The organism is Gemmobacter sp. LW-1 (genome assembly GCF_001303875.1).
In the GTDB taxonomy this organism is placed as follows: domain Bacteria; phylum Pseudomonadota; class Alphaproteobacteria; order Rhodobacterales; family Rhodobacteraceae; genus Gemmobacter; species Gemmobacter caeni.
This window is the reverse complement of record NZ_LJSC01000030.1, coordinates 1-53,905: the sequence shown is the minus strand read 5'-3', so window position 1 is coordinate 53,905 and position 53,905 is coordinate 1. Positions and strand designations below refer to the sequence as shown.

63 protein-coding genes and 2 tRNA genes are annotated in these 53,905 nt (G+C 65.0%); 38 read left to right on the top strand and 27 right to left on the bottom strand.

Annotated elements, in window-relative coordinates:
* The first annotated feature begins 1 nt into the window (after position 1).
* Together fabB and AO684_RS05550 are read left to right on the top strand one after the other, a co-directional pair.
* A complete protein-coding gene (gene fabB, locus AO684_RS05555; RefSeq protein WP_054301752.1) occupies positions 2–1,231 on the top strand; it encodes a beta-ketoacyl-ACP synthase I in 1,230 nt (409 codons plus the stop codon).
* Between the two features lie 26 nt (positions 1,232–1,257).
* Positions 1,258–2,046, top strand: a complete 789-nt coding sequence (locus tag AO684_RS05550) for an enoyl-ACP reductase (RefSeq protein WP_054301751.1) — start codon at positions 1,258–1,260, stop codon at positions 2,044–2,046.
* Positions 2,047–2,131: 85 nt separating this feature from the next.
* Here the strand turns inward: AO684_RS05550 and AO684_RS05545 are convergent.
* A tRNA-Gly gene (locus tag AO684_RS05545) sits at positions 2,132–2,205 on the bottom strand.
* A gap of 58 nt (positions 2,206–2,263) precedes the next feature.
* Positions 2,264–2,509: an accessory factor UbiK family protein gene (locus AO684_RS05540; protein ID WP_054301750.1), complete on the bottom strand. Its 246-nt coding sequence runs from the start codon at positions 2,507–2,509 to the stop codon at positions 2,264–2,266.
* A gap of 138 nt (positions 2,510–2,647) precedes the next feature.
* On the opposite strand from AO684_RS05540, the gene lgt reads away from it, so the two are divergent.
* The 4 genes from lgt to AO684_RS21770 all read left to right on the top strand — a co-directional run bounded on the left by lgt (position 2,648) and on the right by AO684_RS21770 (position 5,731).
* Positions 2,648–3,541, top strand: a complete 894-nt coding sequence (gene lgt / locus AO684_RS05535) for a prolipoprotein diacylglyceryl transferase (protein WP_054301749.1) — start codon at positions 2,648–2,650, stop codon at positions 3,539–3,541.
* Positions 3,528–4,607 (top strand): class I SAM-dependent methyltransferase, encoded by a 1,080-nt coding sequence (locus tag AO684_RS05530; RefSeq protein WP_054301748.1) that lies wholly within the window; start codon positions 3,528–3,530, stop codon positions 4,605–4,607. Before lgt ends, AO684_RS05530 begins: the two co-directional genes overlap by 14 nt.
* On the top strand, positions 4,604–5,359 hold the full coding sequence (gene pgeF / locus AO684_RS05525; RefSeq protein ID WP_054301747.1) for a peptidoglycan editing factor PgeF: 756 nt from the start codon (positions 4,604–4,606) through the stop codon (positions 5,357–5,359). Before AO684_RS05530 ends, pgeF begins: the two co-directional genes overlap by 4 nt.
* A gap of 225 nt (positions 5,360–5,584) precedes the next feature.
* Positions 5,585–5,731: a hypothetical protein gene (locus tag AO684_RS21770; protein ID WP_161805989.1), complete on the top strand. Its 147-nt coding sequence runs from the start codon at positions 5,585–5,587 to the stop codon at positions 5,729–5,731.
* A 483-nt stretch (positions 5,732–6,214) separates the two neighbouring features.
* Here AO684_RS21770 and AO684_RS05520 read toward each other — a convergent pair whose 3' ends face one another.
* Positions 6,215–6,715 (bottom strand): Lrp/AsnC family transcriptional regulator, encoded by a 501-nt coding sequence (locus AO684_RS05520; RefSeq protein WP_054301746.1) that lies wholly within the window; start codon positions 6,713–6,715, stop codon positions 6,215–6,217.
* A 193-nt stretch (positions 6,716–6,908) separates the two neighbouring features.
* Between AO684_RS05520 and trxB the strand changes: the two genes are divergently transcribed.
* The gene (gene trxB / locus AO684_RS05515; RefSeq protein ID WP_054301745.1) at positions 6,909–7,847 is read left to right on the top strand and encodes a thioredoxin-disulfide reductase; all 939 of its coding nucleotides are present in this window, start codon (positions 6,909–6,911) and stop codon (positions 7,845–7,847) included.
* Between the two features lie 110 nt (positions 7,848–7,957).
* Here the strand turns inward: trxB and AO684_RS05510 are convergent, their stop codons facing one another.
* A complete protein-coding gene (locus AO684_RS05510; protein ID WP_054301744.1) occupies positions 7,958–8,185 on the bottom strand; it encodes a DUF1150 family protein in 228 nt (75 codons plus the stop codon).
* Between the two features lie 12 nt (positions 8,186–8,197).
* Positions 8,198–8,653 (bottom strand): Hsp20 family protein, encoded by a 456-nt coding sequence (locus AO684_RS05505; protein WP_054301743.1) that lies wholly within the window; start codon positions 8,651–8,653, stop codon positions 8,198–8,200.
* Positions 8,654–8,857: 204 nt separating this feature from the next.
* On the opposite strand from AO684_RS05505, the gene AO684_RS05500 reads away from it, so the two are divergent.
* The 3 genes from AO684_RS05500 (at position 8,858) to AO684_RS05490 (ending at position 10,744) form a co-directional block, all read left to right on the top strand.
* Entirely contained in the window at positions 8,858–9,076 is a 219-nt protein-coding gene (locus tag AO684_RS05500; protein WP_054301742.1) for a YdcH family protein, read from the top strand.
* A gap of 68 nt (positions 9,077–9,144) precedes the next feature.
* Entirely contained in the window at positions 9,145–9,630 is a 486-nt protein-coding gene (gene purE, locus AO684_RS05495) for a 5-(carboxyamino)imidazole ribonucleotide mutase (RefSeq protein ID WP_054301741.1), read from the top strand.
* A gap of 46 nt (positions 9,631–9,676) precedes the next feature.
* On the top strand, positions 9,677–10,744 hold the full coding sequence (locus AO684_RS05490; protein ID WP_054301740.1) for a 5-(carboxyamino)imidazole ribonucleotide synthase: 1,068 nt from the start codon (positions 9,677–9,679) through the stop codon (positions 10,742–10,744).
* A 130-nt stretch (positions 10,745–10,874) separates the two neighbouring features.
* Here AO684_RS05490 and AO684_RS05485 read toward each other — a convergent pair whose 3' ends face one another.
* The 3 genes from AO684_RS05485 to AO684_RS05475 all read right to left on the bottom strand — a co-directional run bounded on the left by AO684_RS05485 (position 10,875) and on the right by AO684_RS05475 (position 13,869).
* A complete protein-coding gene (locus AO684_RS05485) occupies positions 10,875–11,699 on the bottom strand; it encodes a DMT family transporter (protein WP_054301739.1) in 825 nt (274 codons plus the stop codon).
* A gap of 172 nt (positions 11,700–11,871) precedes the next feature.
* Positions 11,872–13,509 carry a chaperonin GroEL gene (gene groL, locus AO684_RS05480; protein ID WP_054301738.1) on the bottom strand — a complete coding sequence of 546 codons (1,638 nt, stop codon included), beginning with the start codon at positions 13,507–13,509 and terminating at the stop codon, positions 11,872–11,874.
* 72 nt (positions 13,510–13,581) lie between these two features.
* Positions 13,582–13,869: a co-chaperone GroES gene (locus tag AO684_RS05475; protein WP_054301737.1), complete on the bottom strand. Its 288-nt coding sequence runs from the start codon at positions 13,867–13,869 to the stop codon at positions 13,582–13,584.
* Between the two features lie 181 nt (positions 13,870–14,050).
* On the opposite strand from AO684_RS05475, the gene AO684_RS05470 reads away from it, so the two are divergent.
* Complete coding sequence (locus AO684_RS05470; RefSeq protein ID WP_054301736.1) at positions 14,051–15,067, top strand: TraB/GumN family protein; 1,017 nt, start codon at positions 14,051–14,053, stop codon at positions 15,065–15,067.
* A 147-nt stretch (positions 15,068–15,214) separates the two neighbouring features.
* On the opposite strand, the gene AO684_RS21530 is transcribed toward AO684_RS05470, so the two are convergent.
* Entirely contained in the window at positions 15,215–15,757 is a 543-nt protein-coding gene (locus AO684_RS21530; protein ID WP_152968356.1) for a hypothetical protein, read from the bottom strand.
* A 146-nt stretch (positions 15,758–15,903) separates the two neighbouring features.
* Here AO684_RS21530 and AO684_RS05465 point away from each other — a divergent pair, with 146 nt between their 5' ends.
* From AO684_RS05465 to AO684_RS05435, 7 genes are all read left to right on the top strand, one after another.
* Positions 15,904–16,278, top strand: coding sequence for a GFA family protein (locus tag AO684_RS05465; RefSeq protein ID WP_054301735.1), 375 nt, complete (start codon positions 15,904–15,906; stop codon positions 16,276–16,278).
* Positions 16,279–16,380: 102 nt separating this feature from the next.
* On the top strand, positions 16,381–17,298 hold the full coding sequence (locus tag AO684_RS05460; protein WP_054301734.1) for a manganese-dependent inorganic pyrophosphatase: 918 nt from the start codon (positions 16,381–16,383) through the stop codon (positions 17,296–17,298).
* 125 nt (positions 17,299–17,423) lie between these two features.
* Entirely contained in the window at positions 17,424–18,305 is an 882-nt protein-coding gene (locus AO684_RS05455; RefSeq protein ID WP_054301733.1) for a TIGR01459 family HAD-type hydrolase, read from the top strand.
* Positions 18,306–18,421: 116 nt separating this feature from the next.
* Complete coding sequence (locus AO684_RS05450; protein WP_054301732.1) at positions 18,422–18,865, top strand: MaoC family dehydratase; 444 nt, start codon at positions 18,422–18,424, stop codon at positions 18,863–18,865.
* 29 nt (positions 18,866–18,894) lie between these two features.
* Positions 18,895–19,818, top strand: a complete 924-nt coding sequence (locus tag AO684_RS05445; RefSeq protein WP_054301731.1) for a bifunctional riboflavin kinase/FAD synthetase — start codon at positions 18,895–18,897, stop codon at positions 19,816–19,818.
* Positions 19,818–20,261 carry a YcgN family cysteine cluster protein gene (locus AO684_RS05440; RefSeq protein WP_235451217.1) on the top strand — a complete coding sequence of 148 codons (444 nt, stop codon included), beginning with the start codon at positions 19,818–19,820 and terminating at the stop codon, positions 20,259–20,261. Before AO684_RS05445 ends, AO684_RS05440 begins: the two co-directional genes overlap by 1 nt.
* 22 nt (positions 20,262–20,283) lie before the next feature.
* On the top strand, positions 20,284–21,303 hold the full coding sequence (locus tag AO684_RS05435; RefSeq protein WP_054301729.1) for a low specificity L-threonine aldolase: 1,020 nt from the start codon (positions 20,284–20,286) through the stop codon (positions 21,301–21,303).
* On the opposite strand, the gene AO684_RS05430 is transcribed toward AO684_RS05435, so the two are convergent.
* Together AO684_RS05430 and AO684_RS05425 are read right to left on the bottom strand one after the other, a co-directional pair.
* Positions 21,300–22,082 carry an alpha/beta fold hydrolase gene (locus AO684_RS05430; RefSeq protein ID WP_054301728.1) on the bottom strand — a complete coding sequence of 261 codons (783 nt, stop codon included), beginning with the start codon at positions 22,080–22,082 and terminating at the stop codon, positions 21,300–21,302. The genes AO684_RS05435 and AO684_RS05430 overlap by 4 nt on opposite strands.
* Complete coding sequence (locus AO684_RS05425; RefSeq protein WP_054301727.1) at positions 22,082–22,678, bottom strand: 2-hydroxychromene-2-carboxylate isomerase; 597 nt, start codon at positions 22,676–22,678, stop codon at positions 22,082–22,084. Before AO684_RS05425 ends, AO684_RS05430 begins: the two co-directional genes overlap by 1 nt.
* 109 nt (positions 22,679–22,787) lie before the next feature.
* Here AO684_RS05425 and AO684_RS05420 point away from each other — a divergent pair, with 109 nt between their 5' ends.
* Positions 22,788–23,807 (top strand): ribose-phosphate pyrophosphokinase, encoded by a 1,020-nt coding sequence (locus AO684_RS05420; RefSeq protein ID WP_054301726.1) that lies wholly within the window; start codon positions 22,788–22,790, stop codon positions 23,805–23,807.
* 34 nt (positions 23,808–23,841) lie between these two features.
* On the opposite strand, the gene AO684_RS05415 is transcribed toward AO684_RS05420, so the two are convergent.
* From AO684_RS05415 to AO684_RS05385, 7 genes are all read right to left on the bottom strand, one after another.
* A complete protein-coding gene (locus tag AO684_RS05415; protein ID WP_054301725.1) occupies positions 23,842–24,192 on the bottom strand; it encodes an H-type lectin domain-containing protein in 351 nt (116 codons plus the stop codon).
* 110 nt (positions 24,193–24,302) lie between these two features.
* Entirely contained in the window at positions 24,303–24,695 is a 393-nt protein-coding gene (locus AO684_RS05410) for a F0F1 ATP synthase subunit epsilon (protein WP_054301724.1), read from the bottom strand.
* Between the two features lie 10 nt (positions 24,696–24,705).
* The gene (gene atpD, locus AO684_RS05405; RefSeq protein ID WP_054301723.1) at positions 24,706–26,130 is read right to left on the bottom strand and encodes a F0F1 ATP synthase subunit beta; all 1,425 of its coding nucleotides are present in this window, start codon (positions 26,128–26,130) and stop codon (positions 24,706–24,708) included.
* Positions 26,131–26,151: 21 nt separating this feature from the next.
* The gene (locus AO684_RS05400) at positions 26,152–27,021 is read right to left on the bottom strand and encodes a F0F1 ATP synthase subunit gamma (RefSeq protein ID WP_054301722.1); all 870 of its coding nucleotides are present in this window, start codon (positions 27,019–27,021) and stop codon (positions 26,152–26,154) included.
* A 23-nt stretch (positions 27,022–27,044) separates the two neighbouring features.
* Positions 27,045–28,583, bottom strand: coding sequence for a F0F1 ATP synthase subunit alpha (gene atpA / locus AO684_RS05395; protein ID WP_054301721.1), 1,539 nt, complete (start codon positions 28,581–28,583; stop codon positions 27,045–27,047).
* The gene (locus AO684_RS05390) at positions 28,583–29,143 is read right to left on the bottom strand and encodes a F0F1 ATP synthase subunit delta (RefSeq protein WP_054301720.1); all 561 of its coding nucleotides are present in this window, start codon (positions 29,141–29,143) and stop codon (positions 28,583–28,585) included. Before AO684_RS05390 ends, atpA begins: the two co-directional genes overlap by 1 nt.
* 297 nt (positions 29,144–29,440) lie before the next feature.
* On the bottom strand, positions 29,441–30,208 hold the full coding sequence (locus AO684_RS05385; protein WP_054301719.1) for a class I SAM-dependent methyltransferase: 768 nt from the start codon (positions 30,206–30,208) through the stop codon (positions 29,441–29,443).
* A 63-nt stretch (positions 30,209–30,271) separates the two neighbouring features.
* Between AO684_RS05385 and gloB the strand changes: the two genes are divergently transcribed.
* From gloB to AO684_RS05370, 3 genes are all read left to right on the top strand, one after another.
* A complete protein-coding gene (gene gloB / locus AO684_RS05380; protein WP_054301718.1) occupies positions 30,272–31,036 on the top strand; it encodes a hydroxyacylglutathione hydrolase in 765 nt (254 codons plus the stop codon).
* Between the two features lie 178 nt (positions 31,037–31,214).
* Positions 31,215–33,536 carry an ATP-dependent Clp protease ATP-binding subunit ClpA gene (gene clpA, locus AO684_RS05375; RefSeq protein ID WP_054301717.1) on the top strand — a complete coding sequence of 774 codons (2,322 nt, stop codon included), beginning with the start codon at positions 31,215–31,217 and terminating at the stop codon, positions 33,534–33,536.
* Complete coding sequence (locus AO684_RS05370; protein ID WP_054301716.1) at positions 33,533–34,480, top strand: M23 family metallopeptidase; 948 nt, start codon at positions 33,533–33,535, stop codon at positions 34,478–34,480. The genes clpA and AO684_RS05370 overlap by 4 nt, the downstream gene beginning before the upstream one ends.
* Here AO684_RS05370 and AO684_RS05365 read toward each other — a convergent pair.
* Complete coding sequence (locus AO684_RS05365) at positions 34,457–35,452, bottom strand: DUF2125 domain-containing protein (RefSeq protein WP_054301715.1); 996 nt, start codon at positions 35,450–35,452, stop codon at positions 34,457–34,459. The genes AO684_RS05370 and AO684_RS05365 overlap by 24 nt on opposite strands.
* Positions 35,453–35,513: 61 nt before the next feature.
* Between AO684_RS05365 and AO684_RS05360 the strand changes: the two genes are divergently transcribed.
* The gene (locus tag AO684_RS05360) at positions 35,514–36,035 is read left to right on the top strand and encodes a gamma-glutamylcyclotransferase (RefSeq protein ID WP_054301714.1); all 522 of its coding nucleotides are present in this window, start codon (positions 35,514–35,516) and stop codon (positions 36,033–36,035) included.
* A 38-nt stretch (positions 36,036–36,073) separates the two neighbouring features.
* On the opposite strand, the gene AO684_RS05355 is transcribed toward AO684_RS05360, so the two are convergent.
* Positions 36,074–36,149: transfer RNA gene (locus AO684_RS05355), tRNA-Thr, on the bottom strand.
* 238 nt (positions 36,150–36,387) lie between these two features.
* On the opposite strand from AO684_RS05355, the gene AO684_RS05350 reads away from it, so the two are divergent.
* From AO684_RS05350 to AO684_RS05300, 11 genes are all read left to right on the top strand, one after another.
* Positions 36,388–37,230, top strand: coding sequence for an urease accessory protein UreD (locus AO684_RS05350; RefSeq protein WP_054301713.1), 843 nt, complete (start codon positions 36,388–36,390; stop codon positions 37,228–37,230).
* Positions 37,227–37,529 carry an urease subunit gamma gene (locus tag AO684_RS05345; RefSeq protein ID WP_054301712.1) on the top strand — a complete coding sequence of 101 codons (303 nt, stop codon included), beginning with the start codon at positions 37,227–37,229 and terminating at the stop codon, positions 37,527–37,529. The genes AO684_RS05350 and AO684_RS05345 overlap by 4 nt, the downstream gene beginning before the upstream one ends.
* Before the next feature lie 23 nt (positions 37,530–37,552).
* Positions 37,553–38,131 (top strand): HupE/UreJ family protein, encoded by a 579-nt coding sequence (locus AO684_RS05340; protein ID WP_054301711.1) that lies wholly within the window; start codon positions 37,553–37,555, stop codon positions 38,129–38,131.
* Between the two features lie 4 nt (positions 38,132–38,135).
* Positions 38,136–38,441 carry an urease subunit beta gene (locus AO684_RS05335; RefSeq protein WP_054301710.1) on the top strand — a complete coding sequence of 102 codons (306 nt, stop codon included), beginning with the start codon at positions 38,136–38,138 and terminating at the stop codon, positions 38,439–38,441.
* Positions 38,442–40,148 carry an urease subunit alpha gene (ureC, locus tag AO684_RS05330; RefSeq protein ID WP_054301709.1) on the top strand — a complete coding sequence of 569 codons (1,707 nt, stop codon included), beginning with the start codon at positions 38,442–38,444 and terminating at the stop codon, positions 40,146–40,148.
* Positions 40,149–40,208: 60 nt separating this feature from the next.
* Entirely contained in the window at positions 40,209–40,733 is a 525-nt protein-coding gene (gene ureE, locus AO684_RS05325; protein ID WP_054301708.1) for an urease accessory protein UreE, read from the top strand.
* Positions 40,726–41,367, top strand: a complete 642-nt coding sequence (locus AO684_RS05320; protein WP_152968359.1) for an urease accessory UreF family protein — start codon at positions 40,726–40,728, stop codon at positions 41,365–41,367. Before ureE ends, AO684_RS05320 begins: the two co-directional genes overlap by 8 nt.
* A complete protein-coding gene (gene ureG, locus AO684_RS05315) occupies positions 41,364–41,984 on the top strand; it encodes an urease accessory protein UreG (RefSeq protein ID WP_054301706.1) in 621 nt (206 codons plus the stop codon). The genes AO684_RS05320 and ureG overlap by 4 nt, the downstream gene beginning before the upstream one ends.
* A 105-nt stretch (positions 41,985–42,089) precedes the next feature.
* Positions 42,090–42,878 (top strand): 5'/3'-nucleotidase SurE, encoded by a 789-nt coding sequence (gene surE / locus AO684_RS05310; RefSeq protein WP_054301705.1) that lies wholly within the window; start codon positions 42,090–42,092, stop codon positions 42,876–42,878.
* Positions 42,875–43,540, top strand: a complete 666-nt coding sequence (locus AO684_RS05305) for a protein-L-isoaspartate(D-aspartate) O-methyltransferase (RefSeq protein WP_054301704.1) — start codon at positions 42,875–42,877, stop codon at positions 43,538–43,540. The genes surE and AO684_RS05305 overlap by 4 nt, the downstream gene beginning before the upstream one ends.
* Before the next feature lie 69 nt (positions 43,541–43,609).
* Positions 43,610–44,857, top strand: coding sequence for a M23 family metallopeptidase (locus tag AO684_RS05300; protein ID WP_054301703.1), 1,248 nt, complete (start codon positions 43,610–43,612; stop codon positions 44,855–44,857).
* Between the two features lie 189 nt (positions 44,858–45,046).
* On the opposite strand, the gene AO684_RS05295 is transcribed toward AO684_RS05300, so the two are convergent.
* The 4 genes from AO684_RS05295 to tatA are packed head-to-tail and all read right to left on the bottom strand — an operon-like array spanning position 45,047 to position 47,495.
* Positions 45,047–45,886, bottom strand: coding sequence for an ATP-binding protein (locus AO684_RS05295; protein ID WP_054301702.1), 840 nt, complete (start codon positions 45,884–45,886; stop codon positions 45,047–45,049).
* Entirely contained in the window at positions 45,883–46,746 is an 864-nt protein-coding gene (tatC, locus tag AO684_RS05290) for a twin-arginine translocase subunit TatC (RefSeq protein WP_054301701.1), read from the bottom strand. Before tatC ends, AO684_RS05295 begins: the two co-directional genes overlap by 4 nt.
* Positions 46,743–47,234, bottom strand: coding sequence for a Sec-independent protein translocase protein TatB (gene tatB / locus AO684_RS21210; protein WP_082400747.1), 492 nt, complete (start codon positions 47,232–47,234; stop codon positions 46,743–46,745). The genes tatC and tatB overlap by 4 nt, the downstream gene beginning before the upstream one ends.
* 39 nt (positions 47,235–47,273) lie before the next feature.
* Entirely contained in the window at positions 47,274–47,495 is a 222-nt protein-coding gene (gene tatA, locus AO684_RS05280) for a twin-arginine translocase TatA/TatE family subunit (RefSeq protein WP_054301700.1), read from the bottom strand.
* A gap of 156 nt (positions 47,496–47,651) precedes the next feature.
* Between tatA and AO684_RS05275 the strand changes: the two genes are divergently transcribed.
* Positions 47,652–47,978 carry an antibiotic biosynthesis monooxygenase gene (locus AO684_RS05275; RefSeq protein ID WP_054301699.1) on the top strand — a complete coding sequence of 109 codons (327 nt, stop codon included), beginning with the start codon at positions 47,652–47,654 and terminating at the stop codon, positions 47,976–47,978.
* A gap of 33 nt (positions 47,979–48,011) precedes the next feature.
* Entirely contained in the window at positions 48,012–48,737 is a 726-nt protein-coding gene (locus AO684_RS05270) for a YafY family protein (protein WP_082400745.1), read from the top strand.
* Here AO684_RS05270 and AO684_RS05265 read toward each other — a convergent pair.
* Positions 48,685–49,776: an ABC transporter ATP-binding protein gene (locus AO684_RS05265; protein ID WP_054301698.1), complete on the bottom strand. Its 1,092-nt coding sequence runs from the start codon at positions 49,774–49,776 to the stop codon at positions 48,685–48,687. The two genes, AO684_RS05270 and AO684_RS05265, sit on opposite strands and share 53 nt — an antisense overlap.
* A gap of 117 nt (positions 49,777–49,893) precedes the next feature.
* Positions 49,894–50,673 (bottom strand): SDR family oxidoreductase, encoded by a 780-nt coding sequence (locus AO684_RS05260; protein ID WP_054301697.1) that lies wholly within the window; start codon positions 50,671–50,673, stop codon positions 49,894–49,896.
* Between the two features lie 184 nt (positions 50,674–50,857).
* Between AO684_RS05260 and AO684_RS05255 the strand changes: the two genes are divergently transcribed.
* Positions 50,858–51,862, top strand: coding sequence for a Hint domain-containing protein (locus tag AO684_RS05255; RefSeq protein WP_235451215.1), 1,005 nt, complete (start codon positions 50,858–50,860; stop codon positions 51,860–51,862).
* A gap of 77 nt (positions 51,863–51,939) precedes the next feature.
* Entirely contained in the window at positions 51,940–52,365 is a 426-nt protein-coding gene (locus tag AO684_RS05250; RefSeq protein WP_145693525.1) for a hypothetical protein, read from the top strand.
* A gap of 15 nt (positions 52,366–52,380) precedes the next feature.
* Here AO684_RS05250 and AO684_RS05245 read toward each other — a convergent pair whose 3' ends face one another.
* Complete coding sequence (locus tag AO684_RS05245; RefSeq protein ID WP_054301695.1) at positions 52,381–53,739, bottom strand: esterase-like activity of phytase family protein; 1,359 nt, start codon at positions 53,737–53,739, stop codon at positions 52,381–52,383.
* Positions 53,740–53,905 lie beyond the last annotated feature (166 nt).

The window sequence follows — 53,905 nt, the reverse complement described above, 5'->3', positions numbered from 1 at the left end:
CATGCGTCGCGTCGTCATCACCGGGATCGGAATCGTCTCGCCGATCGGCAACAATGCCGCCGAGGTGGAAGCCAGCCTGCGCGCCGGGAAATCCGGCATCGTCTTTGCGCCGGAATATGCCGAGCACGGGTTCCGCAGCCAGGTTCATGGCATGCCGCAGATCGTGCTGGAAGACCATATCGACAAGCGCGACCTGCGCTTCATGGGGCCGGGTGCAGCCTATAACTTCCTCGCCATGCAGCAGGCCATCGCGGATAGCGGGCTGGAGGCGGGCGACGTGTCGAACGAGCGCACCGGGATCATCGTGGGCTCCGGCGGGCCCTCGACCTCCAACTTCTTCCAGGCGCATCAGATCGTGATCGAGAAGGGCGCGCCCAAGCGCATGGGCCCCTTCATGGTCACGCGCTGCATGTCCTCGACCAACTCGGCTTGCCTCGCCACGCCGTTCAAGATCAAGGGCGTGAACTATTCGATCACCTCGGCCTGCTCGACCTCGGCGCATTGCATCGGCAATGGCACCGAACTGATCCAGATGGGCAAGCAGGACATCGTGTTCGCCGGTGGCGGCGAGGAACTTGACTGGACGCTGAGCTGCCTGTTCGACGCCATGGGCGCCATGTCGTCGAAATACAATGACAGCCCCGCCACCGCGAGCCGCGCCTTTGATGCCACCCGTGACGGTTTCGTCATCGCAGGCGGCGGCGGCGTCGTGGTGCTGGAAGAACTGAACCACGCTCTTGCGCGTGGCGCGAAGATTTATGCCGAAGTTACCGGCTATGGCGCCACTTCCGACGGTCACGACATGGTGGCGCCTTCGGGCGAAGGTGGCGAACGCTCGATGCGCCTCGCGGTCGCCACGCTGCCGGAAGGCCGCAAGGTCGACTATATCAACGCCCACGGCACCTCGACCCCGGCGGGCGACGTGACCGAGGTGAAGGCGATCCGCCGCGTCTTTGGCGAAGGCAATGTGCCGCCGATCTCGTCGACCAAATCTCTGACCGGGCACAGCCTCGGCGCGACCGGCGTGCATGAGGCGATCTATTCGCTGCTGATGCTGGACGGCAATTTCATCGCGGCCTCGGCCAATGTCACCCAGCTTGACCCCGAACTGAAGCCCGAGGAAATCGCCACCACCTACCGCGAAGGGGTGGAACTGGATTCCGTGCTGTCCAACAGCTTCGGCTTCGGCGGCACCAATGCCACGCTGGTCATGAGCAAGTATCGGGGCTGAATGCCCCCGTTTCAGGGAGAGCCGGCATGGCGGAACTGATGAAAGGCAAACGCGGCCTCGTTATGGGTGTCGCGAACGAACGCTCTATTGCCTGGGGCATCGCGAAGGCGCTGGCCGATGAAGGCGCAGAACTGGCGTTTTCGTATCAGGGTGAGGCCTTCGGCAAGCGGGTCGAACCGCTGGCTGCCTCGGTCGGCAGCGATTTTCTTGTGGATGTCGATGTGACCGACGATGAAAGTCTGGAGGCCTGTTTCGGCGCGCTGAAGGATCGCTGGGGCACGATGGATTTCCTCGTCCATGCCATCGCCTTCTCTGATAAGAACGAGCTGACGGGCCGGTTCATCAATACCAGCCGCGGCAATTTCAAGCATTCGCTTGATATTTCGTGCTTTTCCTTCATCGACGTCAGCCGGCGCGCGGCTGAAATGATGCCGGAAGGCGGCAGCCTGATCACCCTGACCTTCCAGGGGTCGAACCGCGTCACGCCGAATTATAACGTGATGGGCGTGGCCAAGGCCGCGCTGGAAAGCGCCACGCGCTATCTGGCGAATGACCTTGGCCCGCAGAAGATCCGCGTCAACGCCATTTCGCCCGGCCCGATGAAGACGCTGGCGGGTGCGGCCATCGGGGGCGCCCGCGCGACCTACCGGCACACCGAACAGAACGCACCGCTGCGGTCGAATGCGACGCTGGAGGCGGTGGGCGGCACGGCGGTCTGGCTGTGTTCGGATTACGGCGCCTTCACCACGGGCGAGGTGGTGCGGGTCGATGGCGGCTTCCACGTTCTCGGCATGCCGCAGGCCGACAATCTCTGACGCGAAAGCAGGGCCATCCGGCATGGTCCTGCGTAAGACTTCTGCGGCCCGTAAGGCGCGGAAAATCATCATATTTTAGGAAAACTGGAGCGGGTAGCGGGAATCGAACCCGCCCCATCAGCTTGGAAGGCTGAGGCGCTACCACTACACCATACCCGCCGCTCTGCTGACCGATTAACACCGGCACGGGGCGCTTCGCAACCCCGAAAACCGCAGCTTACTTCAGCTTCGCTTCCAGCGCCGCGATCCGGGCAGAAAGCGCCTCGTTTTCCTCGCGGGCTTTCTGGGCCATGGCGCGCACGGCGTCAAATTCCTCGCGGCTGACGAAATCACGGTCGGCCATCCAGCGATCCATCAGGCTTTTCATCGCCGTCTCCGCCTCGGTCTTCGCACCCTGAGCCACGCCCATGGCGTTGGTCATCAGCTGCGACATGTCGTCCAGAAACTTGCTGCGCGTCTGCATCGGGCTACTCCTGTTCTTCGGCCCTATATGCGGCCTGTCGCCCGGCGCATCAAGGGCCGGGGCGGGCGCGGTTGACAATGCCGCAGCCCCGCAACACAAGCGAAAGGCCCCGCCTGCGCCGGGGTCACGGAGGCCGGTATGAGCTACATTCCATTCCCCGACCTGTCACCCGAGGTATTCTCGGTCGATCTGTTCGGGGTCACCTTCGCGCTGCGCTGGTACGCGCTGGCCTATATCGCCGGTCTGCTGATCGGCTGGCGGCTTGTGACACGGGCGCTGGCCACGCCGCGTTTCTGGCCCGTCTCCCCGCCGATGACCGCAGAGCAGCTGGACCGCCTGCTGACCTGGATCATCCTTGGCGTCGTGCTGGGCGGGCGGCTGGGTTATGTGCTGTTCTATCAGCCGGGTTTCTACCTCCAGCATCCCGCGCAGATCCTGCGGGTCTGGGAAGGCGGCATGTCCTTCCACGGCGGATTTCTGGGCGTCATCGTCGCTGCGGCACTGTTCTGCCGGCGCGAAGGCATCCCGATGTTGCCCACCGCTGATCTGCTGGCGCTGGCCACCCCGCCGGGCTTGCTGCTCGGGCGACTGGCGAATTTCGTCAACGCCGAGCTTTGGGGCCGCCCGACCACCCTGCCCTGGGGCGTGGCCTTTCCCGGTGAGGCCGCACAATCCTGCGCCACGCTGGAGATGCCCTGTGTCCGCCACCCCAGCCAGCTTTACGAAGCAGGGATGGAGGGTCTGATCCTTGGCGCGCTGCTGCTGTGGCTGGCATTCCGCGCCGCCAGCGCGTTTCGCCGCCCCGGCCTGATCGCAGGCACCTTCATTGCGGGCTATGGTCTTGCACGCTTTCTGGTGGAATTCGTCCGCCAGCCCGATGCGCAATTCGTCACCGCTGACAATCCTCTGGGTCTTTACCTCCATCTGGGGGGTTACGGTCTGACGGCCGGTCAGTTGCTTTCGCTGCCCATGATCCTCGCCGGAGCTTACTTTATCGTTAAAGCCCGCCGGTCCGCCGATGACCCCGCTTGAGCCGATCCTGCGCGCCCGCATCGCTGCGACCGGGCCAATGACGCTTGCCGATTACATGGCCGAATGCCTGCTGCACCCCGAGCACGGCTATTACACCACGCACGAGCCCTTCGGGCAGGCGGGGGATTTCATCACGGCGCCAGAGATCAGCCAGATGTTTGGCGAATTGCTGGGCCTGTGCCTCGCCCAAAGCTGGCTGGACCTGGGCGCACCCAGCCCCTTCACACTGGCCGAGCTTGGGCCTGGCAGAGGCACGCTGATGGCCGATGTTCTGCGCGCCACCGCACGGGTGCCGGGCTTTCATGCGGCGGCACAGGTCACACTGGTAGAGGCCTCACCCGCTCTGCGCGCGCGCCAGCGTGTCACGCAGGGCGCGCATCCGGTCACATGGCTGGACAGCGCCGCCGATCTGCCGGAGACGCCGCTGTTCCTGCTGGCCAACGAATTCTTCGATGCGCTGCCGATCCGCCAGTTCACCCGCGCAACAGGTGGCTGGGAGGAAACCGTGGTCACCCTGCGCGACGGGCGGCTGGCACTGGCGCGCGGCCCTGCCCTGCCGATTGCGGCGCTGGATCACCGTCTGGCCGACACAGCACCCGGCGAGGTGGTGGAGATTTGCCCCGCCGCCATCCCGGTGATGTCAATGCTTGGAGAGCGTATCACGCGGCATGGCGGCGTGGCGTTGATCCTTGACTATGGCGACTGGCACTCGCGAGGCGACACGTTTCAGGCGCTGCGCAACCATGCTTTCACCGATCCGCTGGCCGATCCGGGTGCCGCAGACCTGACCGCCCATGTCGATTTCGCGGCGCTGGCGCAGGCCACAGCCTGCCCCGCCGCCTATACCACGCAAGGCGCGCTGCTTGTGGCGCTCGGGATCGAGGCACGCGCGGCCACGCTGGCGCAAAGGCTGGACGGCACGGCGCTTCAGGCCCATATCGCCGCAACTCGGCGCTTGACCCACCCCGAAGAAATGGGAACGCTGTTCAAGGCGCTGGCCCTGCACCGCCCCGGCACCGCGCCGCCGCCGGGCTTTCCGCCGCAATCGCCCCGAGACATGCCATGATCGAGATCATCACCTCCCCGACCCTCGCCCCCATCCGGCACGGCTTTTTCACCCGCAAAGGTGGGGCTTCCTCCGGTATCTTCGCAGGCCTGAACTGCGGCAACGGCTCCTCTGATCTGGCCGAGGCGGTTGCGATCAACCGCTGCCGCGTGGCGCAGGCCATGGGCGCCGAACCCGAGGCGCTGGTCAGTGTCCATCAGGTGCATTCGCCGGATGTGATCACGGTCACCGGCCCCCATGAGGGGCCGCTGCCACGCGCCGATGCAATGGTGACCCGCCAGCCGGGGCTGGTGCTGGGCGTGCTGACCGCCGATTGCCAGCCGGTGCTGTTTGCCGACCCGGAGGCCCAGGTCATCGGGGCGGCCCATGCGGGCTGGCGTGGCACGAAAGACGGCGTGCTGGAGGCGACGCTGGACGCGATGGAGGCCCTGGGAGCGAGCCGCACACGCATCCGCGCCGTAATCGGACCGACCATCAGCCAGGCGGCCTATGAGGTTGGCCCCGAATTCGTCGAAAGCTTCATCGACGATGATCGCGAGACCGCCCGTTTCTTCGCCAATGGCAAGGGCGACCGCGCCCTGTTCGATCTGCCGGGCTATGCGCTGTGGCGCCTGCGCGCGGCGGGCGTGGGCGAGGCCGAATGGACGCGACACTGTACCTACAGCGACGCCGAGCGATTCTACTCCTACCGCCGCACGACCCACCGCGACGAGGCAGATTACGGGCGGCTGATCTCCTGTATCCGGTTGTGATTGCGGCAGAACGGCCCGCGATTTGCCGCAATTTGTGAAACAGTCGGTATTGGCTGTTTCCGGGATACGGAAAATAACAAAATTCCCCACAATCTCTCCGCTGGCCCGGCGCGGCCAATCAGAGAAAATGCCACAATCCTCCCGCAAGCCCGCCGCAAATTTACGGCATCTTCGCAGCATCAAAGGCCCACAGGTTCGGGCACATGCAGGATGCAGGAGCTGCACATGAAGAAAGAACGTCGCTGGCTGAAATCGGTGATCGCCGCTTCGGAAACCGCGCAACCCGCGATGCCGTGGCAGCGCGGCGCCCGTCGCAAACCCGCCGCGGTGAAAGCGACCACCCCGGCCCCGCGGGCTCAGGCCGCGCGCTGAACCACGCGTTCCGGCCGTAAACCCCTCTCAGATCGAAAAGGCCGCGCCCTGTCGGGTGCGGCCTTTCGTTTTGGGTGATTCGGGCGGGATATCCGCTTCAAGGGGAAAGATCTGCCCGATGCCTCCCCGTTTGCGGCGAGATTGCGAAACAATCCCGTGTGCCTCTTCACAACCTTTGCCGAAGCCGCCACAAAAGCGCTGGAACTTTGACAAGACGCCAGAATTCAGCCACCTTTGCCTCAGTCCTCGAGAACGGATGGTGGCGGGTAAGTCCTTGCCCCAATTCGGCTCCCAGCCATCCGCAACAGGTTGTGTAGCTCAGTACGGGCGGCCCCGCTGCGAACCTCTGCGCAGCATCAGGGGCCGCCTGAGTGTTTCAGCTGCCACCTGTCGGCTGGAACATCCGGCCAATCCTCAAAGTGCGGTCGGATGCTCCGGTTGGGGCGACCAAGGCCTCCCCCCGGAACAACACATGCCCCGGCTTCAGGCGCTCTTGCTCAGACGTGCTTCCAGAACGTCGAACGGCAGGCCCGGCTCGTCCTTCGCACAGCGGATGACAAGGCTGGTCTTCACGCTGGCCACATTGTCAGCGGCGGTCAGTTCGGCCGTCAGGAAACTCTGAAACGTCGACAGATCCGGTGCGACGCATTTCAGGATGAAGTCGATCTCGCCGTTCAGCATGTGGCATTCACGCACGAGCGGCCAGGCACGACAGCGCGCCTCGAAGGCGCTCAGATCCGCCTCGGCCTGGCTTTGCAGCCGCACCATGGCAAAAACCTGCACCTCGAACCCCAGTTCGCGCGCATCTACATCGGCATGATAGCCCTTGATGTAGCCCGATTCCTCCAGCGTCCGCACCCGGCGCAGACAGGGCGGCGCCGATATGCCCACGCGCTTGGCCAACTCGACATTGGTCATCCGCCCGTCGGCCTGAAGTTCGGCCAGAATGTGACGGTCGATTGGGTCCAGTTTGGAGCCGGCCATGTACAGATATCCTTGCTGCGCGGGCCATCGTGGCATGTGGTCCGACGTTTTGCGCGGACATTAGGATTTTGCAGCCTCAGACGCAATATTATTTCGCCACATCACTGAAATTCGATCCACGCCTCTGGCCCTGCGGGTTTGCCACCCCGGCATGGCGCACTTATATGGGGGGAACGCTTTCAACGAGGTTTCCATGAGCGACTCCCGGCATACCCGCCTCCTCATCATCGGTTCCGGCCCGGCAGGATATACCGCCGCCGTTTATGCCGCGCGCGCCATGCTGGAGCCGGTTCTGGTCCAGGGCCTTCAGCCCGGCGGACAACTCACCATCACCACCGAGGTCGAGAACTGGCCCGGCGATACCGAGGTCCAGGGCCCCGATCTGATGGTCCGCATGGAATCCCACGCCCGCGCCATGGGGGCCGACATCGTCAGCGACTATATCGCGACGCTTGACCTGTCCAAACGCCCCTTCGTGGCCCATGCCGACAGCGGCACCACCTTCACCGCCGATGCTGTGATCCTGGCGACCGGCGCGCAGGCCAAATGGCTGGGCCTGCCCAGCGAGGAGAAATTCAAGGGCTTCGGCGTCTCGGCCTGTGCCACCTGCGACGGCTTCTTCTATCGCGGGAAAGAGGTCGTGGTGATCGGTGGCGGCAATACCGCTGTGGAAGAGGCGCTGTTCCTGACCAATTTCGCCAGCAAGGTAACGCTGATCCACCGGCGCGACTCCCTGCGGGCCGAAAAGATCCTGCAAGACCGCCTGTTCAAGAACCCCAAGGTCGAACTCCTGTGGCATCACGAGGTGACCGAGGTTCTGGGCACCGAAGCCCCGCTGGGCGTCACTGCCGTCCGCGCGCGGAATGTGCAGACGGGTGAAACCACCGATGTGCCCTGCGCAGGCTTCTTCGTCGCCATCGGGCACGCCCCGGCTTCGGAACTCGTCAAGGATCAGCTGGAGCTGCACAACGGCGGCTATGTGAAGGTCGAACCCGGCTCGACCCGCACCTCGATCCCCGGTGTCTTCGCGGCGGGCGACCTGACCGATCACGTTTATCGCCAGGCCGTCACCAGCGCAGGCATGGGCTGCATGGCCGCGCTGGACGCCGAACGCTGGCTTGCGGGACACTGAAACGACACAGGGGCGGCCCGGCCGCCGCCCCTTCCTGTTTTGCTTCTTGCAAAAATACTCAACTCCGCCGCGCCCCATCCGGCACCGGCGCCAGGTCTTGCGCACAGCGGTCAATGCGCGCTGACGGGGGCCAGATCGTTCTGCCGCGCTAGGGCGAAAGCCAGTGCCCGGTCACGCACAAGGGCCAGTCTTTCGCCATCCGGGCGATGCACCGCATAGAGGGTCTCAATCCCTCCTGCCTGATTGCGGATTTCCTCTGGCAGTTCCGCCACGGCAACCGGACGCACATAGACGATGCGATCTGCGGTTTCCGGGAAAAGATCAACTTTCGCATCCATGACCCGTCTCCTTCACTTCGCCTCGATCCGCTTCACCGGCGCCTCGGCGGCGCTGCGGGAGGTGCGGATCGGGATGGTTTGCACGACCGCCTCGGGCACGACACGGCGCAGATCGACATGCAGCAGGCCGTGTTCCATATGGGCGCCCGAAACTTCAACCCCATCTGCCAGCACGAAACTGCGCTGGAAGGCCCGGCTGGCGATGCCCCGGTGCAGGAACACGCGGTCCCCCTCATCCTCGGCCTGGCGTCCGCGAATGACGAGCTGGCGGTCCTCGACGGTAATGGCGAGCTCATCCTCGCGGAAACCGGCAACGGCCAGCGTGATGCGATAGGCGTTTTCCGACACCGCCTCGATATTGAACGGCGGATAGCCCTCGCCTGACCCCTTGGCGGTGCGTTCGACCAGCCGTTCAAGCTGTTCGAAGCCCAGAAGATAGGGATGCGATCCGAAACTGATCTTGGTCATCGACTTGCCCTTGAATGAAGCGACATATCGCGCCGGCCCCTGTCAGGCATCCGGCCCAGACCTGAATATGGGGCGCCACCGCCCCCGGCGCAAGCCCGCGCGCCCGGATCGGTTCGCGCAGTTTTCTTCCCCTCGAGCAGGAAAAAGACTATACTTCTCAAACCCGAAGCCCACGACTCAAACCAGAGCGACGCCAGGATTGCCATGAACGCCTCGATGGAACTCAACCTCGACGAGATGCTGCGCATCAAGCTTGAGGTGCTGCGGCGTGAGCACCGCGATCTCGATGAGGCGATTGCCGCGCTGGAGGCGACGGGCCGCCCCGATCAGCTGACCCTGCGGCGGCTGAAGAAGCAGAAACTGGCGCTGAAGGATCAGATCGTGAAGATCGAGGATCAGCTGATCCCCGACATCATCGCCTGAGCCCGGCTTCGGTGCTTGCCCCTTGGCACGCCGCACGCTAAAGCCCCTGCAAACCAAGGGGGAAGCTGATGGCGACCGAAGTCGGAATCATCATGGGCAGCCAGTCCGACTGGCCGACGATGCGCGAGGCAGCGGCGATTCTGGACGAGCTGGGCATCCCTTATGAGGCAAAGATCGTCTCGGCCCATCGCACCCCCGACCGGCTTTGGAGCTATGGCAAGACCGCCGCAGAGCGCGGGCTGAAGGTCATCATCGCGGGCGCCGGTGGCGCGGCGCATCTGCCGGGCATGATGGCGTCGAAAACCCGCGTGCCGGTGATCGGCGTGCCCGTGCAGACCCGCGCGCTGTCGGGCGTGGACAGCCTTTATTCCATCGTCCAGATGCCCAGGGGCTTTCCGGTGGCGACCATGGCGATCGGCGCGGCCGGGGCCGCCAATGCCGGGCTGATGGCAGCGGGCATCCTCGCGCTGAACGACCCGGCACTGGCCGCGCGACTGGACGCATGGCGCGACGCGCTTTCCGCCTCCATTCCCGACGAACCCGCCGACGAATAACCCCGTCCGGGGGCCGCGCCTCGGGTTGTCAGGGGCAGGTGACCGCATGACCTCTTCCCTTCCGCAAGGCGCCACCATCGGCATTCTGGGCGGTGGCCAGCTTGGCCGGATGCTTTCCGTCGCGGCAGCGCGGCTGGGGTTCCGCAGCCATGTGTTCGAACCCGCCGCCAATCCGCCCGCCGCCCATGTGGCGGACCGGGTGACGACGGCGGGCTATGACGACGCAGCGGCGCTGGCGGCCTTTGCGGCCTCCGTCGATGTCATCACCTATGAATTCGAGAACATCCCCACCGCCGCGCTGGATCTGCTGGAGGCGGCGAAACCGATCCGCCCGAACCGCCGGGCGCTGGCCGTCAGCCAGGACCGGATTGCGGAAAAGGATTTTCTGACCGGCCTCGGCCTCAGCGTCGCGCCCTATGGGGCGGTGGACAGCCTGGATGATCTGCACGCCGCGCTGGGGCGGATCGGCGCACCGGCAATCCTCAAGACCACGCGGCTGGGCTATGACGGCAAGGGCCAGGCGCGGCTCCGCACGGCGGAGGATACCGAGGCGGCCTTTGCCGCCATGGGTGGCGCTGCGGCGGTGCTGGAGGGGTTCGTCAACTTCAGCCACGAGGTTTCGGTGATTGCCGCGCGCGGCCTCGACGGGGCGGTGGCCTGCTATGATCCGGGCGAGAATGTCCATCGCGATGGCATCCTGCACACCACGACCGTGCCCGCCCGGCTGAGTGCCGCGCAGCGCGCCGACGCGGTGCTGATCGCGGCCCGTATCCTCAACGCACTGGACTATGTCGGCGTGATGGGGGTGGAACTGTTCGTGACACCGCAGGGCCTGCTGGTGAACGAGATCGCACCGCGGGTCCATAACTCGGGCCACTGGACGCAGAATGGCTGCGCGGTCGACCAGTTCGAGCAGCATATCCGCGCGGTGGCTGGCTGGCCGCTGGGCGATGGCAACCGCTACGCCGATGTGGTGATGGAGAACCTGATCGGCGATGACGTGCTGCGGGTGCCGCAGATCGCGGGGGAACGCAACGCGGCGCTGCATCTCTATGGCAAGGCCGAGGCACGGCCGGGCCGCAAGATGGGCCATGTGAACCGGATCAAGGGCTAAGCGGCGCCGGTCTCAGGGGCATCGAGCCCCCTCCTCCGGCATTGCCATGGCCTGCGGTGAACGCGCGCCTGCGCCCGGCACCGGAATGGCGGCACCGGCGGCTTGAGTATTTGGGCAAGAAGCAAAAGCCTCAGCGGCGTGGCAGGGTGGCGAGGGCGACGCCCGCCATCACGATGGCCGAGGCCGCCAGTGCGGGGAGGCCCGGAACCTCGCCCAGAAGTGCGACGCCTCCCAGCAGGGTGATCACGGGAACCGCCATCTGCGCCACCGCCGCGCGTCCTGCGCCAAGTTGGAGCACCAGTGCGTACCAGAGGGCATAGCCGAGGCCGGAGGTGACCGCGCCTGAAACAAGTGCCAGCAGCCAGCCCTGCGCATTCGGCAGCGTGGCGCCGGGCCAGATCAACGGCAACGCGGCCAATGGCAGGCACCAGAGGAAATTCGCGGCGGTTGAGGCCAGCGGATCAGCCACGCGACGCCCGGCCAGCGAATAAATCCCCCACCCCAGCGCGGCGACGAGCATCAGGGCTGCGGCGCGGAAGGACGGCACCGCGCCAGCCGAGGGCAACATCAGCCAGACCAGCCCGGCAAAGGCCAGCGCGGCACCGAGGCTGCGCCTGGGCGGCACCTTCTCTCCTGACAGGAGCGCACCTGCGAACATGGTGATCTGCACGCCGCCGAACAGGATCAGTGCGCCGGTTCCCGCCGCAAGTTCCAGATAGGACAGCGAGAAGCCCAGCATATAAGCGGCCAGCGCCAGCACCGGCACCGGGCGCAATGCGGGCAGCCGCTTGCCCCGCACCTGCACCAGCGCCAGAAGCGTCGCGGCCCCTGCCGCAACCCGGATCGCGGCGAAGGCAAGGGGATCGGCGCCGCCAGCGGCCAGTGCTGCCCGGTTCAGGAGTGAGTTCGCCGCGAAGGCGCAGAGTGTGAGCAGGGTCAACCAGAAGAGCCGCATGGCGCCACGCTACGCGCGCGGCGGCGCCGCCTGCAAGGGATGTTCGGCGCGGCAGCGGTCTTTCCTCCCGCAGCGAAGGGTGCGGCGCAGGCGGGACAGGCAGCGTTTCGGTGCCGGAATAGAAAAGGGCGCCCCCAAAGGGCGCCCTTCCCCGAACCGATGGTCCGGCAGATTACATCATACCGTCCATGCCGCCCATGCCGCCCGGCATTGCCGGTGCCGACTTGTCGGCGGGCTTGTCAGCGATCATGGCTTCGGTGGTGATCAGCAGCGACGCGACCGAAGCCGCATCTTCCAGCGCGGTGCGGGTCACTTTGGCCGGGTCGATCACGCCGAAGGTGAACATGTCACCATATTCTTCGGTCTGAGCGTTGAAGCCGAAGTTCTTGTCGCTCGATTCGCGAACCTTGCCAGCCACCACGGCGCCGTCGACACCGGCGTTTTCGGCGATCTGACGCAGCGGCGCTTCCAGAGCGCGCTTCACGATGGCGATACCGGCGTTCTGGTCGCTGTTCTGGCCGGTGAGGCCGTCCAGCGATTTGCCAGCCTGAACCAGCGCCACGCCACCGCCGACAACGATGCCTTCCTGAACGGCGGCACGAGTCGCGTTCAGCGCGTCATCCACGCGGTCCTTGCGCTCTTTCACTTCGACTTCGGTCGCACCGCCGACGCGGATCACCGCAACGCCGCCAGCCAGTTTGGCCACGCGCTCTTGCAGCTTCTCACGGTCGTAGTCCGAGGTGGTTTCCTCGATCTGGGTGCGGATCTGGGCCACGCGGGCTTCGATCTCGGACTTGTCACCGGCGCCATCAACGATAGTGGTGTTGTCCTTGCTGATCGAGACTTTCTTGGCGCGGCCGAGCATGTCGATGGTGACATTTTCGAGCTTCATGCCCAGATCGTCGGAGATCACCTGACCGCCGGTCAGGATGGCGATGTCTTGCAGCATGGCCTTGCGACGGTCGCCGAAGCCCGGAGCCTTCACGGCAGCGATTTTCAGGCCGCCACGCAGCTTGTTCACGACGAGCGTGGCCAGAGCCTCGCCTTCCACGTCTTCAGCCACGATGATCAGCGGCTTTTGCGACTGGATCACCGCTTCCAGCAGCGGGACCATCGGTTGCAGCGACGAGAGTTTCTTCTCGTGCAGCAGGATCAGTGCGTCTTCCAGTTCCGCGACCATCTTGTCGGGATTGGTGACGAAGTAGGGGGACAGGTAGCCGCGGTCGAACTGCATGCCTTCGACGACTTCGACTTCGGTGTCCATGCCCTTGTTTTCTTCGACGGTGATCACACCCTCGTTGCCGACCTTCTGCATCGCGTCAGCGATGAAGCGGCCGATCTGGGCTTCGCCGTTGGCCGAAATGGTGCCGACCTGAGCGACTTCGTCCGAGTCCTTCACCGGACGCGCGGCGCCCTTGATGGTCTCGACGACCTTGGTGGTGGCCATGTCGATGCCACGCTTCAGGTCCATCGGGTTCATGCCCGCGGCGACAGCCTTCAGGCCTTCCTTGATGATGGCCTGCGCCAGCACGGTCGCGGTGGTGGTGCCGTCGCCGGCCTCGTCATTGGTGCGCGAGGCGACTTCTTTCACCATCTGCGCGCCCATGTTCTCGAACTTGTCCTGAAGTTCGATTTCCTTGGCGACGGAAACGCCGTCCTTGGTGATGCGCGGGGCACCGAACGACTTTTCGATGACCACGTTGCGGCCTTTCGGGCCGAGGGTCACTTTCACGGCATCGGCGAGGATGTTCACGCCGCGCAGCATGCGGTCGCGGGCATCGGTATCGAACTTGACGTCCTTGGCAGCCATGTGCTTGCTCCAGTTGTCTTGAATTTCAGAAAGTGGGGTCCGTCACCGGCCCCCGGATCAGGAAGACCGACCTCAGGCGATGACGCCGAGGATGTCGCTTTCCTTCATGATCAGAAGCTCTTCGCCTTCCAGCGTCACTTCGGTGCCCGACCATTTGCCGAACAGGATGCGGTCGCCCGCCTTCACCGTCATGGGGATCAGCTCGCCCGAATCCTTGCGGGCGCCTTCGCCGCAGGAGACGACTTCACCCTCTGCGGGCTTTTCCTTGGCGCTGTCGGGGATGATCAGACCGCCCTTGGTCTTTTCGTCGCTCTGGACGCGCTTGACCAGAACACGGTCATGAAGCGGTTTGAAAGCCATCTGGATACACTCCCTAGGTTCCAGTTAGAAATCCGGTTAGCACTCACCGTCAGCGAGTGCCAACGCCGCGAGAGTTAGGCATGGTCCGCCGGGCTGTCAACGCCTGCATCCGAAATTTTCGACGAAAAATTTTACCCCGCGCTGCCTTCCCGAGACCGGCCCCCTGTGCAAGGCTGCGCATATGTTGAAGCTTTCCCTGTTCCGCTCCGCCGCGCTTGCGCTGGCCCTTTTCGCCCTGCCCCAGGATGCGGTCGCCCGCTGTGCCGGGCAGAACCTGCTGGCCGACCTGCCCGCCGCCGAATCGGCGGAACTGGCCGATGCGACAGCGGCGCAGCCCTATGCGCAGGGCAATCTGTGGCAGGCCACCAAAGGCGACCGTCAGATCTATCTGCTGGGCACCTATCACATGCCCGATGCCCGGCACGCCGCCACCCTGGCCGAGGTGACGCCACTACTGGCCGGGATCGATACCCTGCTGGTCGAGGCAGGGCCAGAGGAGGAGCGTGCGCTGAAGCACGAGATTGCCAGCAATCCGGGGTTGCTGTTCCTGACCGAGGGGCCAAGCCTGCTGGAACGCTTTGGCCCCGAGGAATGGGCCGGTGTTGCCGCAGCACTGGAGGCGCGCAAGATTCCCGCCTTCATGGCCGCCAAGATGCGCCCCTGGTATCTGGCGACCATGCTGGGCATCGCGCCCTGCGACATGGCCGAGGCGCAGGCGGGCCGCGGGCTGGATCATCTGGTGATGGAACAGGCGGCAGAAACCGGGGTGCCGGTGCGGGCGCTGGAACCCTACACCACGCTGTTCGCCATCTTCGACGAATTGTCGATGGAGGAACAGATCGACATGCTGCGCGCCACGCTTCAGATGGAGCCGCAGATCGCCGATTTCGCCACGACCATGGCCGACGGCTATTTCGCCGGCGACACCCGCCGCATCTGGGAATACATGCGGCTGTCGAGCCACGATGCCCCCGGCTACACGCCGGAAAAGGCCGAGGCGGAGTTTGCCCGGATGGAAGACATCCTGATGACCCGCCGCAACAAGGCGTGGATCCCTGTGATCGAGGACGCCACCGCGACCGGCCCCACCTTCGCGGCCTTCGGTGCCCTGCATCTGGCGGGCAAGACCGGCGTTTTGAACCTGCTGACCGAACAGGGCTGGACGGTGGAGCGGATCGTGCTGCCGTCGGAGGGTTAATACCCTCATACGAACGTTGAGATAGCTATGTTGACGTCAGTCGTGGTTAGAATGCTATGAGGTTTCAGCATTAAAGTTAGTGATATTAAAGTCTGAAACTTTATCAGACAGTCAGATTTGCTAAATCACCATATTAGCGCATTTCCCTTACTTCAAATCACTAACCGCGAAAAGACACATACCCGCGGCCCGATCTCCCGTTTCGAGACCTCTTTCAAATTTCCACTCAGATTCACTAAAAAAATGAACCCGCAATCGAATAAATTGCACGCCTCTCACATCTTCGTAGCTGCCACAAACAGCCATTCGACCCTCAAAGCTTTTGTAGACCCACCAGCTATCGAAATTATATCCTCGCGCTTGAGGATCATACTTGCCAATTTCCTGCAACGCATCATCAATGACCCTCGGGGACCCAGGAAGAGATCTGTGCGCGGCCCTGCCCACCAAAACTCTGTGTATTGCTTCCCTGCGAACAGGAATATTGTTGCGCTCCGCAAAGGCCGCAATAAGACCGGGCAAATCTTTCGGTGAGAATACATCAGGTATCTCTCCTGCCTGCCTCAAAGCCTCGATTGCATATTTTGAAAGTTTGACCTCATCAGCGAACAGAGGATTTACCGAGAAGGATACCGCATACAGTATTGCAATCCGCAACTTATTTTTCAACATAATAAAAACTCGTGGCACGCCCTTCCCCTTTTAATGCCGGACTACGTTTTTGTCCATTATGCATCGTCAATCTTTCGGCCTATCGCCCAATGTAGTATGCTGCGACACTGCAGGCTGACAGCCAACACAAACCTGCCCCCTTCCAACCAAACGGAGCCAACCTCATGCCCTCCATCACCGGCGGATGCCTTTGCGGGGCCTTGCGGATCGAGGCGCGGGGGCGGCCGTTGCGGGTGGGGGTTTGTCATTGTCTTGACTGCCGCAAGCATCATGGGGCGCTGTTTCATGCCTCGGCGATCTTTCCCGAAACGGCGATCACCGTGACCGGCACGGCGCACAGCTTTGCCGGGCGGTTCTTCTGCCCGACCTGCGGTTCGCCGGTATTTTCGCGCACGGGGGCCGAGGTAGAGGTGCATCTGGGCACGCTGGATGCCCCCGACCAGTTCGTGCCCGGCTATGAGCTTTGGACCATCCGCCGCGAAAGCTGGCTGCCGCCCTTCCCCGGCACGCGGCTTTATCCGCAGGACCGCGACGAGTGACCCATCGGCGGCAAGCTGTCACCCCACCCCCGGCCTCCCGTGACAAGCGCGCTTTCCTTCCCTATAAGGCGCGCGAAACCATTCCATCCACGGGTTAGATTCATGATCAAGGTCTTCGGCCACAAATCCCCCGACACCGATTCCACCGGCTCGCCCATCGCCTGGGCCTGGTATCTGACCGAGGTGAAAGGCACCCCGGCCGAGGCCGTGCTGCTGGGAGAACCCAATACCGAGGCGGCCTTCGTGCTCCGGCACTGGGATCTGCCGAAACCCGCGATCATCACCGATGTGGCGGCGAGCGAAGAAGTGGTGATCGTCGACACCAACAACCCCGCCGAACTGCCGCCCTCGGTGAACGAGGCGAAGATCCTTGGCATCATCGACCATCACATGCTGGTCGGCGGCATCAAGACCAAGACGCCGATCGACATTACCATGCGGCCCCTGGCCTGCACCTCGACCATCCTCTACGATCTGATGGGCGCCGACGTGGCGCGCGCGCCGCGCGGCATCAAGGGTGCCATGCTGTCCTGCATCCTGTCGGACACGCTGGAATTCCGCAGCCCGACCACCACCGACCATGACCGTAAGGTGGCTGAGGCGCTGGCCGCAGATCTGGGTGTCTCGATCCCCGAATTCGCCGCCGCCATGTTCGAAGCGAAATCCGATGTCTCTGCCTTCTCGGATGCCGAACTGCTGCGGATGGATTCGAAAGAATACAATGTCGCCGGCAAGGAACTGCGCGTCAGCGTGCTGGAAACCACCGCGCCGAAGATCCTGCTGGACCGCAAGGACAGTCTGATGGCCTCGATGCCTGCCGTCGCGCAGGAAGATGGCGCCGATCAGGTACTGCTGTTCATCATCGACATCCTGAAGGAAGAAGCGACGCTGCTGGTGCCGAACGATCTGGTGAAACAACTGGCCGAAGCCTCGTTTGGCTGCGCTGTGTCCGGTGACAGCGTGGTGCTGCCGGGCATCATGAGCCGCAAGAAGCAGATCATCCCGTCGCTGACGCTCTGATCACCTGCCGATTCACGACCGGGCCGGGGAACCCTCCCCGGCCCGTCGCCGTTCCGCCCCTGCTGTCACAAAGCTGTCGGACCCCTGCGCCAGACTGCGCCCGATCCGCCCCTGAAAGGCCTGCCATGACCCAGATGATCGCCTCGCTTTCCGAAATTTCCGGCCGTTACCGTGCGGTGTTCTGCGATCTCTGGGGCTGCCTGCACAATGGCAAGACCCCCTTCCCCACCGCCGTCGCCGCCTTGCAACAGTTCCGTGCAAGCGGTGGCTTCGTCGTCCTGATGACAAATGCACCGCGCCCTTTCGGCTCGGTCGCGGCACAGCTTGACCGGATCGGGGCACCGCGTGACTGCTATGATATGATCGTCTCCTCGGGTGATGCCGCTCAGCAGGCGCTGGTCAGCGGCGCGGTCGGGCGCCGCGTGGCCTTCCTTGGCGCGGAAAAGGACATGCCCTTCTTCACCGACCTGCCGCCCGAATTGCAGGGCAATGACCCTATCACCTTTGTGCCGATGGCCGAGGCCGAGGGCATCGTCTGCACCGGCCTGCGCGACGATCTGACCGAGACGCCTGAAGACTACCGGACCGAACTGGCGCTGGGGAAGGCGCGCGGGCTGACCATGCTCTGCGCCAACCCCGATATCGTGGTCGATATGGGCGACAAGCGGGTCTATTGCGCCGGGGCGCTGGCAAAGGATTACGAGGAACGCGGCGGCACCGCGCTGTATTTCGGCAAGCCGCATCCGCCGATCTACGATCTCGCCCGCCGGAAAATGGCTGAAACCGCCGAACCCCTGTCCAATGACGACATCCTGTGCATTGGCGACGGACCCTGGACCGATATTCTGGGTGGCCAGAACGAAGGGATCGACACGCTGTTCATCACCGGCGGGATTGTGGCAGATCGGTTCGGCGCGGATTCCGCCAATCCTGACAAGGCTTTGCTGGAAAGCTGGCTGGAGGCGGAGGAGCTGTCACCTACCTATGCCATGCCGCACCTGGCCTGACAGCGCAGCAACATTATTACCACTTTTGTCGCACCTGCGCCAAATAATTACCCGCGCAATTGCGCTGCGACGCAGCATATGCTACGTTGCAGCTCAGGAACCGGAGGATTCGCAGGATGCTCGACAACATGCCCCGCGGGACGATCTGCATTGAAGACATCGAAATCGGCATGAGCCGCCATCTGCGGAAAACCGTGACCGACCGGGATATCGAACTCTTCGCCGAGGTCTCGACCGACAGGAACCCGGTGCATCTGGACGATGCCTATGCGCAGGACACCATCTTTGAAGGCCGGATTGCTCACGGGATGCTGACCGCCGGGCTGATTTCGGCGGTGATCGGCGAACAGCTTCCCGGTCATGGTACGGTTTATCTGGGCCAGTCGCTGAAGTTCATGGCGCCCGTGCGCCCCGGCGATACCGTCTATGCCGAAGTCAAGGTGACGGCCATTGACCACGCGAAGCGCCGTGTGACCCTTGAAACCCATTGCGCCGTGGGTAATACCGTGGTGCTGAAGGGCGAGGCGCTGGTTCTGGCGCCAAGCCGCAAGTTCGACTGAGGGCAGGACGGCCCTCGCCACGGGGTCGCATGAAGATAGTCAGGCACTGGCAGGGGCTGGCACCGCAGGATCGCGGCGCGTCGATTGCCATGGGCAATTTCGATGGCGTGCATCTGGGGCACCGCTCGGTGATCGAGGCGGCGGCTGCGCACGGACCGCTGGGCGTGCTGACTTTCGAGCCTCACCCGCGCGAGTTTTTCGCCCCCACCGCCCCGCCCTTCCGGCTGATGAATGCCGAGGCGCGGGCCAACCGGCTGGCCAAGCTGGGCGTAGCCCATCTTTATGAACTGCCGTTCAACGGCACCATGGCGGCCTTCACCCCGGCGGAATTCGCCGAAGAGGTGCTGGCGCGCGGTCTGGGTGCCACCCATGTCACCGTTGGCGCTGATTTCTGTTTTGGCAAAGGTCGCAGCGGTACGGTCGCGGATCTGAAGGCAGAGGGCGCGCGGCTGGGCTTTGGCGTCACCGTCGCACCGCTGCTGAAGATCGGTGCGCAGGAAGTCTCCTCCACCGCCATCCGCACCGCCTTGGCCGAAGGCCGCCCGCGCGATGCCGCCGACATGCTGGGTCACTTGCACCGGATCGACGGCGAAGTGTTGCATGGCGAAAAGCGCGGCCGCGAACTGGGCTTTCCCACCGCGAACATGAGCGTGGCGGGCCTGCATCTGCCAAAGCTTGGCGTCTATGCGGTGAAGGTCGATGTGCTGACCGGGCCGCAGGCTGGCAGCTATGGTGGCGCGGCAAGCCTTGGCGTGCGGCCGATGTTCGGGGAGAACACCCCGAACCTTGAAACCTATATCTTTGATTTCAAGGGCGATCTTTACGGACAGCACATTTCCGTCGCGCTGGTCGATTATCTGCGACCGGAGATGAAGTTCGACGGCCTGCCCGCGCTCATCGACCAGATGAACACCGATTGCGCCCGCGCGCGCGACATTCTGGCGGGGGCATGATGCGCCCGCGCTTCTGGGAAACCGTGCCGCTGGACCGGATGCGCCCCGAGGAATGGGAAGCGCTGTGCGACGGCTGCGGCAAGTGCTGTCTGAACAAGATCGAATATGAAGACACCGGCGAGGTGGAATTCACCCGCATCGCCTGTCGCCTGCTGGACGGCGAGTCCTGCCGCTGCACGCAATATCCGATCCGCAAGCAATTCGTGCCCGATTGCGTGCAGCTGACACCCGCAACGCTGCCGAATATCGCCTACTGGATGCCCCGAACCTGCGCCTACCGCCTGCTCTATGAAGGCAAGCCGCTGCCCGACTGGCACCCGCTACTGACTGGCAACCCGGAATCGGTGCACGAGGCTGGGGCCAGCGTGCGCGGCTGGACGGTACCGGAATTTGAAGTTCCCGAAGAAGACTGGGACGATTACGTCATCGACGAAACGCCCTGACCCTGCCAGCGGAGGCCGCCCGATGTATTTCACCTCTGACAATGCCGCCGGGGTGCCGCCCGAGGTTCTGGCCGCGCTGACCAGGGCGAACACCGGATATACCAAGGGCTACGGCGCTGAAGACCTGTCACTGGCGGTAGAGGCGCGGCTGCGCGAGATGCTGGAAGCGCCCGAAGCGCGGGTATTCCTTGTTGCTACCGGCACGGCGGCCAATGCGCTGGCGCTGGCCTGCCTTTGCCCGCCCTGGGGCACGGTGCTGTGTCATCCGCAGGCCCATATCGCCGAGGATGAATGCGGCGCGCCCGAGTTTTTCACCCATGGCGCGAAGCTGGTGCATTGCGCGGGCGCACATGGCCGCATCGCGCCCGAGGCACTGGTGCAGGCGTTGGGTGCCACAGGGGCGAGCGTCCACAACAGCCAGCGCGGTGCGCTGTCGCTGACCAATGTGACAGAGGCGGGCACTGTTTACTCCGCCGCGCAGACCGCGCAACTGGCCGGAATGGCGCGCGACGCCGGGATGCCGGTTCATCTCGATGGCGCGCGCTTTGCCAATGCGGTTGTGGCCACAGGCGCCAGCCCCGCCGATCTGACATGGCGCGCCGGGGTCGATGCGCTGTCCTTCGGCGGCACCAAGAACGGGCTTATGGGGGTAGAGGCGGTGGTGATCTTCGACCCCGCCCGCGCCTGGGAATTTGAGCTGCGCCGCAAGCGCGGCGGGCATCTGCTGTCGAAAGGCCGCTATCTGGCGGCGCAGATGGCAGCGATGCTGGAAGGGCGGCGCTGGCTCGAATGGGCCGTGCAGGCCAATGCCATGGGCGCCCGGCTGGCCGATGGGCTGGTGGCGCGCGGCGTCGCACTGCGCCACCCGGTCGAGGCCAATATCCTGTTCCCGCTCTGGCCCAAGGGAACCTCGGCCCGGCTGCGCGCGGGCGGGGCGATGTTCTATGACATGCCCGCGCCCGAGGGGCAGGAGGGCGCCCGTCTGGTGACAAGCTGGGCCACGACCGAGGCGGATGTGGATCGTTTTCTTGCGCTGATCTAGCCCCGGATCGCCGCGACCACAGCGGCAGAATGGGTGATCGGCACCATATGCGCAGCTCCCGGCACCGAGACCCGCCGCGCGCCCGGAATGCGTGCTGCCAGCGCGCCATGGATCGCTCCGATCACAGCCGGGCTTTCCGCCCCTTCCAACAGCAGAACCGGCACGTTGATCGCCTCCAGCCGCCCCGGCGCTGTCAGACCCGGACGGTCCTCCAGCAGCACAGGATTCTGTGCCCGCACCAGCGGCATGCGATCCGCCATGTAGCGGCGCTGCATTTCCGGCAGGCTGGCGAAATCGCCGACACCCCAGTGTTTGTGGAACAATGCGGCAGCGGCGAAAGGATCGCCATCCATCTGCGCGTCAACCGCCATATAGACCCGCGCGAAGTCGTCAAACTCCGGCGTGCCGCGCACGATGGCGAACAGCACCGGCTCGATCAGCACCAGACGGCGGACCAGATCGGGTCGTTCCACCGTCAGACGCAGCGCCACGGTCGCCCCGAAACTATGCCCGAACAGATCGACCGGGCCATCCGCACGCTCTGCCAGTTCGGCGGCAATCGCCGTGGCAAGGCCATGCAGATCCCCCCCTGGCGGCAAGTCGGCGCTGCGGCCATGGCCCGGCAGATCCGGAGCAGTCAGCGAAAGCTCAGGCAACCCGGTCGCCACACCCGACCACGCCCCCGCATGGGCCAGCGAGCAATGCAGCGCCAGGGTCGGGCGCCCGCCCTGCCCCCAGTGCCGATAGGCCGTCGGATGGCCTGCGATGGTCTCCGGCATCAGAGCTTGCCCGACAGATGCAGATCAAGGTCTTGCAGATGATCCTGCCCCCAGAAGCCTTCGCCATCCACCAGATAGAAGGGCACGCCGAACACGCCGCGCGATACCGCCTCTTCCAGGTTGACGGCATAGGTTTCCGCCGCCGCCAGCATACCGCGCTGCGCCACAGCCGGGTCGAAACCCGCCTGTTCCATGACCGAGGCGATGACCGCATCATCGGCAATGTCACGGTTCTCCGCCCAGCAGGCACGGGCCAGCCCATGCGTCAGTGCCCCCAGATCGCCGCCCCCCGCCGCCTGCGCCGCGATGATCGCATAGCCCGAGGGCGCCGGGTTGACCGGCCAGAACAGCGGTTGTTCGTTCAGCATCAGCCCATGTTTGCGCGACTGGCGGCGCAACTCCTGCAAGCGATAGGCACGGCGGCTTTCATGCCGCTGCGCCAGCGGCTGCCCGCCGGTCCGCGCGAACAGCCCCGCCGGGTCCAGCGGCTTGTAGCTGATCGAGGCACCATGTCGCGCGCCAATCTCTTCAAGCCGCTGCCCCGCCAGGTAGACGAAGGGCGATACGGCGGCAAAGTAATAGTCGATATGCGGCATGGCGGCCTCCCCGAGGGCGTGAAGATTTGCGCCGACCGTAACCCGGTGGTAAGCGGTGTCAACGCTACCGGACGGTCGCGAATCCGCCGCTCTTTACAGGACCCCTCCCATGGCTGCCACCACCGAACCCAAGCTGATCGCCGGAAATGCCAACCGCGCGCTTGCGAAATCCATCGCGCGGCGCATGTCGATGCACCGCGGAATGCAGGTCGGGCTGGTGGATGCACGGGTTGAACGCTTCAATGACGGCGAAGTTTTCGTCGAGGTGTTCGAGAATGTGCGCGGCGAGGATATGTATATCATCCAGCCGACCTCGCGCCCGGCCAATGACAATCTGATGGAGCTGCTGATCATCGCCGATGCGCTGCGCCGCTCCTCCGCCGACCGCATCACCGCTGTGATCCCCTACTTCGGCTATGCCCGCCAGGACCGCCGCGCCAAGGCCCGCACCCCCATCAGCGCCAAGCTGGTGGCCAACCTGCTGACCGAAGCGGGGATCGACCGTATTCTGACGCTGGACCTGCATGCGGCGCAGATCCAGGGCTTCTTCGACATTCCGGTCGACAACCTTTATGCCAGCCCGATCTTCGCGCTGGATATCGAGCACCATTTCAAGGGCCAGATGGACGATCTGATGATCGTCTCGCCCGACGTGGGCGGCGTGGCGCGGGCGCGCGAACTGGCCAAGCGCATCAATGCGCCGCTGTCGATCGTGGACAAGCGGCGGGAAAAGGCGGGTGAGGTCGCCGGGATGACCGTGATCGGCGACGTGAAGGGCCGCAAGTGCATCATCGTCGACGACATCTGCGATACCGCCGGAACGCTGTGCAAGGCCGCCGAGGTGCTGCTGGAGAACGGCGCGACCGAGGTCCACAGCTACATCACCCATGGCGTGCTGTCCGGCCCCGCCGTCGAACGGGTGCAGAATTCGGTCATGAAATCGCTGGTCATCACCGATTCCATCGAACCGACCGAAGCGGTGAAGAACTGCCCCAATATCCGCATCGTGCCGACAGCGCCGATGTTCGCGCAGGCAATCCTCAATATCTGGCATGGCACCAGCGTGTCGTCGCTGTTTGAAACCGAAACGCTGGTCCCGATCTACGAGGGGCTTTACCAGCGCGGCTGAGACAGACCGAAAGGCCGCCCCACCGGGCGGCCTTTCAGTAAAGCTGCCAGTTATCTTCGTCCTGCACCGGACCAATGGCCATCCAGTCGGCCCGCACCCGTGCCACGCGCGTATCACCCCAGGTGCGAAAGACGATGTGAAATCCGGTCTCTGTCACGTTCTCGGCCGTCAGGTCCGCGCGGGAATTGTGCTTGTGGTCCATATCCCACATCGACACGCCCAGCGAGACCACGGGCGGATCAAGGAACGGCTCCTTGAAGGTGACGATGAACCGGCTTTCACGCGGCCCCTGCCCCGTCCACATCACACCGCCATCGGCAAAATCCGAGAAAAGCACGCGGCTGCCCTGATCGACCCCGAATGATCCGGTGTTGAAACGTCGCATCTGGCCTCCTTTTCGCGGCCATGCTCCGCGAGAATCTCGTCAAAAAATTGGTAACATAATGAAAAAGGCCCCGAAAGATCGGGGCCTTTCGATTGATGCCGGTTCCGCGATCAGTGGGTCGCGGCGTAGCGCAGGGCCTGAAGATCATTGACGATCTTGTCAGCGGCATCCTTGTCGTCGGCCATAGCCGCAAGGTCGCGCGCTTCCTGGATCATCTCATCCAGCAGGGTGCCGGTCAGGTCGCTGACCGGGATCGCCCGCTCTGCCAGAACCGTCACGCCCGAGGCGGTGATTTCGGCGAAGCCGCCGGTGACCGCGAAGGCCAGCGTGGCTTGCGGCGAAACCGCCTTCAGGATGCCGGGGCGCAGGGTGGTGATGGTGGCCGCATGGCCTTCCATCGCCGTCATGTCGCCATCGGCCCCCGGGATCTGCACCTCGGTCACCTGAGCGGAAGCAAGCTTCCGCTCGGGCGACACCAGGTCGAATTGCAGGGTGTTGGCCATTTACGCCCCCTTACGCCGCAGCCGCGGCGAGCTTCTGGGCCTTGGCCTTCACCTCTTCAATGTCGCCGACCATGTAGAAGGCGGCTTCCGGCAGGTGGTCGTATTCGCCATTCACCACAGCCTTGAACGAGGCGATGGTTTTTTCCAGCGGCACCTGAACGCCGTCCGAGCCGGTGAAGACCTTCGCCACGTCGAAGGGCTGCGACAGGAAGCGCTGGATTTTCCGGGCGCGTGCCACGGTCAGCTTGTCCTCTTCCGACAGTTCGTCCATCCCGAGGATGGCGATGATGTCCTGAAGCGACTTGTAGCGCTGAAGGATGCCCTGCACCTGACGGGCGACGTTGTAGTGCTCTTCGCCGATCACGGACGGGTCCAGCAGACGCGAGGTCGAGTCGAGCGGGTCAACGGCCGGGTAGATGCCAAGCTCCGAGATCGCACGCGACAGCACCGTGGTGGCGTCGAGGTGGGCGAAGGAGGTAGCGGGCGCCGGGTCGGTAAGGTCGTCGGCCGGAACGTAGATCGCCTGCACCGAGGTGATAGAGCCGTTCTTGGTCGAGGTGATGCGCTCCTGCAGGGCGCCCATGTCGGTCGCCAGCGTCGGCTGGTAGCCCACGGCCGAAGGAATACGGCCCAGCAGAGCCGACACTTCCGAACCGGCCTGGGTGAAGCGGAAGATGTTGTCCACGAAGAACAGCACGTCCGTCCCCGACTGGTCGCGGAACTGTTCGGCCAGCGTCAGGCCGGTCAGCGCCACGCGGGCGCGCGCGCCCGGCGGTTCGTTCATCTGGCCGTAGACCAGCGCCACTTTCGAGGCGGTCAGGTCGTCGGTCTTGATAACGCCCGATTCGATCATCTCGTGATACAGGTCATTGCCTTCACGGGTCCGCTCACCCACGCCGGCGAACACGGAGTAGCCCGAGTGCACCTTGGCGATGTTGTTGATGAGTTCCATGATGAGAACGGTCTTGCCCACGCCGGCGCCGCCGAACAGGCCGATCTTGCCGCCCTTGGCATAGGGGGCCAGCAGGTCGATGACCTTGATGCCGGTCACCAGAACCTGGCTTTCGGTCGCCTGCGACGCGAAATCCGGGGCTTTCTGGTGGATGGCGCGCTTTTCGGTCGCCACGACCGGGCCCTTTTCGTCCACCGGCTCGCCGATGACGTTCAGGATGCGGCCGAGGGTGGCGTCACCCACCGGCACCGAGATCGGCGCGCCGGTGTCGCTCACCCTGGCGCCGCGGACGAGACCTTCGGTCGCGTCCATGGCGATGGTGCGGACAGTGTTTTCACCCAGGTGCTGGGCAACTTCCAGAACCAGCGGCTTGCCGTTGTTGTCGGTTTCAAGGGCGTTCAGAATGGCCGGCAGGGCGCCATCGAACTGAACGTCCACAACGGCGCCGATGACCTGCGTCACTTTGCCTTGTGCTTGTGCCATGTCGTTTCTCCGTTCGGGTCGTCAGAGCGCCTCGGCGCCCGAGATGATTTCGATAAGCTCTTTGGTGATCGCGGCCTGACGGCTCCGGTTGTACTGGATCGTCAGCTTGTTGATCATGTCGCCCGCGTTGCGGGTCGCATTGTCCATCGCGCTCATCCGGGCCCCCTGTTCGGAAGCCCCGTTTTCCAGAAGGGCGGTGAAGATCTGCGTCGCGACACCGCGCGGCAGCAGGTCGGCGAGGATCGCCTCTTCGCCCGGCTCGTAATCGTAGAGCGTGTTCGTGACCACCGCCTCGCCCGGCTGGGCGGGGATGATCTGCTGGGCGGTCGGGATCTGCGAGATCACCGACTGGAAGCGGTTGAAGAAGATCGTCGCCACATCGAACTCACCCGCGTCATAGCGGTTGAGGATGTCGCGGGCGATTTCCTGGGCATTGACATAGCCCACACGCTTCACGTCCGACAGATCGACATGGCCGACGAAATGATCGCCGAGATCGCGGCGCAGCTGTTCGCGGCCTTTCTTGCCGACGGTCAGGATCTTGACGACCTTGCCCTGGGCCAGAAGCTCGTTGGCCCGCGCGCGGGCAAGCCGCACGATGGTCGTGTTGAAACCGCCGCAGAGACCGCGTTCCGCCGTCATCACCACCAGCAGATGCACCTTGTCGGCACCCGTCCCGGCCAGAAGCCGGGGCGCGCCGTCAGAGCTGCCGACCGAAGTGGCCAGCCCGGCGATGACCGCATTCATGCGATCCGCATAGGGGCGGGCGGCCTCGGCGGCCTCTTGCGCGCGGCGAAGTTTCGCCGCGGCAACCATCTGCATGGCCTTCGTGATCTTCCGCGTATTCTTGACGCTTCCGATCCGGTTTTTCAGGTCCTTAAGGCTGGGCATATCCCTGTCCTCTCAGCCCGCGCTTACGCGAAGGTCTTGGCGAAGTCGGCGATAGCGGCCTTCAGTTTCTCTTCATCCGCGCCCTTGATCTTCGGGTCGGCCGAGGTCAGCCATTCCAGGATATCCTTGCGCTGGCCGCGCAGATAGGACAGCAGACCGGCCTCGAACCGGCCCACATCCTTGACGGCAACCTTGTCGAGGAAGCCCGCGGTGCCCGCGTAGATCACGCAGACGATTTCCGCGTTGGTCAGCGGCGAATATTGCGGCTGCTTCATCAGCTCGGTCAGGCGCGCACCACGGTTCAGCAGGGCTTGCGTCGAGGCGTCAAGGTCCGAACCGAACTGGGCGAAAGCGGCCATCTCGCGGTACTGGGCGAGCGACAGTTTCACCGGGCCTGCCACGGTTTTCATGGCGTTGGTCTGCGCCGACGAACCCACGCGCGACACCGAGAGACCGGTGTTCACGGCCGGGCGGATGCCCTGGTAGAACAGTTCGGTTTCAAGGAAGATCTGGCCGTCAGTGATCGAGATCACGTTGGTCGGGATGAAGGCCGACACGTCTCCGCCCTGGGTTTCGATGATCGGCAACGCGGTCAGCGAACCGGCACCGAAGTCTTCGTTCAGCTTGGCCGAACGCTCCAACAGGCGCGAGTGGAGGTAGAACACGTCGCCCGGATAGGCTTCACGCCCCGGCGGACGGCGCAGCAGCAGCGACATCTGACGGTAGGACACGGCCTGTTTCGACAGGTCATCATAGATGATCAGCGCATGACGGCCGTTGTCGCGGAAGTATTCCGCCATGGCAGTCGCCGAATAGGGGGCGAGGAACTGCATCGGCGCCGGGTCCGAGGCGGTCGCGGCCACCACGATTGTGTAGTCGATGGCGCCGGTTTCTTCGAGCTTCTTCACCAGCTGCGCCACGGTCGAGCGCTTCTGGCCGACGGCGACGTAGATACAGTAGAGCTTCTTCGACTCGTCCGAACCGGCGGACTCGTTGTACGATTTCTGGTTCAGAATGGCGTCCAGCGCGACAGCGGTCTTGCCGGTCTGACGGTCACCGATGATCAGCTCGCGCTGGCCACGGCCAATCGGGATCATGGCGTCAACGGCTTTCAGGCCGGTCGCCATCGGCTCGTGCACCGATTTCCGCGGAATGATGCCCGGCGCTTTCACGTCGGCAATGCGACGCTCGGTCGCCACGATCGGGCCCTTGCCATCGATCGGGTTGCCAAGGCCATCAACCACGCGGCCCAGCAGGCCCTCGCCCGCCGGCACGTCCACGATGGACTTGGTGCGCTTGACGGTGTCGCCTTCCTTGATGTCCTGGTCGGAGCCGAAGATCACGACGCCGACGTTGTCGACTTCGAGGTTCAGCGCCATCCCGCGGATGCCGCCGGGGAACTCCACCATTTCACCGGCCTGGACGTTGTCCAGCCCGTGCACACGCGCAATACCGTCGCCAACCGACAGCACGCGGCCGACTTCAGCCACGGCAGCGTCAGTGCCGAAGTTCTTGATCTGCTCCTTGAGGATCGCAGAGATCTCAGCAGCCTGGATTCCCATCACCCAACCTCTTTCATTGCATTCTGGAGAGCCGCGAGCTTGGACTTGATCGAGGTGTCGATCATGGTCGAGCCCAGGCGGACAACAAGACCGCCGATGAGGCTTTCATCGACGGCGACTTTGACTTTCACTTCCTTGCCCACACGCGCTTTCAGCGTGGCGGCCAGCTTGGCGGCCTGCTCCGACGACAGGGCGGCGGCAGAGGTGACCTCGGCGGTCATCTCGCCCTTTTCGGCGGCGATGGCATCGCGCAGGTTCGCCACCAGTTGCGGCAGAACGAACAGACGGCGCTTGGACGCCATCAGGGCAAGCGTATTCGCGGTCAGGGTCGACAGACCCATCTTGGCGGCAAGGGCCGCAATGGCATTGCCCTGATCTTCGCGCGAGTAAAGCGGCGAGCCGATCAGGTCACGCAGGTCAGCGCTGGACTGGAGAGCGGCGTCGAGCGCATCGACATCCCCCTCCAGAGCCTTCAGGCCCTTCGCCTCTTTCGCGAGGTCGAACAGGGCAGTTGCGTAACGCGCGGCAATGCCGGAGGAGATCGAAGCTGTTTCGGACACGTCAACCCTTCCGCTGGCTGTGCCCCATGCCGGCGCGGGAGGGCGCAGGCCAGAGGCTTCCTGTGGCGCATGTTTGCACATGCGTCTCAAATTCGACGCGTCTCTAACAGAGGTGCCCTAATGCCGCAACCGTGAACAGCGCCAGAATCGGGCTTGTTTGTCGCAAACATACCGGGCTTTCGCAGCCGGTCCTTCGTTTGTGTCGCTACAATGACAGCCCGGCCAGAATCGCCACTTCTTTCGGCACCTCCGACACGGACTCGCAGCTATAGACCGCGCGCCCGCGCGAGGGGCGACTCAGGCCCCCTCCCCCGTGCGCATCGCGGGTTCCGGCGCGGCGGCCCCCGCCCCCTCCCAGACCCGCAGCGGCTTCTTCACCACGGCCCCCAGCCCGCCGCGCGTCGGGGCATAGATCTGTTTCGAGGCCTCCACCATCAGCACGCCGCCGGCGATCCAGGGCGCAAAGCGGCGGCCCGTGCGTTCCCAGAAATTCGCGGTCCGCAGCCAGAAGCGTTTGGTTGACGGCGGGGCGTAAAGCGCCGCGACATGCCGTTCCGGCGTGAAACCCGCACGGCGCAGCTGCGCCTCCACCTGACCCAGCGAATAGGGACGGCCAAAGCCGAAGGGCGTGCCATCGCCCCGCGCCCAGAGACCGGAGCGGTTGGGCACCACGAACAGTACCTTCCCCCCCGGCCCCAGCACGCGATGCGCTTCCTCCAGCACGGCAGAGGGTTGTTCCGAGGTTTCCAGCCCATGCATCAGGACAAGCCGGTCGACAAAGCCGGTCGACAGCGGCCATGCGGTTTCCTCGCACAGCACACTTACATTCTCCATTCCGGCAGGCCAGGGCATCACGCCCTGCGGCCCGGGCATCAGGCCGATCACCCGCCGGGCCTCTGTGAGATAGGGGCGCAGCAGGGGCACCGCGAAGCCGAATCCCGCCACGGTCTGCCCCGCCATCGGCGGCCACATCGCCACCACCTGATCGCGGATGGCCCGCTGCGCCACCCGGCCCAAAGCGGTACGGTAGTAAAAGTTGCGCAGGTCGAGCACGTCGAGATGCATTGCGGGCAGGTCCGTTCACGGCCAATCTGGACCACGACCTTAGCCGATCAGACAGGAAACGCCATGCTGCAACTCGTCACCGTCCCCTGCCTTGCGGACAACTATGCCTTTCTTCTGCATGATTCCGTCACCGGCCAGACCGCGCTGGTCGATGCCCCGGACGCCGAGCCCATCCTGACCGCGTTGCGCCAGCATGGCTGGGGGCTGGACGACATCCTGCTGACGCACCACCACTGGGACCATATCGACGGCACTGCCGCCCTGGTCGCGGCGACGGGCGCCCGAGTCACCGGGGCCGCCGCGGATGCCCACCGCCTGCCGCCGCTGGACCGCGCGGTCAGCCCCGGTGACCGCATCACCATCTGCGGCGAAACCGTCGATGTGATCGACGTGCCCGGCCATACCGTCGGTCATGTCGCGTTCCACTTTCCGGACAGCAGGATGGCCTTTACCGGCGACAGCCTGATGGCGCTGGGATGCGGCCGCCTGTTCGAGGGCACCCCCGCCCAGATGTGGGACAGCCTGACCCGGCTGGCCGCCTTGCCGACCGATACGCTGATCTGTTCGGGCCATGAATATACCACGTCCAACGGCCGTTTCGCGCTGAGCCTTGAAGATGTGCCGCCGGCACTTATCTTGCGGATGGAAGGGGTCGAACGCGCCCGCGCCGCCAGCCAGCCCACCGTGCCCTCCACCCTTGCCGAAGAGCTTGCCACCAACCCGTTTCTGCGCGCCCGTGACCCGGCGATGAAAGCCGCGCTGGGGATGACCGATGCACAAGATGCTGCGGTTTTCGCGGAAATCAGGGCGCGAAAGGACAAATTCTGACCTCCCGCCGGAAGCCGCCACCCCGGGCCGATCACATTTTGCAACCACCTCCGGGGAAACGGACGTTTTTGTCAAATAGCACTTGAAGCCTCGCGCAGAAAACCGAACTTTAATCTTATGAGGCCACGGTCGGACCGGGTGTCGCACCCTCCGGCCCGCAGGACAGGAGCACCGAACAGTGCCATCATTCTCGACCACACTCGAACAGGCCATTCATGCCGCCCTGGCGATCGCCAATGCGCGCCGTCACGAGCTGGCCACGCTGGAACACCTGCTGCTCGCCCTGATCGACGAGCCCGAGGCCGCCCGCGTGATGAAAGCCTGTTCCGTCGATCTGGACGACCTGCGCAAGACGCTGACCGATTTCATCGACGATGACCTTTCGACGCTCGTGACCTCGGTCGAAGGGTCCGAGGCGGTGCCGACCGCCGCCTTCCAGCGCGTGATCCAGCGCGCCGCGATCCATGTGCAAAGTTCGGGCCGCAGCGAGGTGACGGGGGCCAATGTTCTGGTCGCCATCTTCGCCGAACGGGAATCGAATGCCGCCTATTTCCTGCAAGAGCAGGATATGACCCGCTATGACGCGGTGAATTTCATCGCGCATGGCGTGGCAAAAGACCCGAGCTATGGCGAAAGCCGCCCGGTCAGCGGATCGGAAGAGCATCAGCACGAAACGCCCAAGGGCGAGGCGGGCGAGGCGAAGGAATCCGCCCTGTCCAAATACTGCGTTGATCTGAACGTGAAGGCGCGGATGGGGGATGTGGACCCGCTGATCGGCCGCGAGGGCGAGGTGGAACGCTGCATCCAGGTGCTGTGCCGTCGCCGCAAGAACAACCCGCTGCTGGTGGGCGACCCCGGCGTCGGCAAGACCGCGATTGCCGAAGGTCTGGCCAAGAAGATCGTCGATGGCGAAACGCCCGAGATCCTCGCCCATGCCACGATCTACAGCCTCGACATGGGCGCTCTGCTGGCCGGCACCCGCTATCGCGGCGATTTCGAGGAGCGGCTGAAGGCCGTGGTGAAAGAGATGGAGGATCACCCCGACGCGATCCTGTTCATCGACGAGATCCACACCGTCATCGGCGCCGGTGCCACCTCGGGCGGCGCGATGGATGCCTCCAACCTGCTGAAGCCCGCGCTTCAGGGCGGGAAGCTGCGCTGCATGGGAAGCACCACCTACAAGGAGTTCCGCCAGCATTTCGAAAAGGACCGCGCGCTGTCCCGCCGGTTCCAGAAGATCGACGTGAACGAACCTTCGGTGCCCGATGCCATCAAGATCCTGCAAGGGCTGAAGCCGCATTTCGAACAGCACCACGACCTGCGCTATACCAACGAAGCGATCAAGTCGGCGGTGGAACTGGCGGCGCGCTATATCAATGACCGCAAGCTGCCCGACAGTGCCATCGACGTGATCGACGAGGCGGGCGCGGCGCAGCATCTGGTGGCCGCCAACAAGCGGCGCAAGACCATCGGCATCCGGGAAATCGAGGCCGTGGTGGCCAAGATTGCCCGCATCCCGCCGAAAACCGTCTCGAAGGACGATGCAGAAGTGCTGCGCGATCTGGAAAAGACGCTCAAGCGCGTGGTCTTTGGTCAGGACAAGGCCATCGAGGCGCTGTCTGCCTCGATCAAACTGGCCCGCGCCGGTCTGCGCGAACCCGAAAAGCCCATCGGCAACTACCTGTTCGCAGGCCCCACCGGCGTCGGCAAGACCGAGGTGGCCAAACAGCTTGCCAGCACGCTGGGCGTGGAACTGCTGCGCTTCGACATGTCAGAATACATGGAGAAACATGCGGTTTCCCGTCTGATCGGCGCCCCGCCCGGCTATGTCGGCTTCGATCAGGGCGGCATGCTGACCGATGGTGTGGACCAGCATCCGCATTGCGTACTGCTGCTCGACGAGATCGAGAAAGCCCACCCGGATGTCTACAACATCCTGCTGCAGGTGATGGACCACGGCAAGCTGACCGATCACAACGGGCGGCAGGTCGATTTCCGCAATGTCATCCTGATCATGACGACCAACGCGGGTGCCTCGGACATGCAGCGCGCTGCCATCGGCTTTGGCCGCGACAAGCGGCAGGGTGAGGATACAGCGGCAATCGAGCGGACCTTCACGCCGGAGTTCCGCAACCGTCTGGACGCCGTGATCGCCTTCGCCCCGCTGACGAAAGAGACCATCATGCAGGTGGTCGAGAAATTCGTGCTGCAACTGGAAGCACAGCTCATGGATCGCAACGTCCATATCGAGCTTTCGGATGAAGCCGCGCGCTGGCTGGGCGACAAGGGCTATGACGACAAGATGGGCGCGCGTCCGCTGGGCCGGGTGATCCAGGAGCACCTGAAGAAACCGCTGGCGGAGGAGTTGCTGTTCGGCCGGTTGCAGAAGGGCGGCGTCGTCCGGGTGAAGGTGAAGGACGACAGGATCGACCTCATCATCGAAGAGCCTGGCAAGCCGCAGCTGACCGGGCAGAAACCCCCGCTGCTGACGGCGGAATGAAGGCCGCGCTTGTGGCGCTGCTGCTGGCCCCCGCTTCGGCGGGGGCTTTCGAACTTGTGCAGCCCATTGACTGCACCCTGGGTGAAACCTGTTTCATCCAGCAATATACTGATCGTGCCCCTGGCCCCGGCGCACGGGATTTTACTTGCGGCTCCCTCACCTATGACGGGCACAAGGGCACCGATTTCGCCCTGCCCGACGATGCCGCGATGCAGGCAGGTGTCACCGTGCGCGCCGCTGCCGCCGGTATGGTGAAGGGCGTGCGCGATGGCATGCCGGATATCCGCGCAAATGATCCCGCGGCCCCTCCGCTCGAAGGACGCGACTGCGGCAACGGGCTGGTGATCGACCATGGCGACGGCTGGGAGACGCAGTATTGCCACATGCGTCAGGGTTCCGTCCGCGTGCGCAGTGGTGACCGCGTGGCGGAAGGCGACATGCTCGGGCTGGTCGGCCTGTCGGGCAATACCGAATTTCCGCATCTGCATCTGTCGGTGCGCCATGCAGGCGCCGTCATCGACCCATTCGCCACGTCGGATCTGAGCACCTGTGGCGCCACGCAGGCCGATCTTTGGCGCGACGACATCGCCTATCAGCCCGGAGGCTTTGTCGCGGCGGGCTTTGCCACAGCGATACCCGATTACGCGATGATCAACGCGGGCACCGTGACCTCGCCCGATGTGCAGGCTCCTGCTCTGGTGTTCTGGGCCAATCTTTTTGGCACGCGGGCAGGCGACAGGCTGCATCTGGTGCTGACCGGACCCGAGGGCGAAATCGCGGCGCAGGATGTGGCGCTTGACCGCACGCAGGCCCGCGCGATGCGCGCCATTGGCCGCAAATTGCGCGGGGCAGGCTGGCCCGCCGGGAACTATGACGGGATCGCCAGCCTGCAGCGCGACGGGCGACAGATCGCCCGCATCTCAGCCCGGCTGACCTTGCCCTAGCATCGGCGCAGGTCCCAGCGGCAGCGGGCCAAGCATCATCCGCCCCGATTGCATGGCCAGCGGCAGGCTCAGCCGGTTGGCATCGCCTCCCTGATCGGCCAGGCTCGACAGCATGGACCGCAGCGCGACCCGGAACCGCTCGGGCACCAGTCCCGCCGCCTCCGCCGCCGCCAGCCCGGTTTGCCAGTTGTCCACCGTCACAGTGATCAGCCCCTCGGCCTGTCCTTGCGGATCGGCGACCAGTTCGCCCGCGGCTTTGGCACTGACCGGCCCCCAGACCAGATTGGCCTCGGTCAGATTGACCTTGCGCACCACGGGCGGCGCCGGATTGCGCAGCAGGATCGGCGCGGCAAGCTGCACATCAGCCAGCAGATCCACCCGCGCAATCTGCCCCGGCAGATCAGTCCCGGTTAACGCCGAGGTCACCGCCTGATCCGGCACGATTTCCAGCCCGCGCAGCGCCAGTTGCACCTGATCGCCCTCGCCCGCGATGACAGAAAGGTTAGCTGATCCCAGGGCCATCGCCCAACCGGCATCCGACCGCAGGCTGATGCCCTCGGTCACTGCATCCAGCCGGTCCAGCGGCAGATCGCCGGACGGTTTCATGAACAGGGAGGCCCGCATCCGCGTTGAGCCGATGGTGACCTTCTGCCCGGGCAGAGTGAGCACCTGATCCTCGGGCAGCGCCGCAATCAGCTTCCACGGGCTGTAGCTGAGCGAATAGACCTGCGCAAACGGTGCCTGCCAGCCGATGCCGCGCACGGGGTCGAACAGATCCGGTTCTGTGACGGTCAGGTCAAACCGGCTGGGAAAGCCCGCAATCGACACGCCCTTTTGCTGCACCTGCCAGCCCCGCGCCTGCATCTGCGCCAGTGCCGCTTCGGCCCCGCGCTCTGCCGCACGCGCGCCGACGAACCAGTAGCCGCCATACAGCAGCCCCGCCGCAAGAACGATCCAGATCAACACCCGCATGGCCGCCCCTTTCCCTTGCCTGTCCCTCCGTCTACACCAGACTGCGGAAGGAGAGCCAGAGATGTGGGTATTCGGTTACGGTTCGTTGATCTGGCACCCGGGTTTTCCCGTGGCCGAGCAGCGCATTGCACGCGCTGAGGGCTGGCATCGCAGCTTCTGCATGAGGTCGATCCATCATCGCGGTACCGAAGACGAGCCGGGGCTGGTTCTCGCGCTTGACCGGGCCGAGGGCGCCGCCTGCACCGGTGTCGCCTTCCGCGTGGCGGCGGGCGCGGAAGCCGAGACGCTGGCCGCGCTGCGCGAACGCGAGCTGATTTCCTCGGCCTATCTGGAAACCCATGTGCCGGTTGAAAGCGGAGCCGACCGTTTCGACTGCCTCGCCTATGTGATCGACCCCGACCACGTGCAGTACTGCGGCGGGCTGGCGCTGGAAGAGCAGGCCCGCATCATCGCTCATGCCCATGGCGGCCGCGGCCCCAACCGCGAATACCTGTGGAACACCGCAAGCCACCTCGCCGATCTCGGCATCGCCGACCCTGATCTGGAATGGCTGTCCCGACGGGTACGCGAGCTGACCGCGTAACGGCACAGGCCCGACAGTCCGGTATGGATGCAAGGAAATGGTGCCCCCAGACGGACTCGAACCGCCGACCGTCAGTTTACAAAACTGCTGCTCTACCAGCTGAGCTATAGGGGCCTTGCACCGGCATTTAGCAATTCGGCCCGGGCTGCGCAATGGCGGACTGGGCAGCTTAATACTGCTTAATAAATGATCACTTCGCCCGGACAGCGGGCAATTGCCGCCCCTTGCCGCAAAGCCGTTCACCTCCATGCCCCCACCCCGTTGCCCTCGCCTGCTCGCGGGCAAACGATGAGACGTCGGGCTGCACAGTCAACCGGTAGCCGACAGGGGCATGGGGAGGGTACCGGGCAGGATGGCCGATGGGGGTTTTCAGAAAATCCGCATGCAGCGGAGCCAAGGCGAGGCTGCGCTGTCCGTCGCATGCCGGGACGGGCATCCGCGACTCGGGCTCTTGCGGCAGCGTGGCTCGGCCAAGATCATGCTGCCCCATGTTGCGGGTCCGGTCCCCGAGGCTGTTTTTCTGAACACATCCGGCGGACTGACGGGCGGTGACCGCCTTGGCTTCGATCTGAAACTGGGCGCCGGGGTATCGCTCTGCGCCACCACGCAAACGGCCGAGCGTGCCTATGCCAGCGGTGGCACAGCAGCCACAGTCCGAATCTGCGCCCGACTGGACAGCGATGCTGAACTGGCCTGGCTGCCGCAAGAGACAATCCTGTTCGAACACAGCATGTTGCAACGAGAAACTACAGTGCATCTGACGGGAAGCGCCCGACTTCTTCTGGCGGAGTCGGTCATTCTGGGGCGGCACGCCATGGGCGAGGCTCCGCTTCATGCGCAACTGACAGATCGCCGCCGCATTCTCCGCGATGGTCGTCCGGTCTGGGCCGAAACAACGCGGATCGACAGCCGGGTTCTGGCCGAAGCCGCTACGCCCGCCTTGCTGGGCGATGCGCGCGCCTTCGCCGTGCTGGCGCTGATTGCGCCGGGGGCAGAGGCTGCCCTGCCCCGCCTGCGCGCCGAATTGTGCGAACCGGGTGTCGAGGCCGCCGCTTCCGGCTGGAACGGCCGTTGCATCGCGCGTCTCAGGGCGCGCGACGGCTGGCCACTGAAACGACAGCTCGCAAGGGCAATCCGCGCACTTCGCCCCGGCCCGCTGCCGCGGGTCTGGCAGATGAATGGAGATATCGCATGAACCTGACCCCGCGCGAACGCGAAAAGCTGCTGGTCAGCCTTGCCGCCATGGTCGCGCGCAACCGGCTGGCGCGCGGCGTGAAGCTCAACCATCCCGAAGCCATCGCCCTGATCACCGATTTCGTGGTCGAGGGCGCCCGTGACGGGCGCAGCGTCGCTGATCTGATGGAGGCGGGCGCCCATGTCATCACCGCAGAGCAATGCATGATGGGCGTGCCCGAAATGATCCATTCCGTGCAGGTCGAGGCCACCTTCCCCGACGGCACGAAGCTCGTCACCGTCCATCACCCGATCCGCTGATCTGCTACCCTGAGAGGCCGCCCATGAACCGCATTCTTCTGTCCGCAAGCCTGTTCCCGCTGTTCCTGCCCGGCATGGCGCTGGCGCATCCCGGCCATATCGGCGGTGACGTCTTCGCCGCCGGGATCGGGCATCCACTGGGAGGGGCCGATCACGTTCTGGCGATGGTTGCCGTCGGCCTTTGGGCGGCACTGATGGGCGGGCGGGCCATGCTGACGCTGCCACTGGCCTTCGTCACGGCCATGCTTGTCGGCGGCCTCGCCGGGGCGGCTGGCCTGCCGCTGCCAGGGGTGGAGCCGATGATCCTTGCCTCCATCGTTGCGCTGGGTGCCGCCGCAGCACTGGCACTGCGCCCAGCCCTCGCGCATGCAATGGCGGCGGTGGCATTGTTCGGCCTGTTCCACGGCCATGCCCATGGCGCGGAAGGCCCCGCAGCTGGACTGGCGCTTTATGCGGCGGGCTTCGCGCTGGCGACCATCGCGCTGCATCTGGCCGGGGTCGGGCTGGGCCTCGGGTTGATCCGGCTGTCCCGGGCAGCGGTGGTGCGCGGCCTCGGCGGCGTGACGGCCATGGCGGGCCTCGCGCTTGCCATCGCGGGGTAAGCCCATGATCCCCGGAGAGATTTTTCCAGCCGACGGCAGCATCATCCTGAACGAGGGCGCCGAAAGCCTGACCCTGATGGTCGCCAATACCGGCGACCGGCCCGTGCAGGTCGGCAGCCATTACCATTTCGCGGAAACCAACGCCGGCCTCAGCTTCGACCGGGCGGCAGCGCGCGGCATGCGGCTGGACATCGCGGCGGGCACTGCGGTGCGATTTGAACCGGGGCAAAGCCGCGAGGTTCGGCTGGTGCCCTTTGGCGGTACGCGCCGGGTGTACGGCTTCAACCAGAAGGTCATGGGGGATCTGTGAATGGCCGTGAAAATCTCGCGCCCCGCCTATGCGGCGATGTACGGCCCGACGACGGGCGACCGGCTGCGTCTTGGCGACACCGACCTGGTGATCGAGGTCGAGCGTGATCTGACGATCTATGGCGAGGAGGTGAAGTTCGGCGGCGGCAAGGTCATCCGTGACGGTATGGGACAAGGCCAGATGACACGGGCAGAGGGCACACCGGACACGGTGATTACCAATGCGCTGATCGTCGATCATACCGGCATTTACAAGGCCGACATCGGCCTGCGGGGCGGGTTGATCGCGGCCATCGGCAAGGCGGGCAACCCCGACACGCAACCCGGCGTCACCATCCCCATCGGTCCGGCGACCGACATCATCGCGGGCGAAGGCCGCATCGTCACCGCTGGCGGGATGGATGCGCATATCCACTTCATCTGCCCGCAACAGGCCGAGGACGCGCTGCATTCCGGCGTGACCACCATGCTGGGCGGCGGGACCGGCCCCTCGCATGGCACGCTGGCCACCACCTGCACCCCTGGCCCCTGGCATATCGGGCGGATGTTGCAGGCGCTGGATGCCATCCCGATGAATTTCGGGATCGCGGCCAAGGGCAATGCCTCGCTTCCCGCAGCGCTGGTCGAGATGGTGGAGGCCGGAGCCTGCGCCATGAAGCTGCATGAGGACTGGGGCACCACCCCCGCCGCAATCGACTGCTGCCTCTCGGTGGCCGATGACATGGACGTGCAGGTGATGATCCACACCGACACGCTGAACGAAAGCGGGTTTGTGGAAAACACGCTGGCCGCCATCAAGGGCCGCACCATCCACGCGTTCCACACCGAGGGCGCGGGCGGCGGCCATGCGCCCGACATCATGAAGGTGGTCAGCAGCCAGAATGTGCTGCCCTCGTCGACGAACCCGACGATGCCCTACACCGTCAACACGGTAGAAGAGCATCTGGACATGCTGATGGTCTGCCACCACCTCGACCGTTCGATCCCCGAGGATGTGGCCTTCGCCGAAAGCCGCATCCGCAAGGAGACCATCGCCGCCGAGGACATTCTGCATGACATGGGGGCGTTTTCCATCCTGTCGTCGGACAGTCAGGCCATGGGACGGGTGGGCGAGGTCATCACCCGCACCTGGCAGACCGCGCACAAGATGAAGCTGCAACGGGGGCGGCTGGCCGAGGAGACCGGCGCGAATGACAACTTCCGTGTGCGCCGCTATATCGCCAAATACACCATCAACCCGGCGCTGGCGCATGGCCTGTCGCGCCATATCGGCAGCGTCGAGGTTGGCAAGCGCGCCGATCTGGTGCTGTGGTCGCCTGCCTTCTTTGGCGCCAAACCCGACATGGTGCTGATGGGCGGCATGATCGTTCTGGCGCAGATGGGCGATCCCAACGGCTCGATCCCCGTGCAGCCGATGTATTCGCGGCCCATGTTCGGCGCCCTTGGCCGCGCCCGCTATGAAAGCTGTGCCACCTTCCTGTCGCAGGCGGCCATCGCCAACGGGGTCGGTGCGCAGCTTGGCCTTCAGAAACAGCTGCACGGCGTGGAGGGCACGCGCAAGGTGACGAAATCCGATCTGGTTCTGAACGCGGCGACGCCCCTGATTGAGGTGAACCCGGAAACCTATGAGGTGCGGGCGGATGGTGAATTGCTGACCTGCCAGCCAGCGGAAAGCCTTCCGCTTGCGCAGCGATACTTCCTGTTCTGATCCGTGATCCGGCATCGGCGCCCCCTCCCCCTCACTCAGACAACAAAAGGTTGAAAGACCATGAATATCCCCGTGGCTCAGGGCATTCTTCGCAGCGGCCAGTGGCTGAAGGCCGACAGCCGCGTCGTGCTGGGCTATGACGCACGGTTTCTGCGACGCAAGCGGCTGGTGGCGGAGGATGGCGGCGCCTTCCTCGTCGATCTGGCCGAAACCACGAGCCTCGATCAGGGTGATGCATTCCAGCTTTCCGACGGGCGGCTGATCGTCGTCATCGCAGCTGCGGAGGAGATCATTGAGGTGCGGGGCGATCTGCCGCGTCTGGCCTGGCATATCGGCAACCGCCATACGCCCTGCCAGATCAGCGCCACCCATCTGGCGATCCGCCGCGATCATGTGCTGGAGAAGATGCTCGCCGGGCTGGGGGCGGAGCTGACGCCCTCGACCGCGCCGTTCCGTCCCGAAGGCGGGGCCTATGGCCACGGCCGCACGATGGGGCATGATCATGGGGGGCACGACCACGGCGACCACGATCATGGCCCCTTCGGCCATCACCATGGCGACGGCAAGTTCCATGTCCATGGCTGAGGCGACCGACCGGCTGTATCTGGTGCAATGGCTGTCGCCCGCCTTTCCGATCGGCGCTTTTGCCTATTCGCAGGGGCTGGAATGGGCGATTGCCGAGGGCGGGCTGACCAGCATCGAGACGCTGCGCCCCTGGGTGCGGGCGGTGCTGCATCATGGCAGCGGGCGGGTCGATGGCATCCTGCTGGCGCGGGCCCGCACGGGCGACGACCCGCAGATGCTGGCCGATCTGGCGCTGGCCTTCGCCACCGCAGCCGAACGCGAGACCGAGATGCTGGAACAGGGCGCCGCCTTCGCCCGCGCCCATCGGGCGATGACCGGCATCGTCTTGCCCGAGGGCCTGCCCTATGCGGTGGCAGTGGGGCTGGCGACCCGCCCCCTTCGCGTGACAACGGCGGAGGTTCTGACGCTCTGGCTGCATGGCCTTGCGGCGCAGCTTGTGTCGGCCGCCGTGCGGTTTGTGCCCTTGGGGCAAGGCGCGGGGCAGCGGCTGCTGCATGATCTGGCCCCCGGCCTGACCGCACTGGCAACAGACCTTGCCGAGTCCCCGCTGGACGATATTTCCGGCTTCACCCCCGGCGCCGATCTGGCGGCAATGCGGCACGAAACCATGGACATCAGGATTTTCAGAACATGACCAGCATGAACGGCCCGCTGCGGGTAGGGATCGGCGGCCCGGTGGGCGCAGGCAAGACAACGCTGACGGAAAAGCTTTGCGCCGCGCTGGCCGGCCGCTGCTCCATGGCCGTCATCACCAATGACATCTACACGCGCGAGGATGCCGAATACCTGATGCGCGCGCAGGTGTTGCCAGCGGATCGCATCCGGGGCGTCGAAACCGGCGGCTGCCCCCATACCGCGATCCGCGAGGATGCCTCGATCAACCTCGCCGCCGTGGCGGATCTGCGCCGCAATTTCCCCGACCTCGATCTGATCCTCATCGAATCCGGTGGCGACAATCTGGCCGCGACCTTCAGCCCTGAACTTGCGGATCTGACGATCTATGTCATCGACACCGCCGCCGGGCAGGACATTCCGCGCAAACGCGGGCCGGGGGTCACGCGCTCGGACCTGCTGGTGGTGAACAAGACCGACCTAGCGCCGCATGTCGGGGTGGATCGCATTCTGCTGGAGGAAGACACCGCCCGCGCCCGTGGCCCCCGGCCCTATGTGATGGCCGAGCTGCGCCATGGTCGCGGCGTCACCGATGTCGTGCGCTTCCTGCAAGAGGAAGGCGGTCTCGCACTGGCCTAAGCGGCGGGCGTGGCCCGCATGCGGCACCCGCTGCGAAATCCCGTCCCGGCGCTTGCCGCATGCGGCGGGCTCGTCTAATCAGGATGCCAACGAAAGGCTTTCCGAATGCGCATCCTGATTACGAACGACGACGGTATCAACGCCCCCGGACTTGAGGTGCTTGCCGCCATCGCCGCCGAAATCGCGGGGCCTGAGGGCGAAGTCTGGACCGTGGCACCCGCCTTCGAACAATCCGGCGTAGGCCATTGCATCAGCTATACCCATCCCATGCTGATCGCCAAGCTTGGCCCGCGCCGTTACGCCACCGAGGGCAGCCCTGCCGATTGCGTTCTGGCCGCGCTTTATGATGTGTTGCAGGGGGCTGCCCCCGATCTGGTGCTGTCGGGCGTGAACCGGGGCAACAATGCCGCCGAGAACACGCTTTACTCCGGCACCATCGGCGGCGCGATGGAGGCGGCGCTGCAAGGCATCCCCGCCATTGCACTGTCGCAGTTCATGGGGCCGCAGACCGCCGAACTGGATGACCCGTTTCAGGCCGCACGCCAGCACGGTGCGGCAGTGGTGCGCCGTATCCTCGACACCGGGCTCTGGCAGCCCGAGGCCGATTACCGCCTGTTCTACAACGTGAATTTCCCGCCCGTCGGGGGCGCCGCCGTGAAAGGCATCCGCGCCGCCGCTCAGGGGTTCCGCCGCGATACCAGCTTTTCCGCTGATCCGCATATCTCGCCCTCCGGCAAGAAATTCCTCTGGATCAAGGGCGGCCCCCAACATCGCCCCACCGCGCCGGGCACCGATGCCGCCGTCAATCTGGACGGTTATATCTCGGTCACACCGATGCGGGCCGATCTGACCGCCCATGATGTTCTGGCCGATCTGGCGGCAGGTCTCGCATGACCACAGGGACGCCGGATCACGAGGACGACCCGGCCGAACGCAAGATGCGCTTTCTCTTTGCCCTGCGCTCACGTGGCGTCACCGATGCCCGCGTTCTGACCGCGATGGAGCGGATAGACCGTGGCCTTTTCGTCAAAGGTCTGTTCGCCGACCGCGCTTACGAGGACATGCCGCTGCCCATCTCCTGCGGGCAGACCATTTCGCAACCCTCGGTCGTCGGGCTGATGACCCAGGCGCTGGGGGTCCAGCCGCGCGATGTGGTACTGGAAATCGGCACCGGCTCCGGCTATCAGGCCGCGATCCTCAGCCAGCTGGCGCGCCGGGTCTATACAATCGACCGCCACCGCCGCCTTGTGCGTGAATCCTCGGAACTGTTTCGCCAGCTCAGCCTGACCAACATCACCGCCGTGGCGCGGGATGGCAGCTTTGGCTGGCCCGAACAGGCCCCGTTCGACCGCATCCTTGTCACGGCCGCTGCCGAAGACCCGCCCGGCCCGCTCCTCGCACAGCTGAAACCCGGCGGCGTCATGGTGCTGCCGGTCGGTCAATCCGATGCGGTGCAGAGCCTGATCAAGGTTACACGCCTGCCCAACGGTTTCGATTACGAAGAGTTGCGGCCGGTTCGTTTCGTTCCTCTGGTCGAAGGGCTTGCGTCCGAATAGTCTGGCGCGCACTATATGAAGCGTAACGCAACGCGACCCGGATCAACCGGGCAGGAACGAGGCAGAGCTATGCGATCGACCTTTCTTACCTTGCCCCCGCTCCGCGCCCTCGGCCTTGGCGGCAGCCTTCTGCTCGTCGCGGCCTGCGGCAATGGCGGCGGCAAACCCTTCGACTGGGATTTCCGGCCCGGTGGTGTCTCTACCGCCGATGCCGCCCGTGCCGCCACCGCTGCAAGGCCCAGCCCTGACGCGCGCGGTATAATCTCTTATCCAGGCTATCAGGTGGCCGTTGCCCGGCGCAACGATACCGTGGCCAGCGTCGCCGCCCGCGTCGGCATCGACCCCGGCGAACTGGCGCGCTACAATGCCGTCAACCCGAACGACCCCGTGCGCGAGGGCGAAATCCTTGCCCTGCCGCGCCGCGTCGCGGAAGGTGCTGCGCCGGTCGCACCGGCCACCGGCGCCATTGTCGGTGCTCCGATCAAGTCAGGCTCCATCGACGTGGCCCCTCTGGCCAGCGCCGCCATCGACCGCGCCGCGCCGAAACCTGCCGCCGCGCCGCAGGGCTGGCAGAAAGGCGCCGATTCCGCTGCTGCGGCGCCCGGCGTCGAACCTGCCCGCCATCAGGTGAAGCGTGGCGAAACCGCCTTCATCATCGCGCGGGCCTACAACGTCTCTGCCAAGGCGCTGGCCGACTGGAACGGGCTGGATGCCAACATGACGGTGCGCGAGGGGCAGTATCTGCTGATCCCGGTCGCCGCCACCCCGGCCCCGGCCACCCGTGCGCCGGAACCTGTCACCCAGCCCGGTGCCGGTTCGCCGACGCCAGTGCCGCCCTCGGCCGCCAAGCCGCTGCCCGCCAAGGACGAGCCGCCCGTCGCCACCAAGAAGCCTGACGGCAGTGCGGCCCCCGCCCCGGCGCAGAAACCCGCCGCCGATCTCGGCGCGAACCGCAGCAGCGCCTCGGCTTCGAAGCTGGCGATGCCGGTCAGCGGTCAGGTCATCCGCCCCTATGCCAAGGGCAAGAACGAAGGCATCGACATCGGTGCCAGCGCGGGCACCGGCGTGGTCTCGGCTGCTGACGGGACCGTGGCCGCCATCACCAAGAACACCGATGGCGTGCCGATCCTCGTGATCCGCCATGCCAACAACCTGCTGACGGTCTATGGCGGCATCGACGCGGTGGCAGTGGCCAAGGGCGCCTCGGTCAAGCGTGGCCAGCAAATCGCCAAAGTCCGCGCCGGAAGCCCGTCCTTCCTGCATTTCGAGGTGCGCAAAGGCTTCGACTCCGTCGATCCCATGTCCTACCTCCAATAAGCATCCTACCTGCAATAAACGCAAAGGGCGGGTGCCGCACAGCACCCGCCCTTTATCTTGGCCCCAATATTCCCGCCGAAGGCTCCGCCGCCCGCCGTCCCGCATCAGGCCGGGCCACCTTCCGCGCCAGCCGGGGTGACGGGGGCTCGATGCCCCCGGCGCGCCGTCCCTTGGTTCAGGACGCCGGTTTCAGGATACGCGCACGCCGTGACGCGCCGCCAGATCGGTGAAGAACTGCCAGGCCACCCGGCCCGAGCGGGCGCCGCGCGTGGCCTGCCATTCGATCGCCTCGGCCCGCAGCACCTCGGGCGCCACCTGCACGCCATAAGCCGCGCAATAGCCGTCGATCATCGCCAGATAATCGTCCTGCGAACACGGGTGGAAGCCCAGCCACAGCCCGAAACGGTCGGAGAGCGACACCTTCTCCTCCACTGCCTCGCTCGGGCTGATCGCGGTCGAACGTTCGTTCTCGATCATGTCGCGTGGCATCAGATGGCGGCGGTTCGATGTGGCGTAAAGGATCACATTCTCCGGCCGCCCCTCGATCCCGCCATCCAGCACCGCCTTCAGGCTCTTGTAATGCTGGTCATCATGGCTGAACGACAGGTCGTCGCAGAACAGCACGAACCGCGCATCGGAGGCGCGGAGGAGGTTCAGCAGACGCCCGACCGAAGGCAGATCCTCGCGCGCCAGTTCGACCAGCTTCAGGTCTTGCCCCTCGGCCCGCACGGCGGCATGGATTGCCTTCACCAGGCTGGATTTCCCCATCCCCCGCGCGCCCCACAGAAGCGCGTTGTTCGCAGGCAGACCCTGCGCAAAATGCCGGGTGTTCGCCAGCAGCGTGTCACGCGCCCGGTTGACCCCGATCAGCAGATCCAGATCCACCCGCGCCACTTTCGTCACCGGCTCCAGCCGGTCGGGGCCGGTGTGCCAGATGAAGGCCGGGGCAGCGCCGATATCCGGCGCGGGTTGCGGTGGCGGCGCCAGACGCTCCAGCGCCTCGGCGATACGCAGCAAAGGGTCGGTCACTTGTAATCCTCGCCTTCGGGGTCGTCGTCTTCTTCCTCGACCCAGGTGCCATCGGCACGGGCTTGCGCCTCACGTTCGCGTTCGAACCGCGCGATAAGGAAGATCGAGATTTCATACAGCGGATAGATCGCCGCAAAGAGGATGATCTGGCTGAACATATCCGGCGGCGTCACCACAGCGGCCACGGCAAGGATGCCGACCACCGCGTATTTCCGCATGGCTTTCAGCCCCTTGGAGGAGATAAGCCCCGCCCGCCCCATCAGCGTCAGCAGCACGGGCAGCTGGAAGCACAGACCGAAGGCCATGACGAAGGTCATGGTCAGCGCCAGATAACTTTCCATCGAGCCCTGGAAAACCACCCCCGCCGGAGGCGCTGTCAGGTCGCCGCCCCCCAGATCGCTGGCGAACTGGTCCTGAAAGCCCAGGAAGAAGCCAAAAGCGAAAGGCAGGATGATGAAATAGGCGAAGGCCGCGCCGATCAGGAACATCGCGGGCGAGGCCACGAGGAACGGCAGGAAGGCCTTTTTCTCGGATCGATACAGCCCCGGCGCCACGAAGCGCCACAGCTGATAGGCGATGATCGGGAAGGCCAGCGCAAAGCCACCCCACATGGCGATGCGGATGGCGACGAAGAAGCCCTCCTGCATCTTCACGAGGATCAGCTGGCATTCCTGCCCGCGCTCGGCCAGCACGACGCACATCGGGCGGGCCAGAAAGGCGAAGATCGGCTTCCACAACAGATAGCCGATGATGAAGCAGACGGCGAAAGCCCCGATCGCATAAAGGATACGGGTCCGCAGTTCCTTCAGATGTTCGATCAGCGGCGCCGCGCTGTCGTCGATGTGGTCGTTCGCACTCATGCGTCAGGGGCCTTTTCGGCGGGGGTCTCGCCGTCTTTCAACGCGCGAAGCCTGTCACCGGTCTCGTTCAGGATGGCACGGCGCGCGGCCTGCTTTTCTGCCAGCGCCTGCGTTTCTGTGCCGGTTGCCGGCGGCGTGGGCGCGGGTGCGTCGGCGGGCGCGGCCGCATCCGGGTCGGGCTGCGCCCTGGCGGGGCCTGCGGTCGGCTTCAGCGGGTCCCATTTCTCGAATCTGTCAGCCGCCTGCTTCACCGCATCAAGGCCCAGCGACTTGGCGCTGGTGGCCTTTTTCAGATCATCCGCCGCCTCTTTCACGCCTGCCTCGCGCGCGGCATCTTCCATCGCGCCCTGAAACTCGCGCGCCATGCGCCGCAGCTTGCCGGTGAACCGGCCAAGCTGCTGGAACATCATGGGCAGATCCTTCGGCCCGATGACGATCAGCGCCACGACGCCGATCACCAGAAGCTCGGTCCATCCGATATCGAACATCGCTTTCCCCCGTCAGAACCCGCCTGCCTGTTGCGCGGCTCAGACCTTGTCCTTGTCGGCCGGGGTCACGTCTTTCGCGCTGTCGGCCTTCACGGTGTCATCGGCGGCGTTCTCGATCTCGCTCGCGCCGTCCTTCACGCCCTTCTTGAAGGCCGTGATGCCCTTGCCGACCTCGCCCATCAGCGAGCTGACCTTGCCGCGGCCGAACAGAACCAGCACCACGACGGCGATAAGCAGCAGTTGCCAGGGTCCCATCTGCATGTCGAATTCCTCCAATGGGAAGTGTCTTTGGCCACAGGCTTACCCAAGCCGTCGCCCGGCGTAAGCCCCGAATCCGCTGCGATGCGGCGGATTGCTGACAGCTATATGTCAGTTGCCCTCTGCGAGAAAGCACCATCGCAACAACAGGAGATTCCCATGCGACAGACCCTATCCACCCCGGTTGCCATCGCCGAAATCGTGCAATTTCATCTGGTTGAAGGCACCGAATCCGCGCAGTTTCTTGCGGCGGCAAAGGGGACCGCAGCGCTGGTGAAAGCGCAGCCCGGATTCCTCGCCCGGCATCTGATGCAGGGCGAAGATGGCAGTTGGACGGACCTCGTGCTCTGGGCCGACCTCACGGCGGCCCGGACCGCCGCCACAGCCGTGGTGAAAGACCCGGCCTTCGCCCCGTTCATGGCCCTGATCGACGGCGCCAGCGTGCGGATGCGCCATGACCGGGTGATCTGGTCTCTGGCGGATTGACGCCGGGGCGCCAAGCCGTCAGCCTGTGCCATCATGCGCCGCACCGACCGCCTTTTCGAACTTATCCAGATCCTGCGCGACGGGCGGCTGCACCGCGCCTCGGAAATGGCAGAGCGGCTTGAGGTTTCAGTTCGCACGATCTGGCGCGACATGGCCACGCTGATGGCTTCGGGCCTGCCGGTGGAGGGCGAGCGCGGGGTGGGATACATCCTGCGCGCGCCGATCACCCTGCCACCGATGATCCTGACCCCGCCCGAGATGGAGGCGCTGCGGCTCGGGGTGCGGCTGGTGGCGGAAGGTGCCGATCCGGGGCTGGCGCGCGCGGCACGCGGGCTGGCGGCGAAAATCGCCGCCGTGGTCCCTGCCCCGGCGACGCCCGAGCCCGACGATCTGTTCGTCTATTCCGCCGATGAAACCCAGCGCGCCGCGCCGCATCTGCCGGTCCTGCGGCAGGCGATCCGCGCGCGGCAGCGGCTGGCCATCACCTATATCGACCCGCGCGGCGCCGAGACGCACCGCGACATCCGCCCGCTGCAACTGGAATTCTGGGGCCGGGTCTGGACGCTGGCCGCCTTCTGCGAGGCGCGCGCCGATTTCCGCAGCTTCCGCGTAGACCGGATCGTCGCCATCACCGAAACGGGCGAAACCTATCCCGACGAGCCGGGGCGAAGGCTGGAGGATTACCGCGCCCGCATCGCCGCCGAACTTACGCCCGCCGATGCGCCGGAAACACGAAACAGCGATCCCGCCGGATCATAAGCCACAACGCCGTGCCCGGTTTCGGCAGAAACACCCCCGGCACGGCAGCGGTCAGGGTCGAGCCGTCGTAATCCATCACGAATTCCACAAGGCTCTCGCGTCCCATGAACCGGGCGCGCTGCACCGTGCCGCGTGCGGGCGTGCCATCCATCGGCGTCGGGTTTGGCCCGCGCCCGGCACGATCAAAGTCAATCTTCAGATGCTGCGGCCGTATGACGATTTCCACCTCGCCGCCATCGGTATGGCCGGGGGTCAGGAACTCGCCAAACGGGGTCAGGGTCAGCGCCCCGCGCGATACGCCCCGGATCACATTGACATCACTGAAGAAAGCCGCCGCCGCCCGATCCGCAGGCCGGGTGTAGACGTTGTAGGGCGATCCCTGCTGCACAATCCGGCCATCCCGCATCAGCGCAATCTCGTCAGCCATGCGCATCGCCTCATCAGGTTCATGCGTGACCAGCAGGACCGCCGCGCCCTCTTCCTTCAGCACCGCCAGCGTGGTGTCGCGGATACCGTCGCGCAGCCGGTTGTCGAGGCCGGAAAACGGCTCGTCCATCAGCATCAGCCGCGGGCGCGGCGCCAGCGCACGGGCCAGTGCGACGCGCTGCTGTTCCCCACCTGAAAGCTGGTGCGGATGCTTGTCGCCATAGCCCGAGAGGTTCACCTTCTCCAGCAGTTCGTCCACCCGACGCGCCTGAGCAGCACGGTCGCCCTTCAACCCGAAGGCCACGTTGCGTGCCACTGTCAGATGCGGGAACAGCGCGAAATCCTGAAACATCAGCCCGATGCCCCGCCCTTCCGGCGGCACGCGGGTCACCGTGTCGCAGACCAGACGCCCATCCAGATGAATGGTGCCGCTGTCCTGCATCTCGACCCCGGCGATGATGCGCAGCGTCGTGGATTTGCCGCAGCCCGAAGGCCCGAGAAGGCAAGTGACCTGCCCCGGCATCACGGTCAGCGACACATCGTCCACCACCCGGCGGGCGCCGAAACGTTTCACGATGTCCCGGATTTCGAGACGGGGAGGCAGGCTGGTCACGATGGCGTCTTTCAGTCCGGCAGATTTCTCGACTGAAACGATTGGGTTTCCCTCGTCCCTTAGCAACCCAACCCCGCCAAGGCAACCCCGCCGGGGGGTGCCCCGGCGGGGCGCGGCTTACAGTGTCGCGTTGGTGGCGCCGCCGTCCAGCAGGATGTTCTGCCCGACGATGAAGCCGGCATGCTGCGAGGCAAGGAAGGCGCACATCGCGCCGAATTCCTCGCGCGTGCCATAGCGGCGGGCGGGAATCGTCGCCATGCGTTCGGCCCGCGCCTCGTCCCGGCTGATGCCGCGTGTCTGCATCACCCCGCCATCCAGCGCGGTCGCGCGGTCGGTATCGTGGATGCCGGGCAACAGGTTGTTGATGGTCACGCCGAAAGGCGCCACCTGCCGCGAGGTGCCCGCCACATAGCCGGTCAACCCGGCGCGGGCGGAGTTCGACAGGCCAAGCTGGGCAATGGGCGCCTTCACCGATTGCGAGGTGATGTTGATGACCCGCCCCCAGCGGCGTTCGATCATCCCCGGCAACAGGGCCTTCATCAGCGCGATCGGCGCCAGCATATTGGCATCCAGCGCACGGATGAAATCGTCGCGGCTCCAGTCCGACCACAGGCCGGGCGGCGGGCCGCCCGCATTGGTGACGAGGATATCGACATCCTTCGCCGCCGCCAGAACCTCGGCCTGACCGGATTCGGTCGTCACATCGGCGGCAACCGTGGTGACCGGCACGCCAAAGCGCGTGCGGATGTCATCGGCAGTCGCAAGCAACGCCTCGGCCCCGCGTGCGTTCATCACCAGTTCGACCCCGGCGGCAGCCAGCGCCTCGGCACAGCCACGCCCCAGCCCCTTGGACGAGGCGCAGACCAGTGCCCTTTTCCCCTTGATGCCCAGATCCATCGCGCGTTCTCCGTTATAATGCGGCCCGACCGTAGCAAGCGGCCCCCGACTTGCCAAGGCGCACCAATCGGCCCTTACTTCTGCCCGAATGCTGGCACATTTCCGTGACTTGATGCAGAAAACTGCATAGCGGCCGGCCTGCGCCTGCCGTCCCTTTCGCACAGCCCCGGAAAGCCCTTTTGCCATGACCGACCTACCGACCCGCCTTCTGCCCGGACAGGCCTGCATGGTCTTCCCCGCCGATGCGGTCTATGTCGCGCATGGCGTGAACATGGGTGACGGGCTGGGTCTGCCAGACGATGTCTGCGCGGGCGATGTCTACGAACTTGAACCCGGCACCGAGCCGCTGCGCCTGGTGGTGGCGCGTGCCGCAAAGGCGCAGCAGGTGGCGACGGGCTCCGGTCTGGGGCAACCGGGCGATCCGGTGCGGGTCGTCGCGCGCTACACGCTGATGGGCGACGATGCGAACCGGGTCGAACTGTTGCTACTGGCGCTGGAGGGTTCGGGCGACGGGCTGTTCGCGCTGCCGCTGTCACCCATGGCCGCCGGGCTTGGCTATACGCTGGTCAAGGTCGAGGATGCGCCCGAGGAAACGCCGCTGTCCGATCTTCTGTGCGTGAGCTTTGCGCGCGGCACGATGATCACCATGGCGAATGGCTCGCAACGTCCCATCGAGACACTGACCGCCGGGGACCGGGTTCTGACGCGCGACCACGGGCCGCAGCCGGTCCGCTGGGTCGGGAATGCCACCCTGCGGGCCGTCGGGGCCTTCGCGCCGGTCGTCATTACCTCAGGCGCCATGGGCAATGCGGGCGATCTGATAGTCAGCCAGCATCACCGCATGTTCCTGTACCAGCGTCAGCGGACGCCGGGCCTGCCAACTTCGGAACTGCTGGTGCAGGCCAAGCATCTGGTGAACGGCGAAACGATCTTCCTGCGCGAAGGCGCCTTCGTCGATTACTTCAGCCTGGTGTTCGAACGCCACGAGATCATCTATGCCGAAGGCGTGCCCGCCGAAAGTCTGATGGTGACAGAGGCGGTGGTGAACCGCCTGCCGGTCGAGCTGTCGGCCGAAGTGCGGGCGCGATTCCCCGGCCTGAGCCAGAACCAGCATTTCGGGACCGAGGCCGGACGGCAGGAACTGGAGGAGATCGGCCTCGGTCGCCGCGAATCCGCAGGTGGAAAATAGGGAACCTGTCGCAGCCCCAGGGGCTTGACCCTGACGCGCCACAGACGATGCTGGCGCCAGAACCGGAGACCCCGCCGATGCGCCTGCTGCTGCCCGCCGCTCTGCTGATCGCCGCCACCCCGCTGGCCGCGCAGGATCTGCAACCCGTCGATCCGCTGCCCGAAGGGGCACTTGCGATCCTGTCGGAAACCGAAGCGCCGGAATTTGTACTTGGCTGGCAGGGGGATCTGGATGGCGACGGTGATGCCGACCTGCTGGCGCAGGGCGCTTATACGGCGGGCGATGGCGGCAATGCCGCTGTGCTGCGGCAGATGGTGTTGCGGCGGGACGGCGAAAGCTGGACCATCTGGCAGGAGTTCGTGGCGCCGGACGGAATCAAATCCGCCCGGCTGGACACCACCGCCGCAGGCCGCGAACTGGTGCTGACGCTGTTCAGCTACCAGCCGGACGACCCGCATTGCTGCCCGTCCGGCAGTTCGGAGATGCGCCTGCCCCTGAAGTGAGGCAGGCGCGACGGCTCACTTCGCCGAAAGCATCTCGGCTACGTCCAGCAGGATCACTTCGTTATCCGCCGCCGTATCCAGCTTGCGCCCCGACGAGAACGGCAGGTTGTTGTCATTGGCCACCATGATCTGCGTATCGTTCACCCGCATCACATCCTCGATGGTGAAGAAGGGGAAGGTGTGCTTGCCGGTCAGATCGCGCGCAGCCTGGGTTTCCTGACGGTTCACGCCCTCGGGGTCGGCAATGTCCATCAGGTCGATATGGCCGATGCGGCGCACGAAGCCCTCGACATCGACGCTGGCGGTGTCGATCAGCACGACATTCTTCACCAGCGCGGGCAGCGGGAAGCAATCGGGCGCCGGATCACCGGCGCATTTCAGAGACGGATCGCCCTCGCCGTTGTCACGCTCGATCACCAGCGCACGGGTCTCGTCGATGAAGTTGAAATCACCGATCGCGGTTGCGCCTTCCGCCAGACGGAATTTGAAGCCCTGCCCCGTCCACTTTTCCGCTGCCGTGTCAAACGCCATGACGCGCAGGAAGGCGCCTTCGGGTTGCCCCTCGGCTGTCATCACCGGCTTTTCCAGCATGGCCCACAGCAGAGGGGTGCCCGGCTGATGTGCCATGCCCTCATACCCGCCCGAGCGCGGCACGATCCAGTCCTTGCCGACCACCGAGGTGCCGGAATTGGCCGGGTTATCCACCGATTTGATGACCTCTTCACCCTGCATGGTCGGATAGACCGCGAGCACCTTGCCATCGAGCGTGGCGCGGATGAGGAAGGGGCCGAACTCTTCACCGATCCAGACCTCGCCATTGATGATCTGGATGCTTTCAGGGTCAAAATCCGCGCCGGTCAGATAGCGGCTGTCCGAGCCTTCATAGGCGATGCGAAACGGCACCTTGCGGTCGGGGTCGTGCAGGAACACGGTTTCCTTCACCTCGACCTTGCCGCTGGTGAAATCGGGCATGATCCGGCTGAAGAACAGCAGCGCATCGGGGCTGTTCAGCTTGGTGCCGAAGCCGTTGTCGGTCAGCACATAGGTGCTGCCATCCTCAGCCTGCTGCATGGCGAAACCGGAAAAGCCCTGAAGCGGCTGGCCGTTGAACGGCAGGTTCAGCCCGGTCAGGCGCTTGCCATGCATCGCGCCGGTATCACCCGCCACGCTTTCGGCCACATCATTGCGGGCAGCGCCGGTGAACTTGCCCGATACGCGCGCATCCGCAGGGGCATCGGCCGGCGGGTCGATCAGCGTCAGGGCGGGCAGCACGGCCTGCCCTTTGAGCACTGCCGGGAAGGTGGTTTCGGCGAGTGCCGGTGCGGCGATCAGCGTGGCGCAAAGCGCGGTGGCGGACAGAAGGCGCGACAGCATGGGAATCTCCTGCTTGGGTGTTGCTGCGCCGCTTCTGGCCGTGCCGCATTGCAGGAAGATGGCGCACAGACAAAGCTTCGGTGACGGCTGCGTGACGGGCTTTCGCACCAGTGGACGACCGGCCCGCTTTCGGCTAAAGCGCGGCCATGCTGGACAATCGCCCCAC

Bases quoted from the DNA above. Each gene is read 5' to 3' on its own strand.
- fabB (WP_054301752.1), top strand. From the start codon at position 2: ATGCGTCGCGTCGTCATCACCGGGATCGGAATCGTCTCGCCGATCGGC.
- AO684_RS05550 (WP_054301751.1), top strand. From the start codon at position 1,258: ATGGCGGAACTGATGAAAGGCAAACGCGGCCTCGTTATGGGTGTCGCG.
- AO684_RS05540 (WP_054301750.1), bottom strand. From the start codon at position 2,509: ATGCAGACGCGCAGCAAGTTTCTGGACGACATGTCGCAGCTGATGACC.
- lgt (WP_054301749.1), top strand. From the start codon at position 2,648: ATGAGCTACATTCCATTCCCCGACCTGTCACCCGAGGTATTCTCGGTC.
- AO684_RS05530 (WP_054301748.1), top strand. From the start codon at position 3,528: ATGACCCCGCTTGAGCCGATCCTGCGCGCCCGCATCGCTGCGACCGGG.
- pgeF (WP_054301747.1), top strand. From the start codon at position 4,604: ATGATCGAGATCATCACCTCCCCGACCCTCGCCCCCATCCGGCACGGC.
- AO684_RS21770 (WP_161805989.1), top strand. From the start codon at position 5,585: ATGAAGAAAGAACGTCGCTGGCTGAAATCGGTGATCGCCGCTTCGGAA.
- AO684_RS05520 (WP_054301746.1), bottom strand. From the start codon at position 6,715: ATGGCCGGCTCCAAACTGGACCCAATCGACCGTCACATTCTGGCCGAA.
- trxB (WP_054301745.1), top strand. From the start codon at position 6,909: ATGAGCGACTCCCGGCATACCCGCCTCCTCATCATCGGTTCCGGCCCG.
- AO684_RS05510 (WP_054301744.1), bottom strand. From the start codon at position 8,185: ATGGATGCGAAAGTTGATCTTTTCCCGGAAACCGCAGATCGCATCGTC.
- AO684_RS05505 (WP_054301743.1), bottom strand. From the start codon at position 8,653: ATGACCAAGATCAGTTTCGGATCGCATCCCTATCTTCTGGGCTTCGAA.
- AO684_RS05500 (WP_054301742.1), top strand. From the start codon at position 8,858: ATGAACGCCTCGATGGAACTCAACCTCGACGAGATGCTGCGCATCAAG.
- purE (WP_054301741.1), top strand. From the start codon at position 9,145: ATGGCGACCGAAGTCGGAATCATCATGGGCAGCCAGTCCGACTGGCCG.
- AO684_RS05490 (WP_054301740.1), top strand. From the start codon at position 9,677: ATGACCTCTTCCCTTCCGCAAGGCGCCACCATCGGCATTCTGGGCGGT.
- AO684_RS05485 (WP_054301739.1), bottom strand. From the start codon at position 11,699: ATGCGGCTCTTCTGGTTGACCCTGCTCACACTCTGCGCCTTCGCGGCG.
- groL (WP_054301738.1), bottom strand. From the start codon at position 13,509: ATGGCTGCCAAGGACGTCAAGTTCGATACCGATGCCCGCGACCGCATG.
- AO684_RS05475 (WP_054301737.1), bottom strand. From the start codon at position 13,869: ATGGCTTTCAAACCGCTTCATGACCGTGTTCTGGTCAAGCGCGTCCAG.
- AO684_RS05470 (WP_054301736.1), top strand. From the start codon at position 14,051: ATGTTGAAGCTTTCCCTGTTCCGCTCCGCCGCGCTTGCGCTGGCCCTT.
- AO684_RS05465 (WP_054301735.1), top strand. From the start codon at position 15,904: ATGCCCTCCATCACCGGCGGATGCCTTTGCGGGGCCTTGCGGATCGAG.
- AO684_RS05460 (WP_054301734.1), top strand. From the start codon at position 16,381: ATGATCAAGGTCTTCGGCCACAAATCCCCCGACACCGATTCCACCGGC.
- AO684_RS05455 (WP_054301733.1), top strand. From the start codon at position 17,424: ATGACCCAGATGATCGCCTCGCTTTCCGAAATTTCCGGCCGTTACCGT.
- AO684_RS05450 (WP_054301732.1), top strand. From the start codon at position 18,422: ATGCTCGACAACATGCCCCGCGGGACGATCTGCATTGAAGACATCGAA.
- AO684_RS05445 (WP_054301731.1), top strand. From the start codon at position 18,895: ATGAAGATAGTCAGGCACTGGCAGGGGCTGGCACCGCAGGATCGCGGC.
- AO684_RS05440 (WP_235451217.1), top strand. From the start codon at position 19,818: ATGCGCCCGCGCTTCTGGGAAACCGTGCCGCTGGACCGGATGCGCCCC.
- AO684_RS05435 (WP_054301729.1), top strand. From the start codon at position 20,284: ATGTATTTCACCTCTGACAATGCCGCCGGGGTGCCGCCCGAGGTTCTG.
- AO684_RS05430 (WP_054301728.1), bottom strand. From the start codon at position 22,082: ATGCCGGAGACCATCGCAGGCCATCCGACGGCCTATCGGCACTGGGGG.
- AO684_RS05425 (WP_054301727.1), bottom strand. From the start codon at position 22,678: ATGCCGCATATCGACTATTACTTTGCCGCCGTATCGCCCTTCGTCTAC.
- AO684_RS05420 (WP_054301726.1), top strand. From the start codon at position 22,788: ATGGCTGCCACCACCGAACCCAAGCTGATCGCCGGAAATGCCAACCGC.
- AO684_RS05415 (WP_054301725.1), bottom strand. From the start codon at position 24,192: ATGCGACGTTTCAACACCGGATCATTCGGGGTCGATCAGGGCAGCCGC.
- AO684_RS05410 (WP_054301724.1), bottom strand. From the start codon at position 24,695: ATGGCCAACACCCTGCAATTCGACCTGGTGTCGCCCGAGCGGAAGCTT.
- atpD (WP_054301723.1), bottom strand. From the start codon at position 26,130: ATGGCACAAGCACAAGGCAAAGTGACGCAGGTCATCGGCGCCGTTGTG.
- AO684_RS05400 (WP_054301722.1), bottom strand. From the start codon at position 27,021: ATGCCCAGCCTTAAGGACCTGAAAAACCGGATCGGAAGCGTCAAGAAT.
- atpA (WP_054301721.1), bottom strand. From the start codon at position 28,583: ATGGGAATCCAGGCTGCTGAGATCTCTGCGATCCTCAAGGAGCAGATC.
- AO684_RS05385 (WP_054301719.1), bottom strand. From the start codon at position 30,208: ATGCATCTCGACGTGCTCGACCTGCGCAACTTTTACTACCGTACCGCT.
- gloB (WP_054301718.1), top strand. From the start codon at position 30,272: ATGCTGCAACTCGTCACCGTCCCCTGCCTTGCGGACAACTATGCCTTT.
- AO684_RS05370 (WP_054301716.1), top strand. From the start codon at position 33,533: ATGAAGGCCGCGCTTGTGGCGCTGCTGCTGGCCCCCGCTTCGGCGGGG.
- AO684_RS05365 (WP_054301715.1), bottom strand. From the start codon at position 35,452: ATGCGGGTGTTGATCTGGATCGTTCTTGCGGCGGGGCTGCTGTATGGC.
- AO684_RS05360 (WP_054301714.1), top strand. From the start codon at position 35,514: ATGTGGGTATTCGGTTACGGTTCGTTGATCTGGCACCCGGGTTTTCCC.
- AO684_RS05350 (WP_054301713.1), top strand. From the start codon at position 36,388: ATGGCCGATGGGGGTTTTCAGAAAATCCGCATGCAGCGGAGCCAAGGC.
- AO684_RS05345 (WP_054301712.1), top strand. From the start codon at position 37,227: ATGAACCTGACCCCGCGCGAACGCGAAAAGCTGCTGGTCAGCCTTGCC.
- AO684_RS05340 (WP_054301711.1), top strand. From the start codon at position 37,553: ATGAACCGCATTCTTCTGTCCGCAAGCCTGTTCCCGCTGTTCCTGCCC.
- AO684_RS05335 (WP_054301710.1), top strand. From the start codon at position 38,136: ATGATCCCCGGAGAGATTTTTCCAGCCGACGGCAGCATCATCCTGAAC.
- ureC (WP_054301709.1), top strand. From the start codon at position 38,442: ATGGCCGTGAAAATCTCGCGCCCCGCCTATGCGGCGATGTACGGCCCG.
- ureE (WP_054301708.1), top strand. From the start codon at position 40,209: ATGAATATCCCCGTGGCTCAGGGCATTCTTCGCAGCGGCCAGTGGCTG.
- AO684_RS05320 (WP_152968359.1), top strand. From the start codon at position 40,726: ATGGCTGAGGCGACCGACCGGCTGTATCTGGTGCAATGGCTGTCGCCC.
- ureG (WP_054301706.1), top strand. From the start codon at position 41,364: ATGACCAGCATGAACGGCCCGCTGCGGGTAGGGATCGGCGGCCCGGTG.
- surE (WP_054301705.1), top strand. From the start codon at position 42,090: ATGCGCATCCTGATTACGAACGACGACGGTATCAACGCCCCCGGACTT.
- AO684_RS05305 (WP_054301704.1), top strand. From the start codon at position 42,875: ATGACCACAGGGACGCCGGATCACGAGGACGACCCGGCCGAACGCAAG.
- AO684_RS05300 (WP_054301703.1), top strand. From the start codon at position 43,610: ATGCGATCGACCTTTCTTACCTTGCCCCCGCTCCGCGCCCTCGGCCTT.
- tatC (WP_054301701.1), bottom strand. From the start codon at position 46,746: ATGAGTGCGAACGACCACATCGACGACAGCGCGGCGCCGCTGATCGAA.
- tatB (WP_082400747.1), bottom strand. From the start codon at position 47,234: ATGTTCGATATCGGATGGACCGAGCTTCTGGTGATCGGCGTCGTGGCG.
- tatA (WP_054301700.1), bottom strand. From the start codon at position 47,495: ATGCAGATGGGACCCTGGCAACTGCTGCTTATCGCCGTCGTGGTGCTG.
- AO684_RS05275 (WP_054301699.1), top strand. From the start codon at position 47,652: ATGCGACAGACCCTATCCACCCCGGTTGCCATCGCCGAAATCGTGCAA.
- AO684_RS05270 (WP_082400745.1), top strand. From the start codon at position 48,012: ATGCGCCGCACCGACCGCCTTTTCGAACTTATCCAGATCCTGCGCGAC.
- AO684_RS05260 (WP_054301697.1), bottom strand. From the start codon at position 50,673: ATGGATCTGGGCATCAAGGGGAAAAGGGCACTGGTCTGCGCCTCGTCC.
- AO684_RS05255 (WP_235451215.1), top strand. From the start codon at position 50,858: ATGACCGACCTACCGACCCGCCTTCTGCCCGGACAGGCCTGCATGGTC.
- AO684_RS05250 (WP_145693525.1), top strand. From the start codon at position 51,940: ATGCGCCTGCTGCTGCCCGCCGCTCTGCTGATCGCCGCCACCCCGCTG.
- AO684_RS05245 (WP_054301695.1), bottom strand. From the start codon at position 53,739: ATGCTGTCGCGCCTTCTGTCCGCCACCGCGCTTTGCGCCACGCTGATC.